Consider the following 57,671-nt stretch of genomic DNA (forward strand, 5'->3'; position numbering starts at 1 on the left):
GTCATTATTCTTTGCTAAGAAGGCTTCTCCCGTAGCTCCCCCTGCTGGGTATATTTCCCAATCCCGGCCTAATAAATAATCCAAATGGTTCACCTTCAATGTTTGCGGATTAACAGGGGTTTAATGGGTACCCCGGTGTATACTCTTACATGATTCAATTCTATATAACCCATTAGCAATTGGTTCTAAAAGAAACCCTGAATATACGAAACAGGATATGTAATAACAAAAAAGACAGCTAGCCGCTTTGGGTTTCTGAAAGCGACAGAATAGCCATCTTAATAAATTTTAGTTTATAAAGGGTTTACCCGTCAAGAGGAGGAAGGATTTTCTTCCTGAACCCATACATTTGCACTTAATGGAGCCATCTTGAACGAGAGCGCCTCAGAGCAATTCATGCTCTCCAGTCCAGCCCTGGTGCCGTCGCATAGCAGCTTCCATTGTCCGGTGAGTCCTGTATCGAGTACGATATCTTTTTCGTGCTCTCCGTTATAAAAAGTTACGGCTATGTTCTTCCAAGGACCAAATTGACCCACTCCTTCTAAAAGAAAGGCTGCTGTATGCTCATCCTGAAAAATCAGTCTTATATGCCTTTTTATTAATTCAGCATCATTGAATCGAAACGCTGCATGCTCTTTTCTAATTTTTATAAGTCCTTTTACGTATGCTACATTTGAGTTATATAAACTCTTACGCTTCCAGTCAAGCCAATTGATTTGGTCTGGGGAATTGTAGCTGTTCTCTATATTTTCTTTAGTTCTAAAAAACTCCTGGCCGCTGTGCAGGAATGGAATGCCCTGGGATAACAGGACAATCGAAGTGCCAAGCCGGTGCCTGCTTTCACGAACTCCATCCCCTTCATCCGGGCTGCATAAAGACAGCTTATCCCAAAGAGTATGATTATCATGAGATTCAATATAATTAATCGTTTGGAAAGGCTGCTGAAATAGGCCTGGGACTTGGGGTTCCAAACTGATGCTTCCTGTAACGACCTGCTTAACTGCATCCATTTTTTGAGTGCTGCCAAGGATAAAACCTCTGTCAAATAAATTGAAGGTGCTTCCCTTAATTGTGTCCCTGAACCAATCATTAAAGTGGGCAATCCTTGGTAATTTATGGGCGTTCTTAAGGATGGATTTTTTTTCCTGGGGCAGCGGAGTATTCAAATCCCATCCTTCCCCCAGAATAACGCAGGTCCTGTCGAATGTATCGGCAATCTGCCTTACTTCATTCATCGTATCTATATCCAATATGCCCATAAGGTCAAATCGGAACCCGTTAACATGATATTCGCTTAACCAATACTTTACCGAATCTAGAATGTATTTTCTTGCCATCCTTCTTTCAGAAGCAAAATCATTTCCAACACCTGTACCATTGGAGGGAATTCCAAATTGATCATGCCTGAAGTAATAGCCGGGAACAATTTTTTCAAAATGGGAAGTTTCCCGTTCATAAACATGATTATAAACAACATCTATAATTACTCGGATGTTCTTCTGCTGAAGAGAGGCGATCAAGTTCTTAAGCTCTTGAATACGGGAATATGGATTTTTTGGATTTGTAGAATAGCTGCCTTCAGGTGCATTAAAGTGGAGCGGATTATAGCCCCAGTTATATTCCTTAAGGGGATCGGTCTCATTGACTCCTTCAAAATCATTGACCGGCTGAAGCTCTACATGCGTGATACCCAGCTCCTGCAAATAGTCTATTCCGGTACTGCTGCCGTCAGACGAAACAGTTCCTTCTTCCACAAACCCAACATATTTCCCTTTTCTGGTTATTCCGCTTTCAGGATGAATCGAAAAATCTCGAATATGCGCTTCATAAATAATGGCGTCCGTTGGTGAGTGAAGCGGAGGAATCTTTGGCCATTCAATGTTCGTTTTGGCCAAATCGACAACAACCCCTCTTTTGCCATTTAACGAAACAGAAACGGCATAAGGGTCTACAGCCTCCACCCATTTCTTATTCACACAAATCTCATATATATAATGGATGCCTTCGAGGTTTCCTGGGACTTCTGCTGACCATATGCCCCTTTCCTGCCTTGTACATGAATAAGTTCCCGCTGATGTGCCAGCTGGCAGATATAATTTAACCTTCACTACAGCTGCTGTTGGAGCCCATAGTTTAAAACGAGTCTTTTCTTTACTGAAAGAAATTCCTAAGTCATTGCCGCTGTAATAAAAGAGATCGTCAAATTCTCTTGTCCTTATAACCGCGCCTATTTGCAAATCCGTTTGGGATCCATTCCCATCCTCAATCACATAGGATTGATCAAAACTGACAGCCTCAGATGTTTCACAAATATATTTTTTGTTATTTGGCAGTGGGATGATTTCCTTTATTTCTAGATGAGATAGCATGATATCCTTACTTTTTATAGAAAATCGATCAGCCTCACCATTATTGTAGGAGTAGGGCAATAGAACAGTAATGACTTTCATTGTGTCCAAGTAAGCTAAGAATGGACGTCTTAAATCCTCCATTGCTTCCCTCCTTAAATTCTTCTAGGCAGTATGTTGAGTTTTTCTTTAAGTACTCTTATTCTGGCATAAGAGTATCCTGCTATTTCTCCATCCGTCTGTATTGCAGTTTTCTTTGTGGATGAAATGATAATTTCCCTGCAAGAAAAGCTCTCCACATTCTTTATCCCTAAATGGCCGCCCCAATAAACAGTAATAAATACAAACAGCAGCTTAAGCGGAGAAATATCATGTACGATTATCATATTTAACAACCCATCATCAGGAACCGCTTTCGGGGCAATTTTTATTCCACCCCCAAAGTAGGGCTGATTTGCCGCAACGATGAACCATACCTTCGAATAGGTCCGACTTTTTCCATCTATTTCTATATGTATATCTGGACGCCGATAAGAAAACAGCTTTCTCAAGAAAAAGAGTATGTAAATAAGTTTTCCCAGCTTCAGGGTATTAAAATACTTCTTCCAGGCAGAAAGGTTCACCAAATTAGAGACCTCTGCATCAATACCCATACCCAATGAATTTACAAATAACACTCTCTTATCCCCGATTCTGCTTTCCCCAATATCAATGAGTTTAGGCTCGATTTTATCCTGGCGAATTACGCTGAGCAGCTCAATCACATTTCTCGGGCCGCTGAACCCTCTAGAAAAGTCATTAGCAGATCCAGCTGAAATGCAGGTGATGACTGCATTGTGATATTCGGCGGCTCCGTTTATAATTTCATGTAAAGTGCCGTCTCCTCCAATGGAAACAAGAATGATCGTAAGGCTTGTAGAAGATAGTATTTGTTGAGTTATTTTTGCTGCATGGCCCGGTCTCTCTGTAAAGCGGGCACTATAGTGCATGTTCTGGCTGATTAGAACTTTTTCTATCTTTCTCCATAGTGTAAGACTTCCGCCATTTTGTGCTTGCGGGTTGATTATGAAGTATATTGGTAATTGTGTCCCTTTATTCTCTATACTCTCCTTCACTGGCATCTTCTTTCTCCTCATCCCATTCCAATCTCTTATTATATGTGGTCTGACAATAATCTAACAAAACTTTCGCTGCCTTAAGCTGGTTATGTTTAAGCGGTGAAGAAATACTTCTCATTCTATCCAGCCAATTCTCATATATCTTTTTATCTACAAAAACAATATCATGCGGCGCAGCTGGATAATCCATATATCCGTTCCTGGTGAGTACCGCTTTTTTAACAGGGGATTCAATTCCAAATGATGAATATATGTTTGACACAATATTAGCCGTTCGATTGGCCGACAAAAGAGGATTTAAAACTTTTTTGTCTCCGTGCACATGATGCCGCTTTAACCAAAAACGTTCCTTTGACCCTATAAATGCGGCATCTTCTTCTCCCTCAAGAATGGTGATACACCAGGTTTCTATAGGTGATATTAAAATCACCTCTAATTCTATGGGTGCATTTTTCACTAGAAAGATAGGTTTATATAATATAAGGAAATTGTCCGGAAATCTCTGAAGAAAAAATTTAAGCTTTTCATCAAAGAAATATACTTGATCTATATATGACTTTTCTCGAATCGTGGAACTGACCCATTTCAGCTGAAATCGGAAAACCTTATTGAGGAACATGCGTTTTAATTCATCCAAATTATCAGGCATTGAGGTGACAGCAAACAAAAGATCAAGTTCAGCATCAGGGCTCTCTACGGCTGGTCCTCGATAATCTTCCACAATCTCCTGCCTGCCCTTGAGAATCTTCTTCATCTTAGAAAGAACACTTTCTTTCTCTTCAGCCATCTCTTTTTCATCGGGTGCAGGTTCAGAACCTAATGTCTCAAGCTCTCCAGCCAGATAGGCAGCTTTTAACTGAGTCCATTGTTGTTTTTTCAGCCTCACGAATTGAGCAGGATATCTATATATATCCTGCTCATATCTTGAAATATAATCTTGGAGCTTTATAAGCTGTCCCATTGAAATATCTTGCCTCCTTATCTTCTCTTATTCCATTATATTAAGGTTGAAGTCCTGAATAGTCTCATAACTTGGGCTCATCCCTATATTTGTCTTATATAATGTGAATCTGTCTGCAGTAAATGTGAATTCCCCCAGAGTGCTTAATGAATCGGGATTAAATTTATTGTCTCCTTTATATTTTCTAGCTACCGTAATATGAGGCTTAAATGGTTTTTTATCCAGTAAAAAGCCAGCCTCCTCACACGAGATGTACACCGCTTTCTGCAGGCTGTATAGTCTGTCTTCATTCTGAACACCAGCCCATAAGATCCTTGGAGATGCGGCGGGGCCGAATATACCCAGTTCTGTCAGTTTTAATGAAAAACCTGGCTGTTCCAAACATGAATTTCTTACTTTTTGTATAGAGTCCTTTAATTTTTCTTCCTCCACTTTTCCAAGGAAAGCTAATGTAATATGAAAATCCTCCGGATGCACCCATTTATTAAAAGTTAATTTATCCTTTAGTTCAGTGAGATTTTCATGAATATAATATTTTGCTTCATTAGGAAGTTTTAAGGCATAGAAATAGTTTGAATTCGTCATATATATATCTTCCTATCTTTTCTGTATTTTGGCAAATAAAGTTGAAAGAACTTCCAGGCTGCCGCTCGGTTATTTTAATGTACCCATTTTTAATCTGATTTCATCCCTGCTTTTCGATACAGACTCTATAATACGAACCTTGTTAAGTAAAAGAAGGTATGATATATTCTTCATATAACTAATTGACCACAATGACCATTTAGTCACTTTTTGGTTATAATGAGGATCATCTTGAGAGAGATCCTTCTTTTTTATCCCGTTATGACTACATGAACATTATAGTCAGTCTTATATATTCATTTACTTATTAGATAAAGGAGAATTACTTTGAAGGTTTTATCATCATTAAAAGGTGAGTTTTATAACATTATTAAAACTAAAAAGCTGCTTGTAGCTATTATAGGAATTATGTTTATTCCATTGATCTATTCAGGAGCCTATCTTTGGGCATTCTGGGATCCTTATGGACATGTCGACAAGCTGCCTGTCGCTGTTGTCAATAATGACAAAGGAACCTCCTATAATGGCAAGAGTCTTACAGTCGGTGCTGACCTTGTTGACAAATTAAAAAAGGAGAAAAAATTTGATTGGCATTTTGTTGAACCAAAGCAGGCTGAAAGAGGTTTGCAAAATCAGGATTATTATATTGAAATTGAAATTCCGGAGGATTTTTCAAAAAATGCAGCGACTCTTCAAAGCAGCGAGCCTAAAAGCTTAGAGCTATTATACACGCCCAATGAAGGTGCCAATTATCTGACTTCAAAAATTGGCGATTCAGCAATAGGCCAGATTAAAGAAGAAGTGGCCAATGCTGTTACTAAAACATATGCAGAAGCTATGTTTAATAATATTAAAGATGTTTCAAAGGGCCTTGAAGAGGCAAGTAAAGGGGCTGGCGAGCTTCACAACGGAATTGAATCTGCAGAAAACGGGGCTGGCCGGATTGACAAAGGAATAAGCTCAGCTAAAAAAGGCGCAAATTATTTACGAAACGGCATAGACACTGCGCTTAAAGGCTCTACACAGCTTAACAGCGGCATTAAAACCGTTAAATCAGGCACCGAATCTGTAACGGCTAATCTCCGGACTATCGCTGAAAAGTCCATTGTTTTCTCAGAAGGAATTCAATCTGCAAATGCAGGTGCGAACGTCCTTGCAAGCGGACTTCAAGGGCTGAATGGCGGCTTGGGACAAATGAAAGCCGCCCAGGCCAAGCTTCTAGATGGAGCCCAGAAAGTGAAGGCTGGCACGGATGCTATAGGAACTGGAGCGAATAATCTTGCTTCTCAAACCGGCCATTGGAAAGAGAGTGCCGAACAAACAAGATCTGGCTCAGAAACAGTAAGCAGCGGCCTCAGTCAAATTACTGCACAGGTGGAGTCTATGTCTCAGCAGAGCTCTAATCCTGCAGAAAAGGCAAAGCTTGAACAATTAAAAGGAAAATTACAGGAGCTGACGGAAGGCAGCAGAAAAGTCGACACGGGATTAAGCGGTCTTGCGGATGGAGCGGATGCAATCAATATTGGCGCAAACAAGCTTTCTAATGGTGCTGATCAGGCAGCTGCTGGACAAAACAGCATGGTTCAGGGCTTAACTGCCTATGGGGCGAAACTGGAAGAAGCGCAGACAGGCGGATTAAAACTTGAAACTGGCAGCAGGAACCTTTCTGCCGGCTTAGCTAAGCTTGCTGAAGGATCGAAACAGCTGGAAGAAGCCACTAACCGTCTGGCAGCTGGCTCTAACCAACTATCGGATGGTCTTGGAAATCTGTCAGGGGGCTCAGAAGGACTTGTAAATGGAATGTCTAAGCTTTCAGGCGGTTCGATGAGTCTCCTAACTGGCATCGATCAGTTAAATGGAGGAACCGGGGATTTAGTAAATGGCATGAGAAAACTATCCTCCGGTGCTGGTGAGTTACAGAACAAATTGCAGGATGGATCTAAGGATGCAGGAAACGTAAAAGCAAACGACCAGGTGTACGATATGTTTGCCAGTCCAGTACAAGTGAAGGAAACACACCTGAACCGTGTACCTAACTACGGGACAGGTTTTGCTCCTTATTTCCTTCCGTTAAGCTTATTTGTAGGTTCATTAGTAGTATCTATTATTTTCCCTCTTCGCAGGCCTGCCGTCATGCCGCATAGCGGCCTCGGATGGTTTTCTGGAAAGCTCGGGGTATTATTAACTATAGGAATGGTCCAGGCGGTGCTTGCTGACCTGGTTCTGATTGGCCTGCTTGGTTTAGAAGTGAAAAGTATACCGTTGTTTATTCTATTAAGTATTTTTACAAGCTGGACCTTCCTTGCCATCGTTCAATTTCTCGTAACTGCCTTGGATAATCCGGGACGTTTCATTGCAATCTTGGTGCTGGTTGCGCAGCTCGTGAGCAGCGCGGGAACCTATCCGATTGAACTAGTGCCAGAAATCCTGCAGGGCGTCGCTAAATTTTTGCCTATGACTTATGCGGTTGCTGCCTTCAGAACAATTATTTCAACAGGAGACTTTGATTTCATGTGGCATAACACCGCCATTCTTGCCGTATTCTTTTCGGCTGCCATTCTCTGTTCACTGGCTTTCTTTATGATAAGTTTTAATAGAGGACATGGCCTGGAAGAACAAAAGGCTTAAAAAAAAGGATGACTGAGCACATAAGCTCGGAGTCATCCTTTTTTTGCTTTAAGTCTATTTTGGTTCCCCGGGCCGCATGAATAGGCCGGTTTGTTCCTTACTGACATAAATAGTCTTGTACAGAAAAAAATTATTTCGCAAGTTCATAAATGGCTTTTGCATATATGACAGCTGCTTTAAGCATGTCTTCAATTTCAATAAATTCATCAAACTGATGCGCTCTCTCTTCCTTGCCTGGAAAAAGAGGTCCAAAGGCGATACCTTGTTTTAGCGATCTGGCATAGGTTCCGCCGCCAATAGCTAATAGCTTTGCTTCTTCCCCTGTTTCTTCTTCATACACTTTTTTTAGAGTTTGAATAAGGAAGCTGCTTTCTTCCACATGATGTGAAGGATTATGAGTAACTGTGCTTAATAAAAATCCATGCTCCTTTGCAGCTGCTTCAAGAACACCGCTTCCTCTTTCATATTCATAGGTCACAGGATATCGGAAATTAAGCCCCGCTTTTCCACCCTTTTCTTTTGTATATTTCATTGTACCAACATTGATGGTCAGATCACCTGTAATCTCGTCTGTAAATTCCAGTCCCAGCTTCCTTCCCCTTGAATCTCCAAAGAAGTGGTCATGAAGGAAAGCAAAATAATTCTTCGCCTGTTTAGGCAGCTTCTTTCCAGCAAAAAACGCGGAAAGGTATAATCCTGCATTTACTCCATTGTTAGGCTCAGCCCCATGAGCAGATACCCCTTCAATCTCCAATACAAGGCTGTCTGCGCCTTCTTTTGCCCTTCCTTTCAGCTCATGCTTCTGAAGAAACAAATGAAAATCGTCCTTGAGTTCTTCTGCCTCTTGTACCTGCACTTTGGCAACTGCGTAATCCGGTACCATATTCAATCTTCTTCCTGAGGAAAACTCCAGCACATCTAGTTCTGCTTCTGCTTCTGAATCCTGCAGCTCCTGAGTCAGGTGCAGATCCCAGATCCCTTTTTCTGCGTATATAATGGGAAAATCAGCATCTGGAGCAAATCCTAGAACAGGCATCTCTTCCTTCTTAAAATAATGCTCTACGCATCTCCATTGTGTTTCTTCATCCGTTCCAAGAATCATTCTTACCCGCTTCGAAAGAGGCAGATTAAGTTCTTTAATGATTTTCATAGCATAATAAGCTGTCATGGTAGGCCCTTTGTCATCAATGGCTCCACGCGCAAAAATCTTTCCATCACGGATTTCAGCAGCATAAGGATCTGACGTCCAGCCGTCCCCTTCAGGAACAACGTCAAGATGGCACAGAATCCCGACAATTTCTTCTCCCTGTCCCATTTCAATATGGGCAGCGAAATTATCAACATTCTTAACTGAAAAACCGTCTTTTGCCCCCATATCCAGCATGAACTCCAAAGCCTCCTGAATCCCTTGCCCAAAGGGAGCCTCCGGTGTTCCTTCTTCGTCTTCTTCAAGAACACTCCGGATTGCTAAAAGCTTTTGAGTATCTGCTATTAGCTGCTCTTTCCGTTCTTCTACTTCTTTTTGCCACTCGACTTGTTTCATAGAGACCACCTCATTTTTAAGTATGTTCCTTTGAATTGTGCAAAACTGCCTCAAGGGATGCAGACAGCATTCAGTTATAAGTAGAGTATACCATTTTATTCCTAGACTAATCTTCTTAGGAAGCCCTTCATCCACAATTGTTATTTAAACCCTTTAAGGCTCCATCACCTGATCACGATACCATAATCCAAAACATCATTTTACTAGAATATTTTACAAGGTTTATTACGTATGATTTAGTGATAAAGATCATTAAGTTAATATTTTGTTAATTTTCCTTTTCCTTATAGCAACTGCTGTTTAATTTAGTTACAATAAAATCACAAGAAGCACAACAACGGCTGGGAAAAGGAGGGGTACTTAAGGAAAGTCCTCTGTATAAGACAGATTAAAAAGACCCATATTATTTATGATTCATGTAAAGGTCAGCCTTTTGGAATAATAATAAGGAGTGGTTTAAGTGAAACCTTCAACAAATCGAATGTTAACACGTATCAAATCCATGTATGTATTTATCAGGAGAAAAGGTACAGTCACAACACAAGACCTTGTAGAAGAATTCGGCATCACTCCAAGGACCATTCAAAGAGATTTGAATGTATTAGCTTATAATGAACTGATACAAAGTCCCAGCAGGGGTCTTTGGACTACAACAGCCAAAAAAGTGAAGTTAACCTCATAGTTCCCCTATTTATTAACTCCATATTAACTTACAAAGAAGCAGTGTGATCATACTGCTTCTTTGTTATTTCATAGAAAATAGATTTTTGTAAAAAAAAGAGCCCTTATTTAGGACTCTTGTGAAACTCTGTTATTCACCCTTAAGCTGTGCGAGCTCCTCTTCCGTAAGCTCCCTGTACTGCCCCAGCTCTAACTCCTCGTCTAGCGGAAGAGCTCCCATAGATATGCGTTTTAAATAAACTACTCTTTTGCCGACCGCGGCGAACATTCTTTTTATTTGATGGTATTTACCTTCTGTAATCGTTACTTTCACATCACTCATTAATCCTTGCTTCAGAATTTCTAAGTTCCCCGGCTTCGTTAGGTAGCCATCCTCAAGGAGGACACCTGCCCGAAAAGCCTCTATATCCTCTTCGGTGACCTCCCCTTCAATGACTGCAAAATACGTTTTAGTCACATGCTTTTTCGGCGATAAAAGCTGATGGGCAAGCTGGCCATCATTGGTCAGGAGCAAAAATCCTTCTGTATCTTTATCCAGCCTTCCTACAGGAAACGGCTCAAACACAGCATCCTCTGGTTCAAGCAAATCTATCACCGTCCCCTGAGAGGCATCCTCTGTTGCCGACAGCAGACCTTGCGGCTTGTTCATCATCAAATAAATAAACTCTCTATATTCTACCCTGTCACCTGACACAGTTACGATATCCTCACTAGGATTCACCTGTTGTTTGGGATCTTTTACAGACGCATCATTTACTTTCACAGTTCCGGTTTTCAGAAGCTTTTTTACTTCTGTCCGGCTGCCATAGCCTATATTGGAAAGCAGTTTATCTATCCTCATTGCTTACATTCCTTTCACGGCGGAGATTTTATACTAGGCTTCTAATCTAATGCTTTGCTGACTTTTATTACGATTTAACTTCTAAACCTGCCTGCCTTCAATTAAATTGATCTGCCTAAAGGCCAACACCTTTTTAGTAATAACTGCTATCAGGCAGGAGCAAATAACCTGCGTTAATATCTCTATGTCCTTCATGGATACCCTGTTTAAAAAAAGGCCATCCTCTAGATGACCTTTAGACGCTTACCCTTTTAATCCTAATCTTTGTTGAAGTCTTTCAATTCTAGAACCAAAAAGTTTTTGGGCCAGCTTTGATTTTAAGGAAAGCAGGAAATACACGATTGCGCCCGCTGCTGCACATAAACCTGCTACAATCAAAGCCTGAATTCTTGCTTCCGTATTAAGGAATACATCAAGTACGCTATGTACAAGAATAACGGCTATTGCCATGAATAATGTAAGGACAGCCATAAGAATGGTCCTTCTGATAACAAGAGAGTAGCGATAGCCTGTAAAGTAATAGATTACATATAAATTCACTAAGCTCGCTGCCAGATATCCAATGCTGGTGGCGTAAATAGACCCTTTTGTTTGAAAAAGGTGAATCAACGGAATGTTCAGGCTGAGCTTCAGCAGAATTCCAATCATTAAGCTTAAGATGGTAAATCTCTGCTGATTAATCCCCTGCAAAACAGCTGCACTTATAGAAAACAGGGCAAACAGAATAGCGGCGGGTGCATAAGTCTGCAGCACTTCTACCCCTAACTTATCGTATCCGTAAAAAGCAGAATACACCGGCTTAGCAAGCAGGGACATTCCTACCACCGCCGGAAAGGTCAAGAAGAGCAAAATTTGAATAGCTTGATTCAAATGATTGGTAAACGCGTTATATTTATTTTCAACAAATGCCTTCGTTATATTCGGTACCAGGCTCAGCGAAAAACCGGTAGCCAGTGTCATTGGAATAATAACCAGCTTTTGTGCCGATACATTAAGAATTCCTATAGCATGTCCTGACTCTTCACGAAGGCCGATATCCGTCATCGCTCTTGTGAAGGTTAATGAGTCAATCCACTGAAATAAAGGCATAGCAATCCCAACAAAAACAAAAGGAACGGCATATATGATAATTTCTTTATAAGTTTCTTTGAGTGAAATATTAAGTGTGCCCTTGTCCTCTTCTAACAGTTTATCAAGGGATGGTTTTCTTTTGATCCAATACCAGATTAATACGGCTAAACTTCCAATAGCGCCAATAAAAGCAGCAAATGTAGCCATACTGATAGCCGTTACCAGACTTCCATCCATGACTTTAAGGACAACAAATGCTCCCCCAAGCAATACGACAATCCGAACCAGCTGTTCAACCACCTGGGATACCGCAGTCGGTCCCATCGACTCATGACCCTGGAAAAAACCTCGGATCAGACTCATAAATGGAATGAGAATAAGGGCAAAGCTTACAGCCCGGATAACAGATGTTACCTCTCCCACTGTAAAATTCGGGGCATCACTTACTCTCGCAAAGACCGGAGCCAGTAGATAAAGCAGTATGAAAGCGAGAATACCCGTTGCCATCATGACTTTAAGACCGGATCTGAACAGCTTCCTTCCTACTTCATATTCTCCGAGGGCATTATATTTTGCAATAAATTTTGAAACAGCCAGGGGTACACCTGCTGTAGCAATACTTATAAAAATGGTATAAGGTACATATGCATACTGGTATAATTGAAATCCTTTTTCACCAACTATTGCATCAAATGGAACAACATAAAGCAGGCCCAATACTTTTGATAAGACCATGCCTATCGTAAGGACAAAAGTGCCCCTTACAAGCTTAGATGACATATAATCCCTTCCTATGCAGGTACAAATTAAACACGCTCTTAATCATATCATAAATCTTCAAAAACCCTTATTAAGAACTGTCTATCCATAAAAATAATTTACTCTTGCAAGTGTACTCTCAGTTTCCAACGTTTACAATTAGGGAAAATATCCCAGAAGATAAACCCCTGCCCTAGTTTATACGTAATTTGTGGTTGACGGTTATTACATTAAAAAAGGATGAGTGAATCATCCTCCTTGGGAAAGCTTAGACGCTGGATTTCGTTAATGCGTGATTTTCTTCTTTCTTTGCTTGATATTTGAAATTTACGCTCGATTGTCTGTCTCCTGTGCGCGATTTTTAACATATACGCGCGATTAGAATACTCTTTGCGTAAGGATGAATCCACTCAATACTGGAGGCTCATCCAAGACTCATTGCCAGCCCCTGCATGCATGTATTTATTCATTTCTTCTTGTTTTCCTATACCAATACCATATTCCTGCACCTATCAAAAATATTGGAACCAATACAGGAGAGCCTCCAATTAAGAACACTAAAAAGCTTGATATAACGGAGATTAATCCCTGCAAGGTTTGGACAAAGCTTTGTTTGCTTCGTTCCCAGGTATTAAGTTCCTTAGAATCAATGTCTGGTATAATCACTTTGTCTTCTCTTATAAGAAGAGTTACTGAGCTCATTTCACTATTTTTATCGAGGAATTGCATGCGCCCTTTTATATTTTCTATTTCCTCCTGAACCGTACCCAAATCCCGCGATATTTGAAGCAGCTCCTCCGTTTTTTTCGCTTGTTTCATAAATTCATACAAGCGTGCCTCAACTGCCTGTTTCGCCTTTAATCTTGAAGAGAGATCGACGTATTCTTCCGTAACATCATTTCCCTGGATATTCTGGCTTGTGACTTTAATTCCCTTTAGCGATTGCAGTCTGCGGAGGAAATCCTGAAATGAAAGCTGAGGAACCCTGAGTGTAAAGGTACCTTCCTGGTTATTTCCTTCCGTGTTAAATACCTCCTGGTTAATCATCTGCCCTTTAACGTTTTGGACTTCTTTTTCGATCAGAGCCCGACTGTCTCCAAAGTCTTTTACCTGTAATTCAACCTGAGCCTGATAGACGATTTTCCGCTGGGTTTCTTCAGACTTGCCATCGTCTTCCACAGTACCGATATTTTCCGTGCTTTTATCCATAGCTGAATCACTTTTGGATGATTTCATGCCGGATTCACTCGAATTTGATTCTTCTTTGGAATGGGAGCATGCAGCCAGGGAAAAAGCTAAAACGATTACCGTGAAATAGAGAAACAGATGATTCACTTTTTTCATAGAAATCCCCCTTTTTTGTTTAGACGTATACCTTCAGCAAAATGTTGCTTATATTCTCAAAAGTTTTTAATCAAAGAGTTATGCTTTATAATAAAGTCACTCTTTGATTAAACTGAAAGTATAAGATCAAGATTATTAGTAAAAAAGTCAGGGTGATATAGATGGAATATGATGTAATTGTAATAGGGGGCGGCCCATCAGGTTTAATGTCTGCCATTGCTGCAGGTGAAAAGGGTGCTAAGGTCCTCCTGATTGATAAAGGACAAAAGCTTGGCAGGAAACTGGCTATTTCAGGCGGCGGCAGATGTAATGTAACAAATCGCCTGCCTATAGATGAGATCGTAAAGCATATACCAGGAAACGGGCGCTTCCTATATAGCGCCTTTTCCGAATTCAGCAATGAAGATATTATCAACTTTTTCGAGAACCTGGGTATCACTTTAAAAGAGGAAGATCATGGCCGTATGTTTCCAGTTACAGATAAGGCCCAAAATGTTGTTGATGCCCTTATAACAAGACTGAACCAATTAAAAGTAAAGATATATACTAACTCACCCGTTAAGGATGTTCTCTATGAAGACGGTAAAGTAACGGGAGTTGTGTTAAAAGAGGGACAGAAGATCACTGCAAAAGCAGCTGTTCTTGCAGTAGGCGGCAAGTCCGTCCCGCATACCGGATCTACAGGCGACGGCTATGCCTGGGCCAAAAAAGCAGGCCATACGATTACTGATCTGTTCCCTACTGAAGTCCCTGTAACATCGGCTGAGCCTTTCATTAAGGATAAAACACTTCAAGGCTTATCTTTGCAGGATGTGGACTTAAGTGTACTGAATCCAAAGGGAAAACCAATTATCACTCATAAAATGGATATGATTTTTACCCATTTTGGGATTTCCGGTCCAGCCGTACTGCGCTGCAGCCAATTTGTGGTGAAGGCCATGAAGAAATGGAATCTCAACACAGTCACGATGAAATTAGACGCTTTACCCGAACAAAATAAAGAAGAAATTTTCCAGTCCATACTTAAATTAATCAAAGAAGAACCAAAAAAGGCCGTAAAAAATACACTCAAAGGCTTGCTGCCCGAAAGATATCTTCATTTCCTGCTTGAAAAAGCGGGGATAGATCTGCAAGCACCCGGCTCAACTGTGTCTCATGAAAAGATACGCGGCTTGGCAGATATCTGCAAAGAATTTACCTTTCAAGTGAATGGCACATTATCCCTTGAAAAGGCATTCGTTACCGGCGGCGGAGTATCTGTAAAAGAAATTCATCCAAAAGAAATGTCTTCAAAATTTATGGACGGACTATATTTCTGCGGTGAAATATTAGATATCCACGGCTACACCGGGGGCTATAATATTACCTCTGCTCTTGTAACCGGCAGACTTGCAGGGTTGAATGCCGCCTTATATAGTAAACAGGTAAAAATGAACTGAAAGGGGGCAGACAATTAATGAAAGCACTTGTATTCTCAGAATTCGGAGGACCCGAAGTTCTAACATATACCGAAATTCCTGATCCGATCATTAGAAGCAATGATATTCTCGTTGAAATGAAGGCAATCGGGCTGAATTTTGCTGATGTCTACCGCCGAAAGGGAAATTATCACCTTGCTGGTGAACCGCCATATATTCTAGGGTATGAAGGTGCTGGAGTGGTAGTTAAAACCGGGGACTCAGTCACCGGCTTTAAACCTGGCGACAGAATTGCGTTTGCCGATGTACCTTATGCAAATGCCGAATTGGCGGCGGTTCCTGCCGCGCATGCCATCCCACTGCCGGATGATATATCTTATGAGACAGCAGCTTCCTTAATGCTGCAGGGATTGACCGCACAATATTTAACTCATGACAGCTATCCATTAAAAGCTAAAGATTCGGTGCTGATTCATGCAGCGGCGGGCGGTGTAGGACAGCTGCTTACGGGAATCGCGAAGCATATGGGTGCAAAGGCAATCGGCCTTACTTCCTCTGAACAGAAGAGAGAAACAGCACTTAAAGCCGGCGCTGAAGAAGTGTACCTATATGATGAGGACTGGAAAGCGAAAGTCCTTGCTGCTACAGATGGCAAGGGAGTGGATGTGGTCTACGAATCTGTAGGTTCCACTTTAACAGACAGCTTCCAGGCTGCCAGAATTGGAGGCACAGTCGTATTCTTCGGAATGGCCGGAGGCGATCCAGCACCTGTTGACCCGAGAATGCTGATGGATACCTCCAAAACATTAACCGGCGGGGATCTCTGGAACTATCTCACTTCTAGCGAAGAAAGAATAAACAGATCTTCCAGGCTATTTGAATGGATAAGAAATGGGGCCATCCGAATCGCACCTCCTGCAGTCTTCAGCCTGAAGGACGGCCGAGAGGCTCATGCGTTAATAGAAAGCAGAAAAAGCACTGGTAAAATTTTGTTAATTCCATAAAAAAAGTCAGTCTTTATCCGTTTGGATAAAGGCTGCTTTTTTATACCATTGTACAGATGCGATTTAACCAGGCACAGAATGTCAGAAGATAACTCTGTTTCATTTAAAGAACTATGAATGGCATCAGGATACTTTCAATTTAACTTACAGACTATGGGCGGGGGAAATCATGTTAAGCGGGAATTATGTAAGAACGGGCATTCTTTTTTATTGAAAATATAATTCAAGAAAGAAATTCAAATTAAAAGGGGGGCTTTTAGCCCCCCTTCAGTTTTACACCGCTGCTAATCAAAAAACACCCTGAATTTACAGGGTGCCTCATTTCTTGCGGTAGATAACCATTGCGCTAAAGCAATAAATCTGGTCCTCTTCTTCTTCACTCATAGCAGCAACATTGTATTTAATATCAACAAGCTGGTCTTCTTGAATAGCCTTAAGGAACGTATTCATTCCTTTTTCCAGATCTTTTTCGTGTTCATAGTCAAATAGCTTTACTTGAATCACGGCCGGTCTCTCCCAATACTTTTTATACTAGTATTTACAGCAGAGTCCTTTTTTATTCAATTCAGAATTGTTTATTTGAATACTTTCTCGCCCTTCCAATTAAGCATTCCGCCTGTCATATTGCGGACTTTATATCCTTGATCCTGCAGATAGTGGCAAACATTGCCGCTTCTTCCGCCAGATCGGCAAATGAAAATATATTCTTTATCTTTATCCAGCTCATCCAGCTTTTCTGGAATATCTCCCATTTTTATATGAACCGCGCCCGGAATCATTCCTGTTGCTACCTCTTCATCTTCGCGGACATCCACTAAAAGAAGCTGTTCATCTCTCTCAATCTTCTCTTGCAGTTCATCTGTTGTTATCGTTTTTAGTTCTTCCATTATCGTATCTTCCTCTCAAAAAATCTTAGTAAGATAGTTCCCTATCAAGATAAGGCATCCAATGTCTGCTAAATCAATTCCATGCTTAAATATCGTTCCCCGCTGTCAGGGGCAATGCACAATACTCTTTTTCCTTTTCCAAGGCGTTTTGCTATTTCAATAGCTGCAAACACAGCAGCTCCTGCAGATAATCCAAGAAACAGGCCTTCTTCCCTTGCCAGCTTTCTAAAGGTATCCACTGCATCTTCGTCTGCAATTTGAATAATCTCGTCGTAAATTTCCGTATTTAAAATGTCTGGAATGAAGCCAGGACTTGTTCCTACTAATTTATGAGGGCCGGGACTTCCTCCGGAAAGAACGGGAGAGCCTTTAGGTTCGACAACGGCAATATATATATCCGGTATTAATTCCTTAAGTTTTTCACCAGTACCCGTAACCGTTCCTCCTGTTCCAGCAGTCGCAATGAAAGCATCTACATCCCCGTCCATCTGCTCATATATCTCAACAGCGGTTGTTTCCCGGTGAATGTCAGGATTTGCCTGATTCTCAAATTGCTGCGGAATAAAGCTTCCTGGGATGCTTTCTTTAATCTCTAGAGCTTTAGCAATTGAACCAGGCATCTTTTGAACGCTTGGAGTGAGCACCACTTCTGCTCCATATGCTTTTAAAATGTTGATTCTTTCTTTTGTCATATTATCCGGCATAACCAAAATGGCACGATAACCCTTTGCGGCGGCGGTCATAGCAAGCCCGATACCCGTATTGCCGCTGGTAGGCTCAATGATCGTATCCCCTGGTTTTAGGAGCCCTTCTTCTTCTGCCTTCTTTATCATGTTATAAGCCGCCCTGTCTTTTACACTCTTAGATGGATTAAACATTTCGAGTTTAACAAATACATCTGCTGCTCCCTCAGGAACTAATCTATTCAAGCGGACCACTGGTGTATCACCAATCAGCTCAAGAATATTATTGACGACTTTCATTTGAACAAAAACTCCCTTATTTTAAAAAGTAAAACTAGTACCTTTATATTAACAAAAACATTTATAGTATTACCAACACCTGAACTTCTATCATTATTCCAGAAATGAAAAAACCGAACCCTTTTTCGAAAAGAGTTTCGGTTTATTTCACCTTATTGATCTATACGTAAAGGGTCTACTTCCCTTCCTGTCTTAATATCTATCACCTTTCCTGTTTTCTTTGGTACTGGTATGGCCCTGCTTTTTGGAGCTTTGTGTCTATTTTCTACCCAGTCTACCAGCATATTGAAAGATTGATGAACATATGGAAGCAGCGGCTGAAGTTGTTTTTGGGTATCAGCTGCTGGACTCCAGACCAGACCATCAACATGGTTTCCATTTGTTATCGTGTATAAGCGGTGCAGGTGTGCCTTACCCTTTTCCTGAATCAGCTGCTGATACGGATACGCATGGACCGACGGAAAAATCAACGAATCCAGGGAACCGGTTACACTGATAAGCGGGACGTTAATGTCTCCAATATTTTGTATCTTTTTAACATTTTGCTTCACGCCGAGCGGACGTTTGTTATAGTCATAGTTTTTAAAAATATCATCATATGTGCGGTCGCGTGTACCATTGGAAAGAAAGTTTAGATACTTTTGCCATTCGATCTGGCCTGGTGCGCCCGGGTCAAATTCATCACGGTAAATATTTAACGTAATAAACCAATAAATCTGGTCATGATATGCCCAAAGGCTTTCAGACCCCTGTGGAAGACCAGCTTTATATAGTTCCTTCACTGACTTTACCTTTTCTTCCCCCGCTCCATACAGAGCAGTGAATGCGTGTTTTACAACCGGTGTTAAAGAAGTAATTAAATTAGGATCATTCGCTCTCCAGAGAACTCCTTCCCAGTCCACGCCTCCATCATAAAGATGACTGCCTTTTTGCTTTTGATCATGTTCTAACGCATAGCGGACTACATAGCCTCCATTGGAGATTCCTATTGCATAAGTGGGAATGGGATGGTTCCGTGATACGAGCTTGCTTGCTGGATTTTTCTTATCTTTTTGATCAATCAATTGAGCAGCGTAATTTTTTTGGAGGTAGGCTTGTGCAGCTTTGGTAAGCTCCCTGAAACGAATGTTCCATTCAGCCATACTATCGTCTTCTGAGGCAAGTGCATTTTTTGATTTCGCAAATGGATCAGCTGGATCCGCTTCTCCCTGTGTGCCTTTATCCGTTGCGGCAAAAGCATACCCTTTAGCTAGAACAAAATCGCTGAATAGTAAATCTGTAGATGTTTCATTTCGAGTTGCCGGGATTCCCGCAACTATCAGTTTTCCATTCCATTGATCTGGAACCCGGATTACAAACTTTGCATCTTCAAATTGCCCGTTAACCTGCTTACCTTTTACTTCGGCAGGCTTATACATATGATACCAGCCTGTTTTAGCAGTAGAATCTCCCCAATAAAATGGAGCCAGGCCCTTATTACCAAATACGCTTGCAGCCTCAAACTGTGCAGGATTTTAGTCGTGAGCCAGTTTCCATTTTTTCCATCAAATTCTGTGAGTGTAACATTTTGCGCACCCGGTATTATGGCTGTTTCAGAGGCTTTCACCTGCATTCCTGGAACGGCAATTGGCAGTGCAAGAATCATCGCTGAAGCCAATGCCATCAGCTTACGTTTCATCACATCATTCCTCCAGATAAGTTATTTGTAATCGCTTACATAGTAAACCAAGCAAGTTCTGTGCCAAAAAAGCACAGAGTATGTAATAATGCTTAATTACTGTTAATTCCTATATTTTTATATGGGACAGATCCCTTTTTTTCCTCAATTACGGAAACACCAGGCACAACCCTTCCGTTCAATTGGAATTTTCCGCATTTCTGTACTATCTGATTATAAAGAAAGGACAGTTTTTACATATAAGTAAAACTGCCCTTTGTAGAATTAGGAAGCACGCTTCAAGTATTTAAATTGTCCTTTTGATAAAACCGTTCTTTCAAGACGATGCCCCATTAAACCGGCACAAACGGCCAGTATGATATCTTTTGGCAGAGGAGCCATCATCCATAACCAGGCCACTTTATAGCTAAAAGCAGGAGGAGCAGCAGCCCACAATTTGAAAGCCATGTACATCCAATTCGTCCCGAACAGATAATTGACTGCCATTCCGATCAGCGATGCTGTTATATACGCGCCTGCACTCTTAAATCTCTCAACTATTTTCCCTGCTATATAAGCTGTAAAAATAAATGAAATGATAAAGCCGAAGTTTGAACTGAATATAGTTGAAAAGCCTGCTCCAAACTTAGCAAAAACTGGAATTCCTACAAGACCCGCCAATGTATAACCAACCATGGAAATGGCTCCAAGACGGCTTCCAAGTATAACTCCAGCTAATATCGCAAAAAAAGTCTGCAGGGTGATCGGAACACTTCCAACCATCATAAATGGAGCAATAGAAGTTATATTTGCCCCAATAGCCATTAATGTTATAAACATTCCCGCTAATGTCAGATCAATAGGTCTTAGCTTCATTTTCTCTCTCCTCGAGTATTGTTTGATAATTTAAACATAAATGCGTGGCGAAGTTTTGTCAACTTAAATATAAGTTAGTTAACATTTAATTCTTATCCGGGAGGATAAGGCTTGCCGAGCAAACGAAAAGCTCTGAGGTCCTTTATGGATAGATGGTATGCATTATACGGACAGGTTTTGTGAAAAAGTATTGATTTTCAACATAAAAAATTCTAGTTCTTTGTGGAATTTATTATTTTAGCAAGAGACTGGGTATTATGAGAGTTACTCCAACAATTTCTATAAGGTAGACCGTCAATATATGAGGGGTATACACACGTTTACGAGGAGTAATTGAAATTTTATGGAGGTTAAATGAAATTTGCGAGGGTTAACCAGGATTTTACGAGGGGTAAATCGTACTTTATGGGGATTCTTCTGTCCCCCCCAGCCCAGCCAGCTCCTAAGCAAGCATCTACACAATCTAAAAAAAGAAAAAACTCCCCTCAAGGAGAGTTTCACCCTTATTATTCCAGCATTTTTCCCTGATGATAATCTGCCATAAATTGATCTACAGTATCTTCAAGATCACCCGCAGCATCCGGCACTTGGACAATCAGTTCGTTGCGTGAGGCAACCGGTGTGATCGTATAGTTATCAAAGCGGTTCACCTCAAGCTGAACCTTCAAGTCCTCAGCAAGACTTTCGGCCTGAAAGGAATCTTTCAGCAAATATCTGTGGTTTTTCATTACTGGGCCTCCTACCTATTAATAAAAATTAGTTTTCCCTTGAATGATAGATCTAGTCCATTTTTTCCTTTTTTTGTATATAAAAAACAGCATCAGGGAATTTCCTGATGCTGTTTGGCTATTAATATTAGTTGGCTACTATATTGACCAGCTTGCCTGGTACGGCAATTACCTTGCGGACTGTTTTTCCGCTGATTTGTTCTTTAATTTCATTGTCGCCCATCGCAATTTCTTCTAGCTTTTCTCTGCTGGCACCAGCCGGTACCATCAGCTTATGTTTTACTTTCCCATTAACCTGAATGACAATCTCCACTTCATCAGCAACTAGCTTCGCTTCGTCATAAGCCGGCCATGCTGCATACGTAATCGTTTCTGTGTGGCCAAGTTTTTCCCAAAGCTCTTCACTAATATGCGGGCAGATTGGAGAAAGCATTTTTACGAAACCTTCTACATATGCTTTTGGAATTTCTTCTGCCTTATAAGCTTCATTAATAAATACCATTAATTGAGAAATAGCTGTATTAAAACGGATACCCTCGAAGTCCTCGGTCACCTTTTTAACCGTCTGGTGGTACACTTTTTCAAGTGACTGACTGCTTTCTGCATCTGTAATCTTAGCAGAAAGTGAACCGTCTTCTTCAACCAGAAGGCGCCAGATGCGGTCTAGGAAGCGGCGAGAGCCATCAAGACCATTTGTGGACCATGCAATGGAGGCATCCAACGGCCCCATGAACATTTCATAAAGGCGAAGGGTGTCTGCCCCATGGCTTTCAATGATTTCATCAGGGTTTACCACATTTCCTTTGGACTTACTCATTTTTTCATTATTTTCCCCAAGAATCATTCCCTGGTTGAATAGCTTCTGGAATGGCTCTTTTGTTGGGACAACCCCAATATCGTATAAGAATTTATGCCAGAATCTTGCGTAAAGCAAGTGAAGAACGGCATGTTCTGCTCCGCCGATATAAATATCTACAGGAAGCCATTCTTTCAGCTTTTCTGCATCAGCCAAAGCTTCTTTGTTATCAGGATCAATATAACGAAGATAATACCAGCAGCTTCCCGCCCATTGCGGCATTGTATTCGTTTCACGGCGGCCTTTTCTGCCGTTTTCATCTGTAACATTCACCCAATCTTCAATATTTGCAAGAGGGGATTCCCCTGTTCCGGATGGCCTGATTTCTGTTGTTTTAGGCAGTACAAGCGGAAGCTCTTCTTCACTGACTGCACTGCTTGTTCCATCTTCCCAGTGAATAACCGGTATAGGCTCGCCCCAGTAACGCTGGCGGCTGAACAGCCAGTCACGAAGTCTGTAGGTAACTTTTCTTTCTCCTATGCCTTTTTCCTCAAGCCAGGAAATCATTTGCTTAATGCCTTCTTCTTTTTCTGTTCCATTTAGGAAATCCGAATTAATATGCTTGCCATTACCAGTGTAGGCTTCCTTTTTTACATCTCCGCCTTCAACCACTTCAACAACCGGAAGATCGAATTGTTTTGCAAATTCGAAGTCGCGCTCATCATGAGCCGGCACCGCCATGATGGCTCCAGTTCCATACGTGGCAAGCACATAGTCAGCAATCCAGATAGGCATTTTTTCATTGTTTACCGGATTGATTGCATAAGCGCCAGTGAAAACACCAGTTTTTTCTTTGGCAAGATCGGTTCTTTCCAGATCACTCTTATGCTTTACTTTATCCAGATAAGCTTCAACCGCGCTTCGCTGCTCGCTTGTAGTTATTTTTCCTACCAAAGGATGTTCGGGTGCCAGTACCGCGTAAGTTGCACCAAATAGAGTATCCGGACGGGTCGTAAAGACTCTGAATGATCCTTCCTTGCCCTCAATAGCAAATTCAAGCTCTGCTCCCTCAGAACGGCCGATCCAGTTGCGCTGCATATCTTTAAGGCTTTCCGGCCAATCTAATTCCTCAAGATCCTCAGCAAGACGGTCCGCATAAGCCGTAATCCTTAACATCCATTGTCTCATTGGGCGGCGTTCTACAGGATGACCGCCCCGCTCGCTCTTCCCGTCAATTACCTCTTCATTAGCAAGAACAGTTCCCAGTGCCGGGCACCAGTTAACAGGCACTTCATCCACATAGGCAAGACCTTTTTCATACAGCTTAAGGAAGATCCACTGTGTCCATTTATAATAATCCGGGTCGGTCGTGTTCACTTCGCGGTCCCAGTCATAAGAGAAACCAAGCTCTTTAATCTGGCGGCGGAAAGTATTGATATTCTGTACCGTAAATTCTGCTGGATCATTTCCTGTATCCAAAGCATACTGCTCAGCCGGAAGACCGAACGCATCCCAGCCGATAGGATGCAATACTTTATAGCCTTGCATTCTTTTCAGACGAGAAATAATGTCTGTTGCTGTATATCCTTCTGGATGGCCAACATGCAGCCCTGCACCAGATGGATAAGGAAACATATCAAGTGCATAGAATTTTCTTTTATCTTTGTCTTCGTCCGTTTTAAAGGTTTTATTTTCGTCCCAATATTTCTGCCACTTTTTTTCAATCTTTTTGTGAAAAAAATTCATTGCTTTTTCCTCCTAAAAACTTCTAATAAACTCAAAAAATCCTCTCGCCCCTCCATAAAAGAGGGACGAGAGGATTTGTTATATCTCCCGCGGTACCACCCAAATTAGTGCAATGATGCATTGCACCCGCTCGAAATCCTTAACGCGGATTATGCGACAGACACTAATTTCTTCATGCCTGTAACTCAAAGGCGAGTTCACAATCAATCTCGGTTGACTTGCACCAGCCGTCAACTCTCTAAGGCGAGTTCTAATTGCTACTACTCCTTATCAAAGCTTTTTTAATATGATAGTTATTCATATTTTAGTAAATAATGAATTAAAATGCAAGCTGACTTTTCACTCATGTTACCCTGGTTTAGTCATTTATATTCACAAAATTGGAAATAGTTCTCTTTCTTAGGCTTAGCCAGCTTTTACAGGAGTCAGGTCTGCTTCCTCATTTGTCCTAAGGTTTCTGTCGTAGAAGGCAGTTGTCATTATAGCGATGATAAATAATATAATCAGCACGATGAACATCATGCTCATTCCATAAAAATCGACAAGGATTCCTCCAATGGTCGGCCCAAGCATCCGCCCGCCGGTAGCTGTACTGTTCACAACGCCTTGATAAAACCCTTCTCTTCCTTTTGGGGCCAGATTATCAGCGAGTGCTGGAACCGCTGGCCAGACAAACATTTCTCCGATCGTAAGAACCATCATAGCTGTTAAAAACCCTGAAAAACCATTTGCATAGGAAGCCATAACAAAAGCTCCAATAAAAATGAAAATTCCTAATATAATCTGCGATTTTACTTTTTTTAAAAAGTTATTTACAAAAAGATTAACAGCAGGCTGTGCAAAAACAATCAACGCTCCGTTAATAGTCCATAAAATACTGTATTGTTTCAAACTGATTCCAATTTCTTGAGTATAGGAGGCTATCGTTGACTGCCACTGCACATATCCGATCCAGCATAGAAGATATCCAAAGCAAAGCATTAGAAGAGCACTCATCTTAGAAAAATCCTTGACTGGAGGCTGTTCTGATAGGATTCCAGCCGCTGCAGATGGACCATCGGCATGCTGAATGCCCTTGAAACCAAACAGAACAATACATAAAAACAAAATATACATAAGCGTATTAGCAAGAAAAATGTAGTCAAAGGAATACGAGGCAACAAGGCCGCCCATGGCTGAACCAGCTGCTACCCCTACGTTTTGGGCAATATAGATAGCATTAAATGCTTTTCTGCCTCCTTCCTTCCACACAGATCCTGCCATGGCATAAAAAGAAGGAAATACGATTCCTGTTCCAAAACCGATAATAATTAAAAAAACGACATAATAAATCCAGGTATGATTTAGAGTCAGTCCAATTAAAGCAGATAGTGAAATAGAAATCCCAATAAGAATCGTTTTGTAGCCGCCAATTTTATCAAACAGACTTCCGCCCATTAAATTTCCTATTACAGATGCAAACGCATTTGCCATTAACACGAATCCTGCTACGGAGAGAGATTTCCCAAGATGGTCGTGTATGTAGATCGCGTTCAATGGCCAAAGAAAAGAATTTCCGGTTACATTTATAACCATTCCAATTATGAGCAGCCAAAGGTTTCGAGGCAAATTTGACTCCCCCTTTTGTATTAAAATGTTTCGAACACCAAAACAATTTTAATGATTTTACTTTAGGATTGCAATGGTTATTTTTCCTCTATCGCAGGTATGACACATTCACAGAAAATTCGAGTTTCATTCCTGCAGACCGTTATGATTTCACCTTAAATAACTGCTGCGAAAAGCGTGTCATAAAAAAACCATTACCCGGTATATCAGGGTAATGGTTTTTCAGGCCCGCACTATAGAGTCTCAATTATTTTAGTGATCAAGAAGAATCATGTCATTTTGGATGTCCTGCAGACGCATTCTCATTCTATCGAGCTGATACCTTTGCTGCTGATCTGCACTGCGCTTTAACCGCTCGAGTTCGTTCACAGTCATTTCAACCCTCGCTTGAGCATGAATGTAAACATCATCATTATAATGCTCCTGCAAAGATCCGTCCTGAAACTGTTCGTTTGCCAAACTCAGTGTTTCTTCACATTGCTTTAAAAAGTTATCCACAGATTCATGAGTTGCCATTTTAGGACCCTCCTTCGACTCTGATGAAACTTCTTCATCTCTTTTAGTGTACCTGCCCAGCCTGCGATTATCAGGGAAATAATCTGGGAAATAGGGACAGTCCCCCGAGAGAAGAGCTTTATGGTAAAATAGCTTTTATGTATGCGAAGATTTGGATATCAGCCTGAATTTATATAAATGGAGTTTAGATAGAAGGAGGAATGTGAGAAGTGGGTGCTGATCATGCTTTTTTATATGCAGCGGATGATAAAAGGTATCACACATGGAATTATCATCTCCGCAATGAGTTTGGCCATAAGGTGTTTAAGATTGCTTTAGATGGCGGCTTTGACTGCCCAAACCGTGATGGGACTGTTGCACATGGCGGCTGTACGTTTTGCAGCGCGGCAGGCTCTGGTGATTTTGCAGGCGATCGTGCAGACAGCCTTGAGAAGCAATTCCATGACATCAAGGATAAAATGCACACAAAATGGAAAGATGGAAAGTATATGGCCTATTTTCAGGCTTATACAAATACACATGCTCCTGTCGAAGTGCTCAGAAAAAAATTCGAAAGCGTACTGAAGCAGGAAGGAGTGGTTGGTTTGTCTATCGCCACCAGACCCGATTGTCTTCCTGATGATGTAATTGACTATCTTGCAGAGTTGAATCAGCGCACGTATTTATGGGTTGAGCTTGGCTTGCAGACGGTTCATGAACGAACAGCCCTTCTGATTAATCGGGCACATGATTACGAATGCTATAAAGAAGGTGTAGAAAAGCTTAGAAAACACGGTATTCGCATCTGTACTCATATTATTAACGGGCTTCCGCTTGAAAGCCAGGAAATGATGATGGAAACGGCCCGGGAAGTTTCGAAGCTGGATGTTCAAGGAATAAAAATCCATTTGCTTCATCTTTTAAAAGGAACTCCGATGGTGAAGCAGTACGAAAAAGGCATGCTGAAGTTTCTCTCATTTGATGACTATATTCAATTAGTCTGCGATCAGCTTGAAATTTTGCCGCCTCACATGATTGTTCACCGGATAACGGGGGACGGCCCTATTGATTTAATGATTGGTCCTATGTGGAGTGTGAATAAATGGCAGGTTTTAAACTCTATAGATGCCGAATTAAAAAGAAGAAACAGCTGGCAGGGAAAATACTACAATCATTCTGCGCGAGGCATATATGAAACTTGAAAGAATACTGCCATTTGCCCGCAGGCTTCTACAATCCGCCGTCTCAGAAGGAGATATAGCGGTGGACGCTACATTAGGAAACGGCCACGATACAGTGTTCCTTGCTTCTCTCTCTGGAGAAAGCGGACATGTGTATGGCTTTGATATTCAGGAAGCAGCCGTAGATCATTCGAAACAAAGAATAGAAGCGAATAACCTTTCAAAGCAGGTTACCCTTTTTTTAAAAGGGCATCAGTATATACAAACAAGCATCCCTGAACTTCATGCAGGCAAGATAAAAGGCGCCATATTTAACCTTGGTTATCTGCCGGGAGGAAACAAAAGCGTTGTAACTAAAGCGGAAACCACTATCCAGGCTGTTCAGCAGCTTCTTGAATGGATGGCCCCAGAGGGTATCATTGTGCTTGTCATCTACCAAGGCCATCCCGAAGGAAAACTGGAAAGAGATTCTCTTCTTTCTTTTATATCCTCCATTCCTCAGGATATGGCTCATGTTCTCCAATATGCATTTATAAACCAGGTGAACGATCCGCCATTTATCATAGCTATTGAAAAGAGATAGACAAATAAACAGGGTGATCCGGAAGTATGGATCACCCTGTATTAGTTATAATAGCTGGGGCTTGTACAAAATGATTATGCCTTCAACGGACTAATTTTTTGAATTCCGCGATACATACGACCGTTTAAATAAAAAAATAACGTAATGCCGCCGCCCAGCTTTCTTACCTTTTTTGCCAGCCGGGCCAGATGCTTCTGGCTGCGTACTTTTTCATCCGATAAATAAATGCCAAGCAATCCGCGATGAATTAATTTATGAAATTGCTTATGCGGCAGTTTTTCGGAGTAATGCTCAGCCTGCCTTACAAAATGCTCAAGCCTAGCCATCATTTCTTGTTCATTTTGATAATAAAAACAAAAATTTAAATCTCCCCCAGCTCGGTCTTCCTCTTGATCTATCAAGTAATCCAATAGGATATGCAGTCCTTGGATATAAGGAAAATATCCTTCACAAATCATATCACCGTGCACCTTTTCAAAATCATCTCTAAAAGCATAAGAAGTTAAACAAAATATTCCGAGGGTAGAGCCGGAACATGCTGAAAATTCATACCAGCTCATTTCAGGAAGAGAATCCTTGTAGGTATTATGCCAGTTCTGCAGGCGGCTCACTCTTTTATCAGGATGCACATGCTTATGCACCTGCAAGTCACAATAAAAAGTGCACAGCTGAATTAAGTGGTTTTGTATTTTATCGTAATGATTCATTTTTGCGAGTACATTCTGGCATGTGAGAACCAGATCACGCAAATAATGTTGATCATCCTGCCCTGACCTATATCTATAGTAATTCACTGGTTTTGCACCTACAGTTAAAGCATGTAACATGGATTCGTGCAAAGCGCTGAAATCATCCGGATCGAGCGAGACGCTTCTGTCGCATAAGTTATCCAAATAATCGCTGATCGTCTGGTATGCGACAATAAATTTCACAGCTTCTTCAGCAGAATCTTCAGCCGCAAGGGCAAGAATTCCTCCGCCCTCACAATGAAATGCTTTTGATTCTATGCTGTCGCCGGCCTGTTTTCGGAGTTCGGAATCAGGTATTTCTCCCGCCCTTTTTTTCCAGTAGGCAAGCTCTTTATGGACGAGCGGAAGAATATTTAAATAAGTTTTTGACATGAGTGTAAGTGGAGTTTCCGGTATGGCCATGAAGCTTTCCCCCTAGTAAATATATCCTAATAGCCTCAGCCTGTTTTCGACAAATCCCCTGGCATACTCGAAGACATCTTCTCTTTCAGGTTCATTAAAAATTTCATGAAAAAGACCTGGCCACTCTTTGTACTGCTTTTCACTTGAAAGAATGTAATTAAACCATTCTTTTACAGCCTTCTTGTCTACAATTCTGTCGTCGCCTCCCTGCATGAGCAGAATCGGAATGTCCTGCAGGTCAGGAATCTCTTCGAAGGCCTCCTTCATGGCTCCAATCAGCTCGCGGTACCAGCGTACAGAAACCTTAGTCACATATAAGGAGTCATTAACATCTACTTCTAGCACTTCATCATTTCTAGTAGCCATTTGTACCGTCAAACCCGGATCCATTCTCAAAGTGGGAATGACTGCATTAAGAACAACTGAACATGCACTTAGAGCCTTGGATGGATAGTGAACAAGCCCAAGGCATGGGGAAGATAAAATAATTCCTGCCAGATTCAATCTTTCCTGCTGAAGAAGCCGGATGACAGCAAGACCTCCCATGCTGTGCCCAAGCAGAAAGACTGGCATTTCATACTCATATGCAGCCCGCACCCATTCCTTTATCGTATTTATGTACTCCTCAAAGGAATCAATATGTCCACGCCTGGAACGTGTGGTCATCCCCTGCCCGGGCAGATCACCCATGACTACATGGAAGCCAGCCGCACGCCACATTTCAATTAACCATCTATAGCGGCCATGATGCTCCAGTGCTCCGTGAACCATAACTATAACTCCTCTTGCTGTGTTAGCCGCTTCCCATTTATGCATTTCTATTCCCCCCTGTATAATGCCAGGATTTAATTTTATAAAAACATGTTGATTTGGTATTTTACAGCTTAATATCTAACAGGTAAACTTATAAAATAATCTTACTCTTATAATACCCAATTTCAGAGAAAGGTGTGTCTCCTGTGATTATTTATCCGTATAAAGATAAACAGCCAAAAATAGAGCCAGATGTGTATGTTGCTGAAAATGCCGTAATCACTGGTGATGTAACGATTGGGAGCCAGTCCAGCGTCTGGTTTAATTCTGTGATCCGGGGTGATGTGGCTCCAACCTATATCGGATCAAAAGTAAATATTCAGGATAACAGCGTCCTTCATCAAAGCCCGAATACCCCGCTTATCCTGGAAGACGAAGTGACCATTGGCCACCAGGTTATTCTGCACAGCTGTAAAATTGAAAGAGGCGCCCTGATCGGCATGGGCTCAATCGTACTGGATGGTGCCGTAATTGGCAGCGGTGCATTTATTGGTGCAGGCAGCCTTGTGCCTCAAGGAAAAATAATTCCGCCTAATACACTCGCTTTTGGCAGGCCGGCAAAAGTCATCCGCGAACTGAATGATGAAGATATCCGGGATATGAAACGAATCAGCCGCGAATATGCAGAAAAAGGCCATTACTACAAAAACCTGCAAGGGAAATAACCTGGGAAATGGGGACAGTCCCCTAATAAGAAAAAGCACCCGCGGGTGCTTTTTTTCTAGTTCTAGTTCTTCACTGATTCTAATTCTTGCTTGTAAAGTTCCTGAAAGGAATATTTACCTTCAATATTGATGCTGTGCCATAGCATAAACATCAGGACAGTCCAAATTTTGCGGCTGTTGTCCGCCTTTCCCTGGACGTGATCTTCTAACAAGCTATAGACCACATTCTTGTGCAGCAAATGATCGGTTTGGCTGTCGCGGATAATGGCTTTTGCCCAGTCATACATTTCATTTTTCAGCCAATGGCGGATCGGAACTGGGAATCCAAGTTTTTTCCGGTTAAGCACATGGTCTGGCACTACACCTTCAGCTGCTTTTCTCAGCAGATACTTAGTTGTTCCATTTGCTGTTTTAAGAGCAGAAGGAATGCCAGAAGACACTTCAAATACCTTCTTATCAAGGAAAGGTACACGCAGCTCTAAAGAATGAGCCATGGTCATTTTATCTGCCTTGAGAAGAATATCTCCTCTCATCCATGTATGAATGTCGATATACTGCATACGGCTTACCGGCTCATATCCTGCTGATTCACGGTATAGGGATTTTGTAATCTCTGTGTACTCAAGACCTTCTTTATAATTGGTCATAAGTCTTCTCTTTTCATCTTCGGTAAACATTTTTGCATTTCCGATATATCTTTCTTCCATCGGAGTTACGCCACGCTCGATAAAGCTTTTTCCTCTGACTCCCTCAGGAAGAATTTTAGCAACACCCTTCAAAAGCCCTTTAACGGCTCCAGGCATTTTTTCGAATACTTCTAATGATTGAGGTTCGCGGTATATATTGTAGCCGCCGAATAATTCATCTGCGCCTTCACCAGAAAGAACAACCGTTACATGCTTTCTTGCTTCTCTTGCGACAAAGTATAATGGCACACATGCTGGGTCAGCAAGCGGATCATCCATATGCCACATGATTTTAGGCAGCTCATTCATATATTCCTGAGGTGAAATAATATAACTGATGTTTTCGACGCCTAATTTATCAGCGGTTTCCTTCGCCACATCAATCTCACTGAAACCATTATGGTCAAAGCCGACAGAAAACGTTTTAATGTTAGGATGATATTCTTTGGCGATAGATGCAATAATGGAAGAATCAATGCCTCCTGAAAGGAAAGAACCGACTGGTACGTCACTTCTCATATGCATTTTAACACTATCGAACATAACATCTTTAATTTCTTTAACCCACTGTTCTTCAGATTTATGAACAGCTGTGAAAGATGCTTTCCAGTAGCGTTTAATGTCCAGAGGTCTGCCAATTTTCTTTGTAAAATAATGGCCAGGTTCAAGCTTATGAATTCCAACACTCATAGTTTCAGGCTCAGGCACAAATTGATAGGTTAAATAGTGCTGAAGCGATTCGTAGTTTATTACATCGTTCTCTAGAGCCAGCATGATGCTTTTCTTTTCAGAACCAAAGAATGTTCTATCTCCATCTTCCATATAGAAAAACGGCTTAATCCCGAACTGGTCTCTGCCTCCGTATAAAGTCTGTTCCTGCTTGTCCCAGATCACAAAAGCAAACATTCCGCGAAGCTTTTCGATTGCTCTTTCTTTCACATGGCTGTATAAAGCAATAATAACTTCTGTATCCGAGCTAGTTGCGAAAGACAATCCTTCTTTAATAAGCTCTTCCCGAAGCTCCACATAATTATAAATTTCACCGTTAAATATAATCCAATACCGCTCATTCTCATAAGTCAGCGGCTGATGGCCTGCTTCTATATCAATAATGCTCAACCGGCGGAAGCCAAATTGTATATGATCGTCAAAGAAATACCCATCATCATCTGGTCCACGGTGAGTGATAATGTTATTCATTTCTGTAAAAAGCTGTTTATCTTCATCTCTATGCTGCTGTGCTGTGTTGTGTATACACCCAATAAATCCACACATTTGCTTTCACCTACTTATATTATCGTATTCTCTTTATTCCCATGATTATCTAGTGTAAAAACATCTATTACCCTGCTGTATGTAAAACAAACATCCTTTTTTGCATACTTTCTTATATTAACACTATTTTTTAAGAAAAGGCATGGGTAAATATCTGTAATTTTAAACAAAGTTCTGTTCTGTAAGCTTGCCTATTGATCTCATCCGGAACAAAGTGAGGAACCTTCCACTCAAGATAGTGCCAAATTGAATTATTAAATCTGTAGGGAATCGCTTTTAAGATTTCAATTCCAAGTTAGTTCAACGTGTTCCGTCTCTCTCTAAGCGCAGGTAACTTGTCTCAGTCATTTAAAAACTTTTAGGCATGAAATTTGAAAGAAGTTTTGCGGATATGAAGGCAATTACTGGTTTTCGTTTACCATCAGCAAAAATAGCCTATCTCATGAAGCAGGTGAAATTAAGGGCTTATTACTCCATATTCATGATAATCCGGCTGAAAATGTGTGCTATCTCCAGAAGGACGGTTTTGATGGGAGTATATTTACATAAGCTTTTGGTGTATTTTTGTGTAAAAAGTAATGAATTTTTACATATTTTTAATTCTACACAAATAAAGCTCGAGAAAAATATACCGATCTAGTATGTTTCGTAACGGTTCAGACAATGTTTAAATCTTTCTAATAGACTTATGCTTAAGACTCCAGACCTTCTGCTTATTTTTTTGAGACTTATGCTTAAGTTTTCCAACTTTACGCTTATGTTTTTAGTTTTTATGCTGATTCTGCTGATATGAATGCTTAACTTTCTGGGCATATGCTTATGCCACGGGGATTTTGCTTATTTCCCAGTTCTTATGCTTATTCCACACGGGATTATTGTCCGGGCGCCATAACAATTGAAGAAAATTACCCACTCTACAATTAAGGCTATGAATAATATAAGTAACTATAGCGAAAACAAGTAATAATTGAAATAATTTAGGTTTTCAGCGGAAAAGGCTGACTCCAAATGGAGTCAGCCTTTTCGTTGTATTATGCTTTTGCTGCCTGTTCTTTAAGTGTTTCTGCTTTATCCGTACGCTCCCATGGAAGATCTACATCAGTACGTCCAAAATGTCCGTAAGCAGCTGTCTGCTTATAGATCGGGCGGCGAAGGTTAAGCATGTTGATAATGCCGGCAGGACGAAGATCGAAGTTAGCGCGGACTAAATCCACTAGTACGTCTTCATTTACTGTTCCTGTGCCAAACGTGTCGACAGAAATGGATACCGGCTGTGCTACACCGATCGCATATGCAAGCTGAACTTCTACTTTGTCAGCAAGGCCTGCAGCTACCAGGTTTTTAGCAACATATCGTGCTGCATATGCTGCAGAACGGTCCACTTTTGTAGGATCCTTACCAGAGAATGCACCGCCGCCGTGACGAGCATATCCGCCGTAAGTATCTACGATAATTTTACGTCCTGTTAATCCAGCATCACCCTGCGGTCCACCGATAACAAAACGGCCAGTAGGGTTGATAAAGTATTTAGTTTCTTCATCAATTAGTTCTTTAGGAACAACTGGGTTAATTACGTACTCTTTAAGATTACGCTGAATCTGCTCAAGGGTGACTTCTGGATGGTGCTGAGTGGAAATAACAATTGTATCAATGCGGACCGGCTTGTCATTTTCATCATACTCAACAGTTACCTGTGTCTTTCCGTCCGGGCGAAGGTAAGGAAGAATCTCTTCTTTGCGTACTTCAGTAAGACGGCGGGCCAATTTATGGGCTAATGAAATTGGAAGAGGCATTAGCTCTTTTGTTTCGTTATTTGCAAAACCAAACATTAAGCCTTGATCCCCTGCTCCAATCGCTTCTATTTCCTCTTCAGTCATAGTGCCTTCACGGGCTTCAAGAGCCTGGTCAACACCCATCGCGATATCAGCTGACTGCTCATCAATAGAAGTTAAAACCGCACAAGTCTCTGAATCAAAGCCATATTTTGCACGTGTATACCCAATGTTAGCAATAGTTTCACGAACAATTTTTGGAATATCTACATAAGTAGAAGTTGTTATTTCTCCGGCTACAAGCACAAGACCAGTCGTAACAGATGTTTCACATGCTACGCGTGCATTTGCATCCTTCGCTAAAATAGCATCCAGAATGGAATCTGAGATTTGATCACAGATTTTATCCGGATGTCCTTCTGTAACTGACTCAGAAGTAAAAAGACGACGCTTTTTTGACATCCTATTTCCTCCTCATATAGATGGTGTTGCATTTGGCATAATCTAAACAGATTTCTGCCATAGCCTGTTTTTTTTGAGACGGAGCTCATTCCCTTAAGTAGTATTCCTTAAAAGATGCATATTTTATCCTGGCCCGGCAATATTCAGACTCATGGAGACTGGAAATTGCGGCTGTCACTGCGTATGTATAAGTGAGTGCCAAAAAGTTGTGCACTTTATTAAAAAGGAACTTTGTATAACACGTATTGCCCGATTTGGATCCATAATAGAAAAAAGTTGAATCGGTTTTTGCCTGGATAAAGAAATGTGTTATCCTCTATCCTTTTCAGACAAAAATAAAAACCTTCCTATTAATGAGGAAAGGTTTGTTTACGACAATCAGCCTTTCACTCTTATCGGTCAAGGGCATAAGCCTTGCATCAAGTTAGCACCTTTGCCTTAGAAAATGTCTCCATTTTCTTCGTTTGTTTTTATTCAAGATAAAAACCTGCAGGTTGCTGGGCTTCATTGGGCCTGTCCCTCCACCAGCTCGGGATAAGAGAATCCGTTCAAGGTAGAATCATACCGCATTTAATCGAAATATGTCAATTATTTTTACAAGGGTTTGACTAATTTTTTTCTAGCCCAAAATGGAAATATTTGAATGAATCCTGTTATTGTCCTAACTATTTAAAATGGACGAACATTACTTGCTTTTTTTCATCAAATTAATGCGCACTTTGAAGATTTTTTTATAAAATAATATATATTAATGTGGACTAATTAAGTGAATGTGTTATACTAATTAGCAACAAAACAAATATAAAAGGATGGTATCTCATATATGAATTCTGTTGGCGTTTCTAATGGACTTGAGGAATTGTTATCCGGACAAAATGTCCATATTCAACTATCTGTGCCCCAGCTAGTGGAAAAGGTGTTAAAGCGTGGAGAAGGCATTCTTACATCAACAGGTGCAGTCCGTGCAGAAACAGGAAAATATACGGGACGCTCACCTAAAGATAAATACACAGTGGACGAAGCAGCAACAAGAGATAAAATTGACTGGGGTTCGGTCAATCAGCCAATCTCTGAAGAAGTATTCAATAATTTATATAACAAAGTTGTAGACCATTTAAAAGCAAAGGATGAAATTTTTGTTTTTAAAGGCTATGCAGGCGCTGATAAAAGAAATCGGATGCCTATTCAGGTTATTAATGAATATGCCTGGCATAATCTGTTTGCCCATCAGCTGTTTATCCGGCCCGGGGAAGAAGAACTGTCAGAGCATCAAACAGAATTTACTATCATCTCAGCACCGGATTTTAAAGCCGATCCAGCCATTCACGGCACTAAATCTGAAACCTTCATTATGGTTTCTTTCGAACGCAGAACCATATTAATAGGCGGAACAGAATATGCCGGCGAAATGAAAAAATCTATTTTCTCTGTAATGAATTATTTGCTTCCAGAAGCCGGCATCCTTTCCATGCATTGCTCAGCAAATGTGGGCAAAGAAGGCGACGTTGCGCTTTTCTTCGGCCTGTCAGGCACAGGAAAAACCACCTTATCTGCCGATACAAACCGAAAGCTGATTGGTGATGATGAGCATGGCTGGTCATCAAGCGGCATTTTCAACATTGAAGGCGGCTGTTATGCAAAATGTATTAATCTTACCCGAGAGAAAGAGCCGCAGATTTTTGATGCCATCCGGTTTGGTTCCGTCCTTGAAAATGTAATGGTAGACTCAGATACCCGCATAGCGGACTATGACGACAATATGCTGACTGAAAATACAAGAGCTGCTTACCCGATTCAGGCTATCGATAATATTGTAACTCCAAGCATAGCCGGACATCCTAATACGATCATCTTTCTGACAGCAGATGCCTTTGGGGTCCTCCCTCCAATCAGCAGGCTGACAAAAGAACAGGCGATGTATCACTTTTTAAGCGGCTATACAAGTAAGCTGGCAGGTACTGAAAGAGGAATCACTTCCCCTCAGGCAACCTTTTCTACTTGCTTTGGTTCGCCTTTCCTGCCGCTTCCGGCTCAGCGCTATGCAGAAATGCTCGGACAAAAAATAGATGAGCATAATGCGAAAGTATTTCTCGTGAATACCGGCTGGACCGGAGGAGAGTATGGGGTAGGAAGCCGTATGAAGCTTGCCTATACACGTGCAATGGTTCAGGCTGCACTTGAAGGTGAACTGAACCATGTGGAAACAATTAAAGATGACATCTTCGGGCTCGAAGTACCTGCGCATGTTCCTGGTGTACCTGATGAAGTGCTGCAGCCAAGTCAAACCTGGTCTGATCAAAAAGCTTACGAGGAAAAAGCCCGTGATCTGGCTGAGAAATTCCGCCAAAATTTCAAGAAATTTTCCGGCATCTCTCATGATATCGCCGAATATGGCGGTCCAAGACTTTAAAATTAATGAATATAAAAACGGGCTGCTTTGCTGTGCAGCTCGTTTTTTGTAGGTACTTTTAGCCGATAGCGTCGATATTTATATCAACATATCAACTAGAGCCCCAGCTAAGAAGGCGTATCTTTTACCGTGAAGAGTACGCCAGCCGTTTTGATATATATATGGCGTTTATAATCCTCCGCAAAAAGCTGGAATCCCCGTAAATTTTTAAAGTGCCGTAAAATTTAATCTAGGCCTAGAAAACCTTTATTTTGCCCCTTAAATTTCTAAATCCCTTGTTAAATGGACAGGTCCCTCTATAAGCACATGCTGACGTCTTCATATGACGGGATTAAGGATAAAATTTACTCTAGAGAACCTAAAAGGGCTTGCTATTAATGGTTTATAGTCCGAGCAATGGTTCTTTGTATATTTGTCAGTAGATATTCTCACTAAACAATAGGATTCATCATCTATTTGAATAATTGTTATATAATACGCTCTGTCTTTGTTTGTAACAATAATAAATCCGAAATTGTTATATAAAAGCCTGCAGCCACTTTGTATGCTGCAGGCAGGAATCTTTAGTTAGTAGAATTCAACGAAACCAGCTCGTAAGTAATTACAGTTAGTTCTTTTTCCCATTCCAGCTTCTTAATAAGTGCTGTTCCGTTTGGCTCTCCCTCTTTGGTCTTCCTTACTTCAATAGGAATCTCCATTGGGTACAAACGGTAGCCTTCTTTTGTAATTCTAAAAACATTTTCATGTGCCCTGGTTTCACGGCCCTTGGTTACAATCATTGTATTCATTTCTAATGGCATACCCATACTAAGTCCCCCCTATCTTTACTCCTATCATATCATTTTTCTCCCATTCTTTTCATCCAGGCAGTTAAATCGGAAACAATCTTTCGATTCATCGCGGGCGGAAAATAATGAGTAAACCCTGAAAAGTACCACGTTTCCGCTTCCCGTCCTACTTCTCTCAGCCTTTTTTCAAGGCGGTAGGCGTGATCTATGGATACATTATGATCTTCTACCCCATGAATGATAAGAATGGGACAGCGAATATTTTCTACCTGATAAAGAGGAGTCCTCCTTTTATAACGTTCTGGATATTTTGTTGGTGTTCCCCCGATTACCCGCTTCATCATTCTTCTCAAGTCTGTTCGTTCAACATAAGTCAATGCCATATCTGTCACTCCTCCCCACACCGTCACGGAAGCTGTGCCAGGACATTCGATGGCTGCCAGGAGAGCCATCACCCCTCCTCTTGAAAAGCCAAAAATGTGTATCTTTGAGCTGGCTGTATTCGGCCACTCTTCAAGAACTTTATAGGCGTTTACTGCATCTTGTCTGTCTTCGCCGGCAAAATCCTCATCACCTTCACCGCCCTGATTTCCTCTATAGAAGGGAGCAAACACTACGAATCCTTCTGCAGCAAATTGAGCGATTCTGGCGGGCCTTACTTTCCCGACATTTTTGATGCCGCCTCTTAAATATAAAAAGCCATCATACGTTCCTTCTCCTTTTGGTTCTGCCAGAAGTCCCTTCACACGCAGTCCGTTCGACCAATATGTAATGAGGTACATATTGATTTCAGGATTAGGTGATGGGAAACGCTGTTTAGAATAAAGAGCTCCATCTAATTTTTGCATAATCCCCCTCCTTTCTAACAAATTCCACTTTTGAGAGTATCTATTCATTATCTTACCTAATAGCCATTTTAGCTTGCTTGTAATCAAAAAAAGGTTCTATAGGCAATCACACATTTTTTGAACTTTCATACGATAAGTTAAACATCGAGGCTTACTATTCCATTGTGCAAGGAGGATGACCATGAGAAAGTCATTAAAAGTCTGCTATAGTGTACTGCTTGCCCTGGTACTGATTATTCCGCTTGCAGCCTGCGGAAAAGAGGAAGTCCAAAAAATCCGCGTAGCAGAGGTTACCCGTTCCATTTTCTATGCTCCCCAATATGTAGCCATTGAAAAAGGGTTCTTTAAGGAGGAAGGACTAGAGATTGACTTAAAAACGACCCCGGGTGGAGATAAGACCATGACCGCCCTGCTTTCAAACGGGGCAGATGTGGCGCTAGTTGGGTCAGAAACATCGATTTATGTATCTGCACAGGGATCAAAGGATCCAGTTATTAACTTTGCGCAATTAACTCAAACAGATGGAACATTCCTCGTATCCCGCAACAAAGTGGATAATTTCAGCTGGGATCAGTTAAAAGGCAGTACATTCCTTGGCCAGCGGAAAGGCGGAATGCCGCAAATGGCAGGAGAGTTTGTCTTAAAAAAGAACGGAATCGATCCTCATAATGATTTAACATTAATCCAGAACATTGATTATGCTAATATTGCAACAGCATTCGCTTCAGGAACAGGCGATTATGTCCAGCTGTTCGAACCCACAGCCAGCGTATTTGAAAAAGAAGGCAAAGGCCATATTATTGCTTCATTTGGCACGGAATCCGGCCATATTCCATATACAACATTTATGGCCAAAGAAAGCTTCTTAAAAGACAAACAGGATACAGCTGAAAAATTCACAAGAGCCGTCTACAAAGCCCAAAAATGGGTGTATGAGCATAGTGCGGAAGAAACTGCGAAAGCAATTCAATCCTTTTTCCCTGATACAGATTTAGAGCTCATTGAAACTGTTGTGGACCGCTACAAAAAACAGGAATCTTTTGCAAAAAATCCAATCCTGGATAAAGAGGAATGGAACAATTTGCAGAACATTATGGAGGATGCTGGCGAGCTTCCAAAAAGAATAAGCCATGACAGTTTGGTAAATACCGAAATCGCCCAACAGGTTACTAAGAAATGAGGAGGCTTTTTCCATGAGCTTTCTTAGGATACAAAATATCAGCCATACCTATTTTACAAAAAAGAGCGCTAAAACGGCATTAAGCAGCATCTCCCTGGACATTGAGGAAGGCAGCTTCATTTCCTTCCTAGGTCCAAGCGGATGTGGAAAAACAACATTACTGTCAATCATATCGGGTCTGCTTAATCCGAGCTCAGGGCAGGTACTTGTTGAAGGCAGGCCCATTCAGGAGGCAGAAGAGCCTCTAATCGGATACATGCTCCAGCAGGATTACCTGTTTCCCTGGAAAACCATTGAAGAAAATATTCTTCTCGGTTTGCGGATATTGAATAAAAGTAATGAAATATCAAGAAAAAAAACGTTTCGTCTGCTTAAGGAAATAGGGCTTGAGGGAACGGAAAACCAATATCCCAAACAGCTGTCCGGCGGAATGAAGCAGCGGGTAGCACTTGTTAGAACTCTTGCGGCAGATCCGAAATTACTATTGCTTGATGAGCCATTTTCAGCTTTAGACTTTCAAACCAAGTTAAGGCTAGAAGATCTAGTTTCAGCAACGCTTAAATCTTTTGGAAAAACAGCTATCCTGGTGACTCATGATATAGGGGAAGCCATAGCCATGAGTGACACGATCTGCTTGTTTTCCTCCAATCCGGGACAAATTTACAAACAGATTTCTGTTCCTGAACAGTTACGAAACCTTACACCTTTTGAGGCACGAGCCCATCCAGAATATGCTTCATTATTTCAAACCGTATGGAAGGAGCTTGAAAATCTTGAAAAGTAAATCCACTCATATTGAACAGCTCCATAAACAATATATCGAGTCCCTTATACGGGAAAAACGGATTGTCCGAACATATCAGCTCTTTATTTTCGCTTTCTTTTTTTCTGTATGGGAGCTGTCAAGCAGGCTGGAATGGGTTGACCCTTTAATCTTTAGTTCTCCTTCCAAAATTATTGAGCTGCTCCTTACCAAAATTCAGGATGGCTCTATTTTTACCCACATAGGGTACACGGTTTTTGAAACCATTCTTGGCTTTATTCTCGGCACTCTAAGCGGAACACTGCTTGCGGCTATTTTGTGGTGGTCGCCGCTTGTTTCCAAGGTTCTTGACCCATACCTGGTTATACTAAATGCAATGCCAAAGGTTGCCCTTGGGCCGATTCTTATTGTTGCACTTGGCCCTGGATTTACATCCATAATCGCAATGGGCGCCATTATCTCTGTGATTATCACAACCATTGTGGTATATACTTCATTCAGAGAGGTAGACCCGAATTATATGAAGGTGCTCCAGACCTTTGGAGCCTCCAGGTTTGTCTGCTTCAAAGAAGCCATCCTTCCCGCCTGTTTTCCAACCATCATTTCCACTTTAAAAGTAAATGTCGGCCTTTCCTGGGTGGGAGTAATAGTTGGAGAATTTCTAGTCTCACAACAGGGACTTGGTTATTTAATCATCTATGGCTTTCAGGTATTTAATTTCAGCCTTGTGTTAATGTCGCTTCTCATAATCGCCGTCTTTGCCACTATTATGTATCAGCTGGTTGAGTACTTAGAGAGAAAAATGATCAAAAGCTCCAACCAATAAAGGAGAACCAATCAGGTTCTCCTTTCACCTATTAAGACCTCTTCTCTCAATAAGATCCAGACAAATTTCAATTACTCTGTCCTTCATAATGAAGCTGAACCGATCGTCCTCGATTAGATTCACCGGGAGATCTTCAGCAAGCAGCGGACCGTCTGTTTCTAAATAGTGATCCCTGGTTTCAAGAGACTTCAGCTTTGTGAAAAAAATGGATTTATAGAATCGATTATCGGCACACTCCACACAATAGGAACCAAGATAATAAAGCGATCCTGCTGCTCCCCCTGTTTCCTCATACACTTCTCTCACAGCTGCATCTCTTATAGATTCCAGATCCTCTACTTTTCCACCTGGGAACTCCAACCCCCTGACTCGATGCCTAGTTAATACCCATTTGTTCTTGTATGAACAGATAACTAGAACATGCCTGGATTTCGATAAGAAATCCTCATCATCTTCAAAGTAAGAGACGATACATCCATTCTGGTCTAAAAATCTTTCCATGGTGATTTACCTAATCCTTTATAAAATGCTGTTTATGAAAATATCATATCAAATTAGCATTTGTTCTGACAAAAGGATACGTATAAAACGATGCTTAACTATTAAGGATCCCCATACTTTGTATGTGATTTTTTGTTTCTGTATCACCAAGAGTATAAATCATGTGATACACTTCTTTTAATGTATCATCATAATGATCATTGGATTTATCCTCATGATATTCTAAAAACGGAAGATGCGCTCTCCAGAAGGTCATCCAATCTTCAGAAGCGTTCATATCAAAGTATTCTCTAAGCTTTCTAATTTCGTCTTGTGCTGCCTCAATCTTAAAATTCCATTCTGATGCTTCTCGGTCCTGAGAGATTTGCCCTGTTGCGACCGTTATGTAATAGGTCTTTTTTTCTTCTTTCAAGAAAAACCGCCCTTTCTATATTTCTTTTGACTTAGTTTATCTGGACTTAATTCGTTCCATACACTCATTATCCAGGAATCAAAAGATTCAGCACACAGAGTCCTTTTTCCTAAAACAAAAGGAAATTTATTTCGGTAAATGGGCAAAATTAGATTAAACAAAATATAAAAGGGTAATAAAAAATAAGCGACATATCATAATTGATCCTAACGAATAATATAGAAGCAGTAGAGGATAGTCAAAATATCACCTTTAAGAGGTTCCGCCAATGGATAAATTTTAACTGCAAGGGGTGAAAGAAAAAATGAAGTTAATCGAAGAATTGTATGAGCTGTATAAGACGAAGCTGACCGGAAATGATGAGGACATCGACATGCTTGCCTTTGCCGTACTCGAGCAGTTAAGCCGAGAAGAGATATTGGGATTAATCCATGATATGGATAATCAGGAACTGATTAATTTAATGGGACTTTATATTATAGAAAGCCTGAAGGGCAAATTTGCTCAGGAAAATTTCGAAAAGCATCTGCCCTACCCATCCCGAAATGTACATTAATACATATTATCCCATGCAGCCTTAAAGGATCCCCTTTGAGGCTTTTTTATCTGTAGTGCTTTCCGGGTTTTGCAACACCCTTTGGTGTCTGTTTTAAATGACAGGTTATGTATCAAAAATCATCCCATTAACGCACTTGTCATTATGTTAAAATAAAGAAAACATGACAATGTATAACAAAAAGGTGGTGACTGCTATGACAATCATTCTGATTATTTCCATTATAATCGTTTTAGTTGTACTCTTATTAGCTGTATTAACTACGTCGAAGGCCTATACAGTAAAACATACGGTAGATCCGATTGAGAATAACCCCAATGTACTAAAAGATGAGAACTCGACAGTTGATGATGACCCGGCAGATCATTAATTTTTTAACTGCTGAAATGTTTAGCAATATTAAGAACCAGGAATTACAGAATATAGTTGCGCTATTATTTGAATTAATTGAGCTGTTTTTTGAAAAAAATTGAGCCATGCTCGAAAAATAACCTGAGCGAAACGAAATACCGCGCTTTATTCCTATATTCGTGCCAAAATACATTTATTTATGACGCTCAGAGCTGAATTGCGTTTACACAGATACTGGCTTTTTCCACTGGCAGGCAGACTTTAAATCCAACAAAACAAATCCCGCATAGACGAACTTTCCTAAATAAAATGGGACTGGCCTTTAAAAGCCAATCCCATTTTATTAGGCAAATACCTGGTGAAGTTCTTCTTTGCTGTGTGTAAGCCAAAACTTCATGAGTTTTTTGGCTCCTTCAAGGTCATGGAGCTTTGCCTGGCCGCATTGTTTTTCTGTTGCAGCAGGTACTTCAGTTACTTCAATAGCATCCTTCATCGTTTCTTCAAGTACATCAATGATTTCGGATACAGTTGGTTCTCCGCTTACAACTAGATAAAAACCAGTCTGGCAGCCCATAGGTGAAATATCGATAATATCGAAGTGGCTGTATTTTTCTGTGTATTTACGGATATTAATCGCCAATAAGTGCTCCAATGTATGAATGGAATCAGGCTTCATTGCTTGCTTATTTGGCTGGCAGAATCTAATATCATATTTATTAACGACACCGTCACTTCCTACCTTATGGACGCCGCAGTGGCGGACATAAGGGGCTTTGACAGCGTGATGGTCGAGTTCAAAGCTTTCTACTGAAGGCATATAATCACTCCTTTGTAAGTCTAAAATCTATTTTACTACTTTTCATGAAGTTTTTCATCTATTTCATTCGAAAATTCAACAAAACCTACCGGAATTATAGAGATTAGGTTCAAGCTTCTATCCTGCAAAGAAATGAAGGTATTTTTATGATACAAAAGCTGCTGTTAGGCGCCATACGTTTTTACCAAATTGCCATATCTCCAATAAAGCCTCCTTCGTGCAGGTTTTATCCAACCTGCTCTCACTACGGTATTGAAGCTGTCCAGAGATTTGGCGCAATAAAAGGGGGATATTTGACTTTGATCCGCATTTTAAAATGCAATCCCCTGCATCCAGGAGGCTTCGATCCGGTTCCAGAATCTAAAGAAAAAAGAAGGTACTCTAAATAACTCGTAATTACAATTAAAAAACAGAAGATTGTGAGATGGATATAATTCCTGCCTAAAAATAGCTGTACGAATAAACAACTTTTCCAGTAAATATACTTGATATATTTTTGTTTTTTCGATAATATAATTTAGAGTAATTCGGAATCATTTCGAATTATTTTTTTCTTAACACTAAATCGGAATCAGTCCGACTTATTAATCTGTGGAGGATCATAAATTGAAACTAAAGTTTATTTTAACCATTATTACAGCGGTCCTGTTAACAGCAGGCTGTTCACAAGCTAAAGAGCCTAATTCAGAAAAAGTAGAAGGGGAAGACAAGATTAATATATATTCCACGGTTTATCCACTGGAATACTTTGCAAATAGCATCGGCGGAAAGTATGTGAAGGTCTCAACCGTTTATCCGCCCGGTACTGACGAACATACTTACGAACCTTCTCAAAAAGATATTATTAAGATGACAGAAGCTGACCTTTTCTTATATATTGGACACGGTCTAGAGGGATTTGTGGATAAAGCAGATGATATTTTCAAAAGTGAAAATGTTGAAATGACAGCAGTTGGAGAAAAAATAGATATTCCAGCGGTGAAGGAAGAAGAACAGCATGAAGAGGACCACCATCACCATGCGGATGTTGATCCGCATATTTGGATCGATCCTGAACTCGCTAAACAAATGGCTTTAGTGGTAAAAGATGAGCTTGTTAATAAAAAACCAGAAAAGAAAGAGTACTTTGAGAAAAATTATACAGAGCTTTCTGCAAAACTTGATCAATTAGACTCCCGTTTTAGAGCAGCAGTCAAAGAAGCAGACCGTAAAGAAATAATCGTTTCTCATGCTGCTTATGGATATTGGGAAAATCGTTATGGAATTGAACAAATAAGTATTTCAGGCTTGTCTTCCAGTGAACCTTCGCAAAAGCAGCTGAAACAGGTCGTACAAACAGCAAAAGAACATCAGATAAAATATGTGTTCTTTGAACAAAATGTAAGCTCTAAACTCACCGAGACCATTCAAAAAGAAGTAGGAGCTGCACCTTTGAAGTTTCATAATTTGTCTGTATTGACTGAGAATGATATTAAAGGTAAGGAAGACTATTTTAGTCTGATGAATAAAAATATCGCAGCCCTAAAAACTGCCTTAACCAAATAATTGGACAGTATAGACCTTGTCATCCAGGCAAGGTTTTTTATATGAGCGCCATTAAAGCGCTTTCTCGAGAGGTCCCTATACCCATTTCTGTTTTAATGCTTGAAGCTCATCATCAGCCAGTCTTGTGATCGTTTTTATTACATATTCAGGCAACCCCCTTAATAGCAAAATTTCAGCAATTAGATATGGCTTTTTATTAATTTTCATAAATCCCCCTGCCTTTTATTTATTGATTACTCTTATTATAATCAATTTAACAGCAAAGAGAAAATCGGCAAAAGCCCATTTTCAGAAAATTTATTTTATTTCACCCCTTGTTTTATAGACTTCTTTATGATTAGCTATGGCTAATAATCTTCTTTCATTAATTCCAAAACCTATCCCGCTTTTTTCAGGTACAGCTATCCAGCCGTTTACAACTTTAACTTCGGGATCAATAATATCTTCCTCCCAATATCTTGATGATGATGAAATGTCACCAGCTATTGTGAAGCCTGGAAGTGATGCAAGTGCTATATTATGAGCTCTAGAAACACCAAACTCGACCATCCCTCCGCACCACACCGGTATGTTTTGGCTGTAGCAGAGGTCATGTATTTTTTTAGCTTGAATCCATCCCCCTACCCTGCTCATCTTGATATTTATGATTCTACAGCTGCCCATTAAGAGAGCTCCCTTTGCATCCTGAAAGGAATGTATACTTTCATCAAGGCAAAGGGGCGTTTTTATTTTTTCCTGAAGCAATGAATGCTCTGCGATGTCATCGTGAGCAAGCGGCTGTTCGAGCATTAATAACCGAAACTCATCAAGTGTTTTCAGATGATTGATGTCATCGAGTGTGTAGTCAGAATTGGCGTCTGCCATAAGAGGCAGATCCGGGAAATACCTCCTTATGTCCCGCAGGAGCTCCGTATCATTCGTTCTGCTGATTTTTATCTTATACCGTTGATACCCTTCTGTATGAAGATCTTCAATCTGCTGTATAGCCCTTCTGCTTGAGGAGCCTGTGACTACAGCTCCTGAAGGAATTCTTTTTGCGGTTCCTCCAAATAGCTTGGAAAGAGATACTCCCTGTTGTTTTGCGTACAAATCCCATACTGCCTGCTCTAATCCGGACTTAGCCATGTTATTTCTTCTAAAGCGTTTAAAAATAAACTCTAATTCTTTCGGATTCGAAATTTCGCATTCAAATAAAGCCGGAATTAAAAAGTCCTTCAACATGTGCTGAGCCGTTACAAGCGTTTCCTCGGTATACCACGGACTTGCAAAAGCCGTCACTTCCCCATAGCCTTTAAATCCGTCGCTATCTGCGGCTTCAACAATGATTGCAGCTCTTTCTGTCACCGTTTCAAGGTGAGTGATAAAAGGTTCGTTTAAAGGGGCAGAAATAATATATAAGGATATCTGCTTAATCTTCATCTGTCTGCTGCTCCTCTTCTAATAATTTACGCAATTCTCTCCTTAGCAGCTTGTTTGAGCCATTCCGGGGCAGTTCTGGAACAAAAAGAACCCTTTTAGGAGTTTTATAAGAAGCCAGGAACATTTGGCAAAACTCTATCATGTCTGCTTCTGTCACAGAGTTTTCATGAGTTAATACTACAAAAGCATAAGGAACCTGTCCCCATTTAGAGTCAGGAAAGCCGGTAACTCCTGCTTCAAATACATAAGGGTGACGGGATAAAACGCCTTCAATTTCAGCCGGATAAATATTCTCTCCTCCTGAAATAATTAAATCTGACCTTCTGTCCAGTACAAATAAAAATCCCTCTTCATCGAGGTACCCTATGTCCCCAGTATAAAACCAGCCATTCTGGAGCGCCTTTTTCGTCTCCCGGGTCCGATTGTAATATCCTTTCGTAACATTAGGACCTTTTACTACGATTTCACCTGCTTGATTAGCCGGAGCCTTTTTTCCGTCTAATTCAATATATATTTCGGAAGGAAACAGAGGCTTGCCTGCTGATCCAAGCTTATCCATGCTGTATTCAGGGGACAGGGTAACGATTTGAGAGGAAGTTTCCGTCATTCCATATGTCTGATAAACCGGAATATTTTTAACCTTGCAATCATCCAGAAGAGATTTTGGGGCAGGCCCGCCGCCAAGAAGCATGCATCGAAAGGCGTTAGGATATTCTTGACTCCCAAGTTCGGAAAGCATCCGGTTAAGCATAGCTGTTACAACAGAGATGATCGTTATTCCCTTATTCATAATATCATCATTTACTTTTTTTTCGTTAAACGAGTCATGCAGGACTATACGTATTCCATAAATAACGCTCCTCATTAAAATCGACAGACCGCTTATATGGAAGATAGGCACTGTACAGAGCCATGTATCCTTTTCATGTAATCCAAGATTCAAAACAGACCCGATTGCACTCCACCAATGGTTGCCGAATGTCTGTAAAACTCCTTTTGGTTTTCCTGTTGTACCAGAGGTATACATGATTGTCGCTGTCTCCTCTAGGTCAAACTCATCTAATATAGGGGCTTCCGGCCAGTCACTTTCCTTAAAGTCCTCTTTTAGATAAGCAATGAGTCTATTCTTTTTCAAAAATTGCACCTGGTCTTTAAATTTTTGCTCGCTGATCAGAAAGGAGGCATCAGAGTCATCCAGCTGAAATTTTAATTCATTTTCAGTCATCCGGGAGTTTAGCAGCACAACTCTGGCACCTAAATAAAACAGAGCGTGCAGGATAAAAATTGAATCAGGATGATTTCCAGCAAGGAGACCCACCGTGTCTCCTTTTTTGATTCCCTTTTTGTACAAGGCAGACGCCCAGGTGTTTGCACGACTATGCAAGTCTAAAAACGAATAACTGTGGTCATTAAATTCCAATGCAATTCGATCGGGTGTCAGCTCAGACCGTTTCTTTAGCCAATTCGGCACACATTCAGCGTGTATCATCATTGATCATTCCTTTTGCTAGACTAAACTTACCTATATAAAAACAGCCTGACGAGTATCGTCAAGCTGCATAAAAACATTAAGGGAAACGAGGGAATTGGCCAAAATCCGGCTTCCGTTTTTCTTTAAAAGCATCTCTGCCTTCTTTTGCTTCATCTGTTGTGTAATACAGCAGTGTGGCATCTCCTGCAAATTGCTGAATACCAGCTAATCCATCTGTATCCGCATTAAAAGCAGCTTTTAAGAAACGAATAGCAGTTGGACTTTTTTCCAGAATTTCTTCACACCATTGGACTGTTTCATCTTCAAGCTGTTCCAGTGGCACTACCGTGTTTACTAATCCCATATCAAGTGCTTCCTGGGCGTTATATTGACGGCATAAGAACCAGATTTCTCTCGCCTTCTTATGGCCTACTATACGTGCTAGATAACCAGACCCATATCCTGCATCAAAACTGCCTACCTTTGGACCAGTTTGTCCGAAAACAGCATTATCTGCTGCGATGGTTAAATCACAGACGATATGCAGAACATGGCCTCCGCCTATTGCGTAGCCTGCAACCATTGCAATAACCGGCTTAGGAATTACGCGTATTAAGCGCTGAAGATCTAAAACATTAAGGCGTGGAATCTGATCTTCACCCACATACCCTCCATGGCCGCGAACCTTCTGGTCACCGCCTGAACAGAATGCTTTTCCGCCTTCTCCTGCCAATATAATAACGCCAATATTTGCATCATCTCTTGCGTATGCAAAAGCATCAATCAGTTCCATTACTGTTCTTGGTGTAAAAGCATTATGTACTTCCGGACGGTTAATGGAGATTTTCGCAATTCCATTATACGTTTGATACAGAATTTCTTCATATTTACGTTCTGAGATCCATTCTCTTGCCATTGTTTAACCCCTCTCATATTGTTGCCGGTTTAAAACCGAGCGATTAATTCTCGAAAATAAGCCTTTTTTATCCGCCTGGAAGGATACGAATTTCAACCCTTCCGATTAGCTAAAAAGTCACTTACTATTTTACCAAACTTTTCTGGTTGTTCCACATGAACTGCATGACCTGCATTTTCTATTATGACCCATTCACTTGCTGTCAGCAATTCATTCATCTCTTTTGCTATTGTACAGAATTTCTTATCGAGGGAGCCAGTCAAAAGCAATACTGGAAAATTAAGGTTTTCCATGCTTTCCCATAGTGAAGGCTGCGCACCTGTCCCCATCCCTCTTAAACTATTTGACAGCCCCGGCTGCGAGTTATTCAGCCTTTGTTTTTCTATTAATTCTTGTGTCTCTTTTGATAAGAGAAGCTGCTGAGATTGAAATAAAGGAATTTGGCCCCAATAGTCTATGAAAGCCTTCACGCCCTTTTCCTCAATAAAGCCGGCAAGGTTCCAGTCAGACTGCCTTCTGTCCCTGCGCTCCTGTTCAGTTTTCAGACCAGGGGAAGAGCTCTCCAGGATTAATGCATTAATGCGTTCTGGATATGCAGCAGCAAAGGACAATGCCAGCCGGCCTCCCATTGAATAGCCCAATACAACTGCAAGGTCAATATTCAGTATATCAAGTATCTGTTTAAGATCCTCTACCACTCTGCTCATACTATATCTAGATACGTCCGCTGGGGAATCTGTTTGGCCATGCCCGATTATATCTATGGCAATTAACTGAAGATTCTCAGGCAAAAATTGGGAAGGATTTTCCCAATTGGCCGATGACCCGGTAAAACCATGGAGCAATACAAGCGGGTCACCCTGGCCTCGGATGTCCACATTGTACTCAATATCACAGCAAAGTATTTTCATCACTTTTCCTCGTTAAGCAGGCTATTAATTTCCCGGGAAACATCTTTCCACAAATCTCGATGTTTTTGGACATTAGACTTTCTTGCTGTTTTCACTTCGATAACTTTTAATCCATCTTTAGTGAAGGAAGAGGTAAAAGCATCTGAAAACTCGTCCCAATTTTTGGGGGCAGAATAATTCGCGCCATATAATTGGGCTGCATGCTGAAAGTCAAGTCCATGCGGTGTGCCGAATAGAGCTTCATAATGTTTTTCATCATTAGATTGAGGAAGAAAAGAAAAAATCCCGCCCCCATCGTTGTTCAATACCACAATAGTTAAATTCAGCTCTAGAAGTTTTGCGGCAAGCAAGCCATTCATGTCATGGAAAAAACTTAAATCTCCAATGACTAAAACTGCCTTTTTAACAACAGCACTTACACCAAGAGCTGTTGAAACAACGCCATCAATTCCATTAGCGCCCCTATTGCAAAACAGCCGGACTTTCTTAGGGGAAGAATGGAAAAAGGTATCGAGATCTCTCACAGGCATGCTGTTTCCTACAAAAAGGCTCGACCCATCAGGCATTAAGTCGTTTAGCAGCGCAAAGAGCTTTCCTTCATCCAGCTCTTGCCTATCACGAATTCTGCTTAAGCCTTCTTTCGTATAGTCTCTGACTCTTTTCCAGTACTCCATCCAGGCACCGTCAGAGGATTTGCGGATCCTATTTGCTATATTACGGCAAAAGACGGTTTCATCACAATAAATCATAGCCGCTGCTGTTCCGGTTGGTTCTCTCCAGCCTGCCCCGCCGTCTATCACCAATACCTCTGAGTTTTTTTGCTCTTTTAAGAAGATTGTGAGTGCTTTAGAGACAGGCATGGCACCAAATCTGAGGATAAGATCAGGCTTGAGGTTCTCTTTAACTTCCTCATATCGAAGGAACGTATCGTAAGTATCAATTATCATTTCCGAAGAAACGCTGCCGCTTCTTAATTGAGAGAGTGGATCTGCTAAAATCGGAAAACCAATTTTCTCACTTAAAGAAATTACAGCAGAATTAAATTCCTCCGAGTCTGTCCCGCCGCAGATAATTAATCCCTTCTCAGCATGGGCAATTCGTTCAGCATAAAGTTTAAAGACGTCTTCTGGGAGACTAGGGACAGATTGCTCGACTATTATGCTGGGTCCCGGGTCTACTCCAAACCACTTCGGTTCATTCAAATAAGGTATCAGGGGCTCCCGAAATGGAAAATTCAGATGTACAGGGCCTGCTGGTGCCGATACAGCCGTTGCAGCTGCCCGTGCACAAATCGTTCTCGCATACCGGATGCTTTCTTCGGTGCTTTCAGGAAGTGCCATTTCTACAAACCATTTGGCATGTTTTCCGTATAAATGAATCTGGTCAATCGCTTGAGGAGCGCCGACATCTCTCAGTTCATGGGGTCTGTCTGCTGTCATGACTAGCAGCGGAATCCTTGAATTAAACGCCTCCACTATAGCAGGGAAATAGTTAGCCGCAGCTGTTCCCGATGTACATAGAAGGCCCACAGGACTTTTAGAAGCTTTGGCAAGTCCCAGCGCAAAAAATCCTGCTGATCTCTCATCTATGTTCATATGAACCTGAATATGGGGATGTTCCATAAGCATGTAGGCAAGCGGGGTCGAGCGGGAACCCGGACTCACAACCACATGCTTAATTTGTACTTTTGCAAGCTCATCTACAAAAGCACCTGTATAGGCGGTTAAAGCTTCACGATGTTGCATGGAGATTTCCTCCTAAAGCACTTAGCATAGGCTTAAATTTAATAGCAGTTTCAATATATTCGCTTTGCGGCTCAGAATCTTCTACTATTCCGCATCCCGCAAAAAGGGATGCTTCGTTCCCCTGAACGAGTGCTGATCGGATCGCAACGGCAAATTCCCCATTGCCTTGTCCATCCGCCCACCCAATCGGTGAAGCATAAAAGCCGCGTTCCAGCAATTCTAATTCTCTAATTCTTTCAACGGCTTTTTCTTTCGGCAGACCACCCATTGCAGGTGTCGGATGAAGTTTTTCAACACAGTCAAAAATGGAAACTCCTGAACGGCTCTCACCTGCAACCGGAGTATATAGATGCTGAATATGCCGTGTCTTCATAAGCTGGGGTGCATCAGGCACCATTACTATGCCGCAGATGGTTTCCATTGCATGTTTAATCATGGAAACCACATATTGGTGTTCAATGAGATTTTTTTGGTCATGCAGAAGAGTCTCACCGAGCACATTGTCTTCTTCTGTTGTTTTCCCCCTGGCAATAGACCCTGCAAGACAGGCAGATGACAAACTGGTTCCATTCTTTTGTACCAGCTGTTCTGGAGAAGCTCCAATGAAAAAATCACTTCCAGATTCTAAGCAGAAAATAAAGCTTGCAGGCTGCTCTAGCATCAATCTGTTCAGGACTATTTCCGAAGAGATAGCTGATTGAAATTTCAATCGTGTTTCCCGAGCCAAAACTAATTTATCCAGATCGGTTGTTCTTATTTCATTTATTGCAGTTTGTACGATTTCCTTCCACTGTTCCGGAAAAACTTCCAGTTGTTCCATTAACACATTTTGATCTGCGGGCAGATTCTTAAAGTGCTGTGCCTTCGCTATGAGGGCGTCTATTTCTTTACCTGCTTCTGTCAACATTGATAAATCATCACTGTCAATCAAAGCATTAACTGTTAGATAAGCCTGTCCATTTATAATAGAAAGTAAATACTTAGGTATATAAAATAAATGATCTCCGAATTGATCCCATAACATAGAGTTACTTTTCGCGGAATCAAAAGAAAAACCGCCAAATAATAAGGGGCCTGTCCCTGGGATATCTTGATCTTTTATAACAAATGCATGTTCAATTAAATTTTCCCATTGTTTTTCTATTTCTTTATATCGATTCTGATTAAGAGAACTTTGAAAAACATCAATCTTGCCAACGCCGGCAAGTATCGTTGCCTTCTTCGGGTCCTGCCAGAAAAATCTATCTCCGTTATAATTTTCTTTTCCTGATTGATAGAACGAAAGGGGGTCCAGCATGCCGATTTTCGTAACTTCACTGAATAAAACACTGCTATTCTTTTCTTTAGCTGCAACCCTTGCGTTATGAAAGTTTTCCATGATGTTCAATTTGTTGGCAGTAATCAAAATTTATCCCCCCTTCTGTTTCTGCAATACCTTGTAAACCTATTTAAAGATACACCTCATGCCAGTTCTATGTCAATAATTCCAGCCGCTTGCAGCCTGCTTAAACCTCTTGTTTTCCTTATTATATATTCCAATAATCACAGTCCGTATTTTTCCTGTATTTGGGTGGTCCTGTCCGAAAAAATACGTTGACACTGCCCCTTCCTTTTTCTACACTTAGTTTGTATGAAGAAAAGCGGAAAGCGGTGCCGTCCTTAAAAAACACCTATTTTTAGCCGCATGAAGCAGTTTTTTTGAGGAAGGCAGAGACCCGATAAAGAAGACTTGCTGATTGGCAAGCGAATGCGAAGACAAAAGTTTAATCGCACTTATGCAATAGCCAAGCATAAGCCGAGATTTTGGGAGGTTTTTCTCCCTGAAGGATCCTCGGCTTATGACTCGAGGGTCTCAGCTGGAGCTGGACATAATATAGTATACCTATTGTATCCTTTCTAACAGGAAAACAAGCATTTGGTAAATTCCGTTTTAAACGGTTATTTATCGGTAGAGGAGAATAGAAAATGCATACACATTTAGACACACAGCCCACCCCGCTTGTGAAAAATAAAAAAGACAACTGGAGAGTCTGGTGGCAGTTAACAAGGCCTCATACACTAACAGCCGGATTTGTTCCCGTTCTAGTTGGAACCGCCCTTGCTTTAAATGATGAAGCAAGTTTTCATCTGCCCGTTTTCATTTGCATGATGATCGCTACATTATTCATCCAGATGGCGACAAATATGTTTAATGAATATTATGATTTTAAACGGGGTTTAGATAATGAAAATTCGATTGGTATAGGCGGTGCTATTGTCCGGGAAGGCATATCACCGCAAACGGTGCTGAATATTGCTTTATCCTTATATGGCCTATCCATTCTGCTCGGGGTTTATATCTGCATCGTATCCAGCTGGTGGCTGGCGTTAATCGGGCTTGTCTGCATGGCGGTCGGATACCTTTATACAGGCGGTCCGTTTCCGATTGCCTACACTCCGTTTGGTGAACTCTTTGCAGGTTTGTTCATGGGGATTTTCATTATCTTGATTTCCTTCTACATTCAGGCCGGTTATGTTACCTCAGATGCAGTCTTAATATCCATCCCAGTCGCATTGCTGGTCGGAGCCATTAATCTTGCTAACAATATCCGGGATCTGGATGGAGACAAGAAGAACGGCCGAAAAACACTGGCTATTTTATGCGGCCGGAAAAATGCTGTAATTGTGCTTGGCAGCATGATGGCTGTTTCTTATTTATGGATCATTTTATTAATTTCAAGCGGTCTGGCTTCACCTTGGCTATTAATTGTTTTCCTCAGTATTCCTAAAGCAATTAAGGCAACGAAAGGTTTCATCGGTAAAACACAGCCTCTTCAAATGATGCCGGCTATGAAAGCCACTGCACAAACCAATACCATTTTTGGCTTTCTGCTCTCTATTGGATTGTTCATCAGTTATTTCATGTAAGAAAACCTGCCTCCCTGGAGGCAGGCTTTTTTTTCTTTAGCTTCCAATATCTGTTCAAAGTTTTTTCTATAAATATAAAGGGTATGTAAGGATATAGACGAAACAAGATGATTCTCGGTTTCGAGTCCATATAAATCTGAACAAGATAAGGGAAGTGACTAATATGCTAGACCAAAAACAAACACATCATTTAAAAGAAGAACTTCTTGCTTTAAGAGAGGACCTGCAAAAGCAGGTTGAAATGCAATCCCCTGGAGATGAAAGTCTAACCGATTCCGTCGGAGAAGTTTCAAGTTACGATAATCATCCTGCGGATCTAGGGACCGAGCTGTTTGAAAAAGTAAAGGACATAGCATTAGTGGATCATAATTCAAATGAGTTAGAAAAAGTTAATGAAGCTCTTCAAGCAATCGAGGAAGGTTCTTATGGGAAATGTATCGAATGTGGAAATGACATTCCTTATGAAAGACTAGAAGCCCTTCCATTCACTCTATATTGCCTCGACCATGCTTCCACTCAGAACGTGTCTTCAGACCGCCCGGCAGAGGAGGATGTACTTGAGCCGTCTCATAAAGATTCCTTCCAGAGGCTCCGAGACAATCATATCATTAATGATGATATAGACAGCTTTGAAGAAGTAGCCCGATACGGGACCTCAGAAACTCCTGCCGATTATTTTGGCAAAATGGATGACTACAATAGTATGGACGAAGATAAAGAGGATTCCGACGGATTCACCGAAGACTATGAAAGCTTCGCAGCTACTGATATTAAAGGAGAAAATACACAGGTTTTCTCTTCTAAAAAGAATAATGAATTCGAACAAACTTTGGACGAGCAGGGAATCGAATCTAATATTGGAGATATTCCTTACCATGAAAGAGATAGTTATCTAGAGGACAAAGCTGGTAATATAGATAAGTCCAAAAAAGACTAATATGTATGGACGGCTTCGGATGAAGCTGTCCTTTTTTATGTTAAACTCGGTCACTCCAAAGTTTGCAGGCAAAGAAAAAGCAGCCAGGAAGGCCGCTTATAAAGGCTTTATATTCCAGATTTCATCGGCATACTCTTTCACCGTACGGTCACTGGAGAAAAAACCGGACATGGCAATATTCTTAAGGCTTTTCTGGGACCAGCTCGCTTGGTCTTGATATGCTTCTTCAACCTGCCTTTGTGTGCTTATATAAGAAGCAAAATCACGAAGAACGAAAAACTGGTCATTCTCTGTAAGAAGTGAATCAAATATGGTTTCAAAATGCTCCGAAGAATTAGGAAAAAAACCATTGATAAGCTGATTGCAAATAAGCTGGATTCTTTCGTCACCATGATAATAATCATACGGACTATAGCCGCCATTAGCTAAGTAGCTTATGACTTGATCTGCATTTAAACCAAAGATAAAGATATTTTCAGGACCAAGACGTTCTTCCATTTCGACATTCGCTCCATCTAAAGTTCCAATGGTCACTGCACCATTCATCATAAACTTCATGTTTCCTGTTCCTGATGCTTCCTTGCTTGCAGTCGAAATTTGTTCGCTGACTTCTGTTGCCGGAAAGATTTCCTCAGCTAAGGAAACATTATAATTTTCCAGAAATACAACCTGTATATAAGAGTTAACATCTCTATCATTGTTAACCTTCTCAGCTACAGAATTAATCAATTTTATTACTTTTTTGGCATAATAATAGCCCGGGGATGCTTTTGCCCCAAATATAAAGGTTCGAGGATAGGGTTTATAATGCTTATCCTCCTTCATTCGATTATAAAGATGCATAATGTGAAAGACATTTAACAGCTGTCTTTTATAAGCATGCAGTCTCTTTACCTGCACATCAAATATGGAATCCACATTAACCCGTAATCCAGTATTTTTATAAATTCTGTCAGCCAGCTGATGTTTCTTTATTTTCTTCACGTCTCTCAGGCCGCCAAGAAAACTATTATCATTATAATACGGATTGAGCAATTCAAGCTGTTCAGGCGAACTTTTCCACTCTTCCCCAATTGCTTCTGTGATTAAGCCACAGAGTTCTGGGTTAGCTTTCATCAGCCATCTTCTATGTGTAATACCATTTGTTTTATTATTGAATTTGGAAGGATAAAAGTCGAAGAAGTTTTTCATTTCTCTATTTTTTAAGATTTCAGTGTGAAGTTTAGCGACTCCATTTACACTAAAACTGCCTGCTATGGCTAGATGTGCCATTTTTACTTCGCCATGGGCGATTATAGCCATCTGTTCGATATGATTCCAGTTTCCCGGATAGGCCGCCCAAAGATCCTGGCAATACCTCTCGTTTATCTCATGGATAATCATATAGATGCGGGGCAGCAAGGGTTCCAATATTCGAACAGGCCATTTTTCAAGCGCCTCTGAAAGGGTAGTATGATTGGTATAGGATATGCATTTAGTCGTAATATTCCATGCGTCATCCCAAGTTAGATTTTCTTCATCAATCAAGATTCTCATCAGTTCTGGAATCGCAAGGACCGGATGAGTATCATTAATATGCAATCCTATCTTTTCATGAAACAAATGAATATCATTATATTTTTTGCGGAATGATCCCATAATGGATTTTAAAGTGGCTGCTACCAGGAAATACTGCTGTTTCAGCCTAAGAATTTTCCCTTCAT

Annotated in this window: 52 protein-coding genes, 1 pseudogene, 1 riboswitch and 1 other annotated feature (2 of these 55 running past the window's edge); of the genes and pseudogenes, 17 read left to right on the top strand and 36 right to left on the bottom strand. The window is 40.9% G+C overall.

The window, feature by feature from the left end; genetic code table 11:
• From JOC77_RS11370 to thpR, 5 genes are all read right to left on the bottom strand, one after another.
• A protein-coding gene (locus JOC77_RS11370; protein ID WP_204543312.1) for a phosphotransferase family protein crosses the window boundary here: on the bottom strand, window positions 1-84 show its 5' end (the start). The gene continues 696 nt to the left of window position 1, outside the view; the window shows 84 of its 780 coding nt (coding positions 1-84); its start codon is at window positions 82-84; its stop codon lies off the left edge, out of view.
• A 227-nt stretch (window positions 85-311) separates the two neighbouring features.
• Window positions 312-2,492: a type I pullulanase gene (gene pulA / locus JOC77_RS11375; RefSeq protein WP_204543314.1), complete on the bottom strand. Its 2,181-nt coding sequence runs from the start codon at window positions 2,490-2,492 to the stop codon at window positions 312-314.
• An 11-nt stretch (window positions 2,493-2,503) separates the two neighbouring features.
• Window positions 2,504-3,469 carry a diacylglycerol/lipid kinase family protein gene (locus JOC77_RS11380; protein WP_204543316.1) on the bottom strand — a complete coding sequence of 322 codons (966 nt, stop codon included), beginning with the start codon at window positions 3,467-3,469 and terminating at the stop codon, window positions 2,504-2,506.
• On the bottom strand, window positions 3,441-4,427 hold the full coding sequence (locus JOC77_RS11385) for an NERD domain-containing protein (protein WP_204543318.1): 987 nt from the start codon (window positions 4,425-4,427) through the stop codon (window positions 3,441-3,443). Before JOC77_RS11385 ends, JOC77_RS11380 begins: the two co-directional genes overlap by 29 nt.
• A 27-nt stretch (window positions 4,428-4,454) precedes the next feature.
• Window positions 4,455-5,012, bottom strand: a complete 558-nt coding sequence (gene thpR / locus JOC77_RS11390; RefSeq protein ID WP_204543326.1) for an RNA 2',3'-cyclic phosphodiesterase — start codon at window positions 5,010-5,012, stop codon at window positions 4,455-4,457.
• Window positions 5,013-5,339: 327 nt separating this feature from the next.
• Here thpR and JOC77_RS11395 point away from each other — a divergent pair, with 327 nt between their 5' ends.
• A complete protein-coding gene (locus JOC77_RS11395) occupies window positions 5,340-7,640 on the top strand; it encodes a YhgE/Pip domain-containing protein (protein ID WP_239558719.1) in 2,301 nt (766 codons plus the stop codon).
• 130 nt (window positions 7,641-7,770) lie between these two features.
• Here the strand turns inward: JOC77_RS11395 and pepV are convergent, their stop codons facing one another.
• Window positions 7,771-9,183, bottom strand: coding sequence for a dipeptidase PepV (gene pepV, locus JOC77_RS11400; protein WP_204543334.1), 1,413 nt, complete (start codon window positions 9,181-9,183; stop codon window positions 7,771-7,773).
• A 460-nt stretch (window positions 9,184-9,643) separates the two neighbouring features.
• Here pepV and JOC77_RS11405 point away from each other — a divergent pair, with 460 nt between their 5' ends.
• Window positions 9,644-9,865: a DeoR family transcriptional regulator gene (locus tag JOC77_RS11405; protein ID WP_204543336.1), complete on the top strand. Its 222-nt coding sequence runs from the start codon at window positions 9,644-9,646 to the stop codon at window positions 9,863-9,865.
• A gap of 129 nt (window positions 9,866-9,994) precedes the next feature.
• Here JOC77_RS11405 and JOC77_RS11410 read toward each other — a convergent pair whose 3' ends face one another.
• The 3 genes from JOC77_RS11410 to JOC77_RS11420 all read right to left on the bottom strand — a co-directional run bounded on the left by JOC77_RS11410 (window position 9,995) and on the right by JOC77_RS11420 (window position 13,879).
• Complete coding sequence (locus JOC77_RS11410; protein WP_204543338.1) at window positions 9,995-10,705, bottom strand: pseudouridine synthase; 711 nt, start codon at window positions 10,703-10,705, stop codon at window positions 9,995-9,997.
• Between the two features lie 243 nt (window positions 10,706-10,948).
• Window positions 10,949-12,556, bottom strand: a complete 1,608-nt coding sequence (locus JOC77_RS11415; RefSeq protein WP_204543339.1) for a putative polysaccharide biosynthesis protein — start codon at window positions 12,554-12,556, stop codon at window positions 10,949-10,951.
• 441 nt (window positions 12,557-12,997) lie between these two features.
• Window positions 12,998-13,879, bottom strand: coding sequence for a DUF4349 domain-containing protein (locus JOC77_RS11420; RefSeq protein ID WP_204543341.1), 882 nt, complete (start codon window positions 13,877-13,879; stop codon window positions 12,998-13,000).
• A gap of 161 nt (window positions 13,880-14,040) precedes the next feature.
• Here JOC77_RS11420 and JOC77_RS11425 point away from each other — a divergent pair, with 161 nt between their 5' ends.
• The gene (locus JOC77_RS11425) at window positions 14,041-15,318 is read left to right on the top strand and encodes a BaiN/RdsA family NAD(P)/FAD-dependent oxidoreductase (protein WP_204543343.1); all 1,278 of its coding nucleotides are present in this window, start codon (window positions 14,041-14,043) and stop codon (window positions 15,316-15,318) included.
• Window positions 15,319-15,335: 17 nt separating this feature from the next.
• A complete protein-coding gene (locus tag JOC77_RS11430; protein WP_204543346.1) occupies window positions 15,336-16,301 on the top strand; it encodes a quinone oxidoreductase family protein in 966 nt (321 codons plus the stop codon).
• 318 nt (window positions 16,302-16,619) lie between these two features.
• Here JOC77_RS11430 and JOC77_RS11435 read toward each other — a convergent pair whose 3' ends face one another.
• From JOC77_RS11435 to JOC77_RS11475, 9 genes and pseudogenes are all read right to left on the bottom strand, one after another.
• On the bottom strand, window positions 16,620-16,805 hold the full coding sequence (locus tag JOC77_RS11435) for a sporulation protein Cse60 (RefSeq protein ID WP_204543348.1): 186 nt from the start codon (window positions 16,803-16,805) through the stop codon (window positions 16,620-16,622).
• Window positions 16,806-16,876: 71 nt separating this feature from the next.
• Complete coding sequence (locus JOC77_RS11440; RefSeq protein WP_204543350.1) at window positions 16,877-17,188, bottom strand: rhodanese-like domain-containing protein; 312 nt, start codon at window positions 17,186-17,188, stop codon at window positions 16,877-16,879.
• A gap of 68 nt (window positions 17,189-17,256) precedes the next feature.
• Window positions 17,257-18,171, bottom strand: coding sequence for a cysteine synthase A (cysK, locus tag JOC77_RS11445; protein WP_204543352.1), 915 nt, complete (start codon window positions 18,169-18,171; stop codon window positions 17,257-17,259).
• A 152-nt stretch (window positions 18,172-18,323) separates the two neighbouring features.
• Window positions 18,324-19,849: pseudogene (locus JOC77_RS11450) on the bottom strand (alpha/beta hydrolase).
• 264 nt (window positions 19,850-20,113) lie between these two features.
• The gene (locus JOC77_RS11455; RefSeq protein WP_204543354.1) at window positions 20,114-20,704 is read right to left on the bottom strand and encodes a biotin transporter BioY; all 591 of its coding nucleotides are present in this window, start codon (window positions 20,702-20,704) and stop codon (window positions 20,114-20,116) included.
• 506 nt (window positions 20,705-21,210) lie between these two features.
• Entirely contained in the window at window positions 21,211-21,432 is a 222-nt protein-coding gene (locus tag JOC77_RS11460) for a hypothetical protein (protein ID WP_204543356.1), read from the bottom strand.
• A gap of 127 nt (window positions 21,433-21,559) precedes the next feature.
• Window positions 21,560-23,974, bottom strand: a complete 2,415-nt coding sequence (leuS, locus tag JOC77_RS11465) for a leucine--tRNA ligase (RefSeq protein ID WP_204543364.1) — start codon at window positions 23,972-23,974, stop codon at window positions 21,560-21,562.
• A 58-nt stretch (window positions 23,975-24,032) separates the two neighbouring features.
• Window positions 24,033-24,257 (bottom strand) — a binding site (T-box leader).
• A gap of 122 nt (window positions 24,258-24,379) precedes the next feature.
• On the bottom strand, window positions 24,380-25,582 hold the full coding sequence (locus JOC77_RS11470; protein ID WP_204543366.1) for an MDR family MFS transporter: 1,203 nt from the start codon (window positions 25,580-25,582) through the stop codon (window positions 24,380-24,382).
• A 252-nt stretch (window positions 25,583-25,834) separates the two neighbouring features.
• Window positions 25,835-26,098 carry a YtzC family protein gene (locus JOC77_RS11475; protein ID WP_204543368.1) on the bottom strand — a complete coding sequence of 88 codons (264 nt, stop codon included), beginning with the start codon at window positions 26,096-26,098 and terminating at the stop codon, window positions 25,835-25,837.
• A gap of 209 nt (window positions 26,099-26,307) precedes the next feature.
• Between JOC77_RS11475 and mnmL the strand changes: the two genes are divergently transcribed.
• Both mnmL and mnmM read left to right on the top strand, forming a co-directional pair.
• Window positions 26,308-27,279: a tRNA modification radical SAM protein MnmL/YtqA gene (mnmL, locus tag JOC77_RS11480; RefSeq protein ID WP_204543370.1), complete on the top strand. Its 972-nt coding sequence runs from the start codon at window positions 26,308-26,310 to the stop codon at window positions 27,277-27,279.
• On the top strand, window positions 27,269-27,841 hold the full coding sequence (gene mnmM / locus JOC77_RS11485) for a tRNA 5-(aminomethyl)-2-thiouridylate-methyltransferase MnmM (RefSeq protein WP_204543372.1): 573 nt from the start codon (window positions 27,269-27,271) through the stop codon (window positions 27,839-27,841). The genes mnmL and mnmM overlap by 11 nt, the downstream gene beginning before the upstream one ends.
• Window positions 27,842-27,915: 74 nt before the next feature.
• Here mnmM and JOC77_RS11490 read toward each other — a convergent pair whose 3' ends face one another.
• Window positions 27,916-28,992 carry a tetraprenyl-beta-curcumene synthase family protein gene (locus tag JOC77_RS11490; protein ID WP_204543374.1) on the bottom strand — a complete coding sequence of 359 codons (1,077 nt, stop codon included), beginning with the start codon at window positions 28,990-28,992 and terminating at the stop codon, window positions 27,916-27,918.
• A 12-nt stretch (window positions 28,993-29,004) separates the two neighbouring features.
• Window positions 29,005-29,808 carry an alpha/beta hydrolase gene (locus JOC77_RS11495; RefSeq protein ID WP_204543376.1) on the bottom strand — a complete coding sequence of 268 codons (804 nt, stop codon included), beginning with the start codon at window positions 29,806-29,808 and terminating at the stop codon, window positions 29,005-29,007.
• 146 nt (window positions 29,809-29,954) lie between these two features.
• Between JOC77_RS11495 and JOC77_RS11500 the strand changes: the two genes are divergently transcribed.
• Entirely contained in the window at window positions 29,955-30,470 is a 516-nt protein-coding gene (locus JOC77_RS11500; RefSeq protein ID WP_204543460.1) for a gamma carbonic anhydrase, read from the top strand.
• Between the two features lie 62 nt (window positions 30,471-30,532).
• On the opposite strand, the gene asnB is transcribed toward JOC77_RS11500, so the two are convergent.
• Both asnB and metK read right to left on the bottom strand, forming a co-directional pair.
• Entirely contained in the window at window positions 30,533-32,431 is a 1,899-nt protein-coding gene (asnB, locus tag JOC77_RS11505; protein WP_204543378.1) for an asparagine synthase (glutamine-hydrolyzing), read from the bottom strand.
• 1,031 nt (window positions 32,432-33,462) lie between these two features.
• A complete protein-coding gene (gene metK, locus JOC77_RS11510) occupies window positions 33,463-34,665 on the bottom strand; it encodes a methionine adenosyltransferase (protein ID WP_204543380.1) in 1,203 nt (400 codons plus the stop codon).
• A 389-nt stretch (window positions 34,666-35,054) separates the two neighbouring features.
• A riboswitch (SAM riboswitch) is annotated at window positions 35,055-35,206 on the bottom strand.
• 282 nt (window positions 35,207-35,488) lie between these two features.
• Between metK and pckA the strand changes: the two genes are divergently transcribed.
• Window positions 35,489-37,075, top strand: a complete 1,587-nt coding sequence (gene pckA / locus JOC77_RS11515; protein ID WP_204543382.1) for a phosphoenolpyruvate carboxykinase (ATP) — start codon at window positions 35,489-35,491, stop codon at window positions 37,073-37,075.
• 563 nt (window positions 37,076-37,638) lie between these two features.
• Here the strand turns inward: pckA and JOC77_RS11520 are convergent.
• Window positions 37,639-37,881: a DUF2584 domain-containing protein gene (locus JOC77_RS11520; RefSeq protein WP_204543384.1), complete on the bottom strand. Its 243-nt coding sequence runs from the start codon at window positions 37,879-37,881 to the stop codon at window positions 37,639-37,641.
• 32 nt (window positions 37,882-37,913) lie between these two features.
• Entirely contained in the window at window positions 37,914-38,711 is a 798-nt protein-coding gene (locus tag JOC77_RS11525; RefSeq protein WP_204543391.1) for an alpha/beta hydrolase family protein, read from the bottom strand.
• 181 nt (window positions 38,712-38,892) lie between these two features.
• On the opposite strand from JOC77_RS11525, the gene JOC77_RS11530 reads away from it, so the two are divergent.
• The 3 genes from JOC77_RS11530 to JOC77_RS11540 are packed head-to-tail and all read left to right on the top strand — an operon-like array spanning window position 38,893 to window position 41,480.
• Complete coding sequence (locus tag JOC77_RS11530) at window positions 38,893-39,891, top strand: ABC transporter substrate-binding protein (protein ID WP_204543393.1); 999 nt, start codon at window positions 38,893-38,895, stop codon at window positions 39,889-39,891.
• Between the two features lie 13 nt (window positions 39,892-39,904).
• Complete coding sequence (locus tag JOC77_RS11535; RefSeq protein WP_204543395.1) at window positions 39,905-40,675, top strand: ABC transporter ATP-binding protein; 771 nt, start codon at window positions 39,905-39,907, stop codon at window positions 40,673-40,675.
• On the top strand, window positions 40,665-41,480 hold the full coding sequence (locus JOC77_RS11540; RefSeq protein ID WP_239558720.1) for an ABC transporter permease: 816 nt from the start codon (window positions 40,665-40,667) through the stop codon (window positions 41,478-41,480). Before JOC77_RS11535 ends, JOC77_RS11540 begins: the two co-directional genes overlap by 11 nt.
• 24 nt (window positions 41,481-41,504) lie before the next feature.
• Here the strand turns inward: JOC77_RS11540 and ytkD are convergent, their stop codons facing one another.
• Window positions 41,505-41,981: an RNA deprotection pyrophosphohydrolase gene (ytkD, locus tag JOC77_RS11545; protein ID WP_204543399.1), complete on the bottom strand. Its 477-nt coding sequence runs from the start codon at window positions 41,979-41,981 to the stop codon at window positions 41,505-41,507.
• A 94-nt stretch (window positions 41,982-42,075) separates the two neighbouring features.
• Window positions 42,076-42,393, bottom strand: a complete 318-nt coding sequence (locus JOC77_RS11550) for a hydrolase (protein ID WP_204543401.1) — start codon at window positions 42,391-42,393, stop codon at window positions 42,076-42,078.
• A gap of 304 nt (window positions 42,394-42,697) precedes the next feature.
• Here JOC77_RS11550 and JOC77_RS11555 point away from each other — a divergent pair, with 304 nt between their 5' ends.
• Window positions 42,698-42,949 (top strand): DUF6154 family protein, encoded by a 252-nt coding sequence (locus JOC77_RS11555; protein ID WP_204543403.1) that lies wholly within the window; start codon window positions 42,698-42,700, stop codon window positions 42,947-42,949.
• A 196-nt stretch (window positions 42,950-43,145) separates the two neighbouring features.
• The gene (ytzI, locus tag JOC77_RS11560) at window positions 43,146-43,319 is read left to right on the top strand and encodes a YtzI protein (RefSeq protein ID WP_204543405.1); all 174 of its coding nucleotides are present in this window, start codon (window positions 43,146-43,148) and stop codon (window positions 43,317-43,319) included.
• Between the two features lie 324 nt (window positions 43,320-43,643).
• On the opposite strand, the gene JOC77_RS11565 is transcribed toward ytzI, so the two are convergent.
• Window positions 43,644-44,117, bottom strand: coding sequence for an S-ribosylhomocysteine lyase (locus JOC77_RS11565; RefSeq protein WP_204543407.1), 474 nt, complete (start codon window positions 44,115-44,117; stop codon window positions 43,644-43,646).
• A 146-nt stretch (window positions 44,118-44,263) separates the two neighbouring features.
• Here JOC77_RS11565 and yidD point away from each other — a divergent pair, with 146 nt between their 5' ends.
• Window positions 44,264-44,506, top strand: coding sequence for a membrane protein insertion efficiency factor YidD (yidD, locus tag JOC77_RS11570; RefSeq protein WP_204543409.1), 243 nt, complete (start codon window positions 44,264-44,266; stop codon window positions 44,504-44,506).
• Window positions 44,507-44,723: 217 nt separating this feature from the next.
• Window positions 44,724-45,662 carry a metal ABC transporter solute-binding protein, Zn/Mn family gene (locus JOC77_RS11575; protein ID WP_204543418.1) on the top strand — a complete coding sequence of 313 codons (939 nt, stop codon included), beginning with the start codon at window positions 44,724-44,726 and terminating at the stop codon, window positions 45,660-45,662.
• Window positions 45,663-45,737: 75 nt separating this feature from the next.
• Here JOC77_RS11575 and JOC77_RS21595 read toward each other — a convergent pair whose 3' ends face one another.
• The 8 genes from JOC77_RS21595 to JOC77_RS21600 form a co-directional block, all read right to left on the bottom strand.
• Window positions 45,738-45,869: a hypothetical protein gene (locus tag JOC77_RS21595; protein WP_275585072.1), complete on the bottom strand. Its 132-nt coding sequence runs from the start codon at window positions 45,867-45,869 to the stop codon at window positions 45,738-45,740.
• 90 nt (window positions 45,870-45,959) lie between these two features.
• The gene (gene menC, locus JOC77_RS11580; RefSeq protein WP_204543420.1) at window positions 45,960-47,081 is read right to left on the bottom strand and encodes an o-succinylbenzoate synthase; all 1,122 of its coding nucleotides are present in this window, start codon (window positions 47,079-47,081) and stop codon (window positions 45,960-45,962) included.
• Window positions 47,071-48,573 carry an o-succinylbenzoate--CoA ligase gene (locus JOC77_RS11585; protein WP_239558721.1) on the bottom strand — a complete coding sequence of 501 codons (1,503 nt, stop codon included), beginning with the start codon at window positions 48,571-48,573 and terminating at the stop codon, window positions 47,071-47,073. The genes menC and JOC77_RS11585 overlap by 11 nt, the downstream gene beginning before the upstream one ends.
• 76 nt (window positions 48,574-48,649) lie before the next feature.
• Window positions 48,650-49,468, bottom strand: a complete 819-nt coding sequence (menB, locus tag JOC77_RS11590; protein WP_204543422.1) for a 1,4-dihydroxy-2-naphthoyl-CoA synthase — start codon at window positions 49,466-49,468, stop codon at window positions 48,650-48,652.
• Window positions 49,469-49,560: 92 nt separating this feature from the next.
• Window positions 49,561-50,379 (bottom strand): 2-succinyl-6-hydroxy-2,4-cyclohexadiene-1-carboxylate synthase, encoded by an 819-nt coding sequence (gene menH, locus JOC77_RS11595; RefSeq protein ID WP_204543424.1) that lies wholly within the window; start codon window positions 50,377-50,379, stop codon window positions 49,561-49,563.
• A complete protein-coding gene (gene menD / locus JOC77_RS11600) occupies window positions 50,379-52,124 on the bottom strand; it encodes a 2-succinyl-5-enolpyruvyl-6-hydroxy-3-cyclohexene-1-carboxylic-acid synthase (RefSeq protein ID WP_204543426.1) in 1,746 nt (581 codons plus the stop codon). Before menD ends, menH begins: the two co-directional genes overlap by 1 nt.
• A complete protein-coding gene (locus tag JOC77_RS11605; protein ID WP_239558722.1) occupies window positions 52,111-53,529 on the bottom strand; it encodes an isochorismate synthase in 1,419 nt (472 codons plus the stop codon). Before JOC77_RS11605 ends, menD begins: the two co-directional genes overlap by 14 nt.
• A gap of 72 nt (window positions 53,530-53,601) precedes the next feature.
• Window positions 53,602-53,724 carry a hypothetical protein gene (locus tag JOC77_RS21600; protein ID WP_275585073.1) on the bottom strand — a complete coding sequence of 41 codons (123 nt, stop codon included), beginning with the start codon at window positions 53,722-53,724 and terminating at the stop codon, window positions 53,602-53,604.
• A 365-nt stretch (window positions 53,725-54,089) separates the two neighbouring features.
• On the opposite strand from JOC77_RS21600, the gene JOC77_RS11610 reads away from it, so the two are divergent.
• Complete coding sequence (locus JOC77_RS11610; RefSeq protein WP_204543428.1) at window positions 54,090-55,031, top strand: 1,4-dihydroxy-2-naphthoate polyprenyltransferase; 942 nt, start codon at window positions 54,090-54,092, stop codon at window positions 55,029-55,031.
• A 163-nt stretch (window positions 55,032-55,194) separates the two neighbouring features.
• Entirely contained in the window at window positions 55,195-55,968 is a 774-nt protein-coding gene (locus JOC77_RS11615) for a TraR/DksA C4-type zinc finger protein (RefSeq protein ID WP_204543430.1), read from the top strand.
• Between the two features lie 96 nt (window positions 55,969-56,064).
• On the opposite strand, the gene JOC77_RS11620 is transcribed toward JOC77_RS11615, so the two are convergent.
• On the bottom strand, window positions 56,065-57,671 hold the 3' portion of the coding sequence (locus JOC77_RS11620; RefSeq protein WP_204543431.1) for a glycogen/starch/alpha-glucan phosphorylase. 787 nt of this gene lie beyond the right edge of the window; the window shows 1,607 of its 2,394 coding nt (coding positions 788-2,394); its start codon lies beyond the right edge, outside the window — the gene reads right to left on this strand; the stop codon is at window positions 56,065-56,067.

The sequence above is a fragment of the Peribacillus deserti genome (genome assembly GCF_016909175.1).
Classification (GTDB): Bacteria; Bacillota; Bacilli; order Bacillales; family DSM-1321; genus Paraperibacillus; species Paraperibacillus deserti.

Bases quoted from the DNA above. Each gene is read 5' to 3' on its own strand.
- pulA (WP_204543314.1), bottom strand. From the start codon at position 2,492: ATGGAGGATTTAAGACGTCCATTCTTAGCTTACTTGGACACAATGAAA.
- JOC77_RS11380 (WP_204543316.1), bottom strand. From the start codon at position 3,469: ATGCCAGTGAAGGAGAGTATAGAGAATAAAGGGACACAATTACCAATA.
- JOC77_RS11385 (WP_204543318.1), bottom strand. From the start codon at position 4,427: ATGGGACAGCTTATAAAGCTCCAAGATTATATTTCAAGATATGAGCAG.
- thpR (WP_204543326.1), bottom strand. From the start codon at position 5,012: ATGACGAATTCAAACTATTTCTATGCCTTAAAACTTCCTAATGAAGCA.
- pepV (WP_204543334.1), bottom strand. From the start codon at position 9,183: ATGAAACAAGTCGAGTGGCAAAAAGAAGTAGAAGAACGGAAAGAGCAG.
- JOC77_RS11410 (WP_204543338.1), bottom strand. From the start codon at position 10,705: ATGAGGATAGATAAACTGCTTTCCAATATAGGCTATGGCAGCCGGACA.
- JOC77_RS11415 (WP_204543339.1), bottom strand. From the start codon at position 12,556: ATGTCATCTAAGCTTGTAAGGGGCACTTTTGTCCTTACGATAGGCATG.
- JOC77_RS11420 (WP_204543341.1), bottom strand. From the start codon at position 13,879: ATGAAAAAAGTGAATCATCTGTTTCTCTATTTCACGGTAATCGTTTTA.
- JOC77_RS11425 (WP_204543343.1), top strand. From the start codon at position 14,041: ATGGAATATGATGTAATTGTAATAGGGGGCGGCCCATCAGGTTTAATG.
- JOC77_RS11430 (WP_204543346.1), top strand. From the start codon at position 15,336: ATGAAAGCACTTGTATTCTCAGAATTCGGAGGACCCGAAGTTCTAACA.
- JOC77_RS11440 (WP_204543350.1), bottom strand. From the start codon at position 17,188: ATGGAAGAACTAAAAACGATAACAACAGATGAACTGCAAGAGAAGATT.
- cysK (WP_204543352.1), bottom strand. From the start codon at position 18,171: ATGAAAGTCGTCAATAATATTCTTGAGCTGATTGGTGATACACCAGTG.
- JOC77_RS11455 (WP_204543354.1), bottom strand. From the start codon at position 20,704: ATGAAGCTAAGACCTATTGATCTGACATTAGCGGGAATGTTTATAACA.
- JOC77_RS11460 (WP_204543356.1), bottom strand. From the start codon at position 21,432: ATGAAAAACCACAGATATTTGCTGAAAGATTCCTTTCAGGCCGAAAGT.
- leuS (WP_204543364.1), bottom strand. From the start codon at position 23,974: ATGAATTTTTTTCACAAAAAGATTGAAAAAAAGTGGCAGAAATATTGG.
- JOC77_RS11475 (WP_204543368.1), bottom strand. From the start codon at position 26,098: ATGGCAACTCATGAATCTGTGGATAACTTTTTAAAGCAATGTGAAGAA.
- mnmM (WP_204543372.1), top strand. From the start codon at position 27,269: ATGAAACTTGAAAGAATACTGCCATTTGCCCGCAGGCTTCTACAATCC.
- JOC77_RS11490 (WP_204543374.1), bottom strand. From the start codon at position 28,992: ATGGCCATACCGGAAACTCCACTTACACTCATGTCAAAAACTTATTTA.
- JOC77_RS11495 (WP_204543376.1), bottom strand. From the start codon at position 29,808: ATGCATAAATGGGAAGCGGCTAACACAGCAAGAGGAGTTATAGTTATG.
- asnB (WP_204543378.1), bottom strand. From the start codon at position 32,431: ATGTGTGGATTTATTGGGTGTATACACAACACAGCACAGCAGCATAGA.
- metK (WP_204543380.1), bottom strand. From the start codon at position 34,665: ATGTCAAAAAAGCGTCGTCTTTTTACTTCTGAGTCAGTTACAGAAGGA.
- pckA (WP_204543382.1), top strand. From the start codon at position 35,489: ATGAATTCTGTTGGCGTTTCTAATGGACTTGAGGAATTGTTATCCGGA.
- JOC77_RS11520 (WP_204543384.1), bottom strand. From the start codon at position 37,881: ATGGGTATGCCATTAGAAATGAATACAATGATTGTAACCAAGGGCCGT.
- JOC77_RS11525 (WP_204543391.1), bottom strand. From the start codon at position 38,711: ATGCAAAAATTAGATGGAGCTCTTTATTCTAAACAGCGTTTCCCATCA.
- JOC77_RS11530 (WP_204543393.1), top strand. From the start codon at position 38,893: ATGAGAAAGTCATTAAAAGTCTGCTATAGTGTACTGCTTGCCCTGGTA.
- JOC77_RS11535 (WP_204543395.1), top strand. From the start codon at position 39,905: ATGAGCTTTCTTAGGATACAAAATATCAGCCATACCTATTTTACAAAA.
- ytkD (WP_204543399.1), bottom strand. From the start codon at position 41,981: ATGGAAAGATTTTTAGACCAGAATGGATGTATCGTCTCTTACTTTGAA.
- JOC77_RS11555 (WP_204543403.1), top strand. From the start codon at position 42,698: ATGAAGTTAATCGAAGAATTGTATGAGCTGTATAAGACGAAGCTGACC.
- ytzI (WP_204543405.1), top strand. From the start codon at position 43,146: ATGACAATCATTCTGATTATTTCCATTATAATCGTTTTAGTTGTACTC.
- JOC77_RS11565 (WP_204543407.1), bottom strand. From the start codon at position 44,117: ATGCCTTCAGTAGAAAGCTTTGAACTCGACCATCACGCTGTCAAAGCC.
- yidD (WP_204543409.1), top strand. From the start codon at position 44,264: ATGATACAAAAGCTGCTGTTAGGCGCCATACGTTTTTACCAAATTGCC.
- JOC77_RS21595 (WP_275585072.1), bottom strand. From the start codon at position 45,869: ATGAAAATTAATAAAAAGCCATATCTAATTGCTGAAATTTTGCTATTA.
- menC (WP_204543420.1), bottom strand. From the start codon at position 47,081: ATGAAGATTAAGCAGATATCCTTATATATTATTTCTGCCCCTTTAAAC.
- JOC77_RS11585 (WP_239558721.1), bottom strand. From the start codon at position 48,573: ATGATGATACACGCTGAATGTGTGCCGAATTGGCTAAAGAAACGGTCT.
- menB (WP_204543422.1), bottom strand. From the start codon at position 49,468: ATGGCAAGAGAATGGATCTCAGAACGTAAATATGAAGAAATTCTGTAT.
- menH (WP_204543424.1), bottom strand. From the start codon at position 50,379: ATGAAAATACTTTGCTGTGATATTGAGTACAATGTGGACATCCGAGGC.
- menD (WP_204543426.1), bottom strand. From the start codon at position 52,124: ATGCAACATCGTGAAGCTTTAACCGCCTATACAGGTGCTTTTGTAGAT.
- JOC77_RS11610 (WP_204543428.1), top strand. From the start codon at position 54,090: ATGCATACACATTTAGACACACAGCCCACCCCGCTTGTGAAAAATAAA.
- JOC77_RS11615 (WP_204543430.1), top strand. From the start codon at position 55,195: ATGCTAGACCAAAAACAAACACATCATTTAAAAGAAGAACTTCTTGCT.